General features: G+C 61.5%; 52 protein-coding genes and 1 tRNA gene (2 of these 53 running past the window's edge). 25 read left to right on the top strand and 28 right to left on the bottom strand.

Features of this window, described 5'->3' with window-relative positions:
* On the bottom strand, positions 1-225 hold the 5' portion of the coding sequence (locus G410_RS0110895) for an NAD kinase (RefSeq protein ID WP_022673691.1). 546 nt of this gene lie to the left of the window's left edge; 225 of the gene's 771 nt are visible here — the first part of the coding sequence; its start codon is at positions 223-225; the stop codon falls past the left edge of the window.
* Between the two features lie 120 nt (positions 226-345).
* On the opposite strand from G410_RS0110895, the gene G410_RS16410 reads away from it, so the two are divergent.
* On the top strand, positions 346-1,665 hold the full coding sequence (locus tag G410_RS16410; RefSeq protein WP_022673692.1) for a putative bifunctional diguanylate cyclase/phosphodiesterase: 1,320 nt from the start codon (positions 346-348) through the stop codon (positions 1,663-1,665).
* 13 nt (positions 1,666-1,678) lie between these two features.
* Here G410_RS16410 and mfd read toward each other — a convergent pair whose 3' ends face one another.
* Positions 1,679-5,152, bottom strand: coding sequence for a transcription-repair coupling factor (mfd, locus tag G410_RS0110905; RefSeq protein ID WP_022673693.1), 3,474 nt, complete (start codon positions 5,150-5,152; stop codon positions 1,679-1,681).
* Between the two features lie 124 nt (positions 5,153-5,276).
* Complete coding sequence (locus G410_RS0110910) at positions 5,277-5,549, bottom strand: FAD assembly factor SdhE (protein WP_022673694.1); 273 nt, start codon at positions 5,547-5,549, stop codon at positions 5,277-5,279.
* A 76-nt stretch (positions 5,550-5,625) separates the two neighbouring features.
* Here G410_RS0110910 and recG point away from each other — a divergent pair, with 76 nt between their 5' ends.
* On the top strand, positions 5,626-7,677 hold the full coding sequence (gene recG, locus G410_RS0110915; protein WP_022673695.1) for an ATP-dependent DNA helicase RecG: 2,052 nt from the start codon (positions 5,626-5,628) through the stop codon (positions 7,675-7,677).
* On the opposite strand, the gene G410_RS0110920 is transcribed toward recG, so the two are convergent.
* Together G410_RS0110920 and tyrS are read right to left on the bottom strand one after the other, a co-directional pair.
* Positions 7,674-7,991, bottom strand: a complete 318-nt coding sequence (locus tag G410_RS0110920; protein WP_022673696.1) for a PilZ domain-containing protein — start codon at positions 7,989-7,991, stop codon at positions 7,674-7,676. The genes recG and G410_RS0110920 overlap by 4 nt on opposite strands.
* 114 nt (positions 7,992-8,105) lie before the next feature.
* Positions 8,106-9,329: a tyrosine--tRNA ligase gene (gene tyrS, locus G410_RS0110925; RefSeq protein WP_022673697.1), complete on the bottom strand. Its 1,224-nt coding sequence runs from the start codon at positions 9,327-9,329 to the stop codon at positions 8,106-8,108.
* Positions 9,330-9,593: 264 nt separating this feature from the next.
* Here tyrS and G410_RS0110930 point away from each other — a divergent pair, with 264 nt between their 5' ends.
* The 3 genes from G410_RS0110930 (at position 9,594) to G410_RS0110945 (ending at position 12,288) form a co-directional block, all read left to right on the top strand.
* Positions 9,594-10,166: a DOMON-like domain-containing protein gene (locus G410_RS0110930; RefSeq protein WP_084489145.1), complete on the top strand. Its 573-nt coding sequence runs from the start codon at positions 9,594-9,596 to the stop codon at positions 10,164-10,166.
* Positions 10,163-11,383, top strand: a complete 1,221-nt coding sequence (locus G410_RS0110935) for an exo-beta-N-acetylmuramidase NamZ family protein (RefSeq protein WP_028971366.1) — start codon at positions 10,163-10,165, stop codon at positions 11,381-11,383. Before G410_RS0110930 ends, G410_RS0110935 begins: the two co-directional genes overlap by 4 nt.
* A gap of 206 nt (positions 11,384-11,589) precedes the next feature.
* Positions 11,590-12,288, top strand: a complete 699-nt coding sequence (locus G410_RS0110945; protein WP_028971367.1) for a bacteriorhodopsin — start codon at positions 11,590-11,592, stop codon at positions 12,286-12,288.
* A gap of 58 nt (positions 12,289-12,346) precedes the next feature.
* Here G410_RS0110945 and G410_RS0110950 read toward each other — a convergent pair whose 3' ends face one another.
* Positions 12,347-13,531: a vWA domain-containing protein gene (locus G410_RS0110950; RefSeq protein ID WP_022673700.1), complete on the bottom strand. Its 1,185-nt coding sequence runs from the start codon at positions 13,529-13,531 to the stop codon at positions 12,347-12,349.
* A 127-nt stretch (positions 13,532-13,658) separates the two neighbouring features.
* Between G410_RS0110950 and G410_RS16415 the strand changes: the two genes are divergently transcribed.
* Positions 13,659-15,095, top strand: a complete 1,437-nt coding sequence (locus tag G410_RS16415) for a methyl-accepting chemotaxis protein (protein WP_022673701.1) — start codon at positions 13,659-13,661, stop codon at positions 15,093-15,095.
* Between the two features lie 7 nt (positions 15,096-15,102).
* On the opposite strand, the gene G410_RS0110960 is transcribed toward G410_RS16415, so the two are convergent.
* The 7 genes from G410_RS0110960 to G410_RS0110990 all read right to left on the bottom strand — a co-directional run bounded on the left by G410_RS0110960 (position 15,103) and on the right by G410_RS0110990 (position 22,708).
* Positions 15,103-15,948, bottom strand: a complete 846-nt coding sequence (locus tag G410_RS0110960) for an AAA family ATPase (RefSeq protein WP_022673702.1) — start codon at positions 15,946-15,948, stop codon at positions 15,103-15,105.
* An 84-nt stretch (positions 15,949-16,032) separates the two neighbouring features.
* Positions 16,033-16,695, bottom strand: a complete 663-nt coding sequence (locus tag G410_RS16420) for a DUF6975 family protein (RefSeq protein ID WP_084489147.1) — start codon at positions 16,693-16,695, stop codon at positions 16,033-16,035.
* Positions 16,696-16,875: 180 nt separating this feature from the next.
* The gene (gene rpoD / locus G410_RS0110970) at positions 16,876-18,918 is read right to left on the bottom strand and encodes an RNA polymerase sigma factor RpoD (RefSeq protein WP_022673704.1); all 2,043 of its coding nucleotides are present in this window, start codon (positions 18,916-18,918) and stop codon (positions 16,876-16,878) included.
* Between the two features lie 36 nt (positions 18,919-18,954).
* Positions 18,955-20,850: a DNA primase gene (dnaG, locus tag G410_RS0110975; RefSeq protein WP_022673705.1), complete on the bottom strand. Its 1,896-nt coding sequence runs from the start codon at positions 20,848-20,850 to the stop codon at positions 18,955-18,957.
* 182 nt (positions 20,851-21,032) lie between these two features.
* Positions 21,033-21,350, bottom strand: coding sequence for a GIY-YIG nuclease family protein (locus tag G410_RS0110980; protein WP_022673706.1), 318 nt, complete (start codon positions 21,348-21,350; stop codon positions 21,033-21,035).
* A gap of 192 nt (positions 21,351-21,542) precedes the next feature.
* The gene (locus G410_RS0110985; protein WP_022673707.1) at positions 21,543-22,259 is read right to left on the bottom strand and encodes a hypothetical protein; all 717 of its coding nucleotides are present in this window, start codon (positions 22,257-22,259) and stop codon (positions 21,543-21,545) included.
* On the bottom strand, positions 22,259-22,708 hold the full coding sequence (locus G410_RS0110990) for a GatB/YqeY domain-containing protein (RefSeq protein ID WP_022673708.1): 450 nt from the start codon (positions 22,706-22,708) through the stop codon (positions 22,259-22,261). The genes G410_RS0110985 and G410_RS0110990 overlap by 1 nt, the downstream gene beginning before the upstream one ends.
* Positions 22,709-22,882: 174 nt before the next feature.
* On the opposite strand from G410_RS0110990, the gene carA reads away from it, so the two are divergent.
* From carA to G410_RS0111015, 5 genes are all read left to right on the top strand, one after another.
* Complete coding sequence (gene carA / locus G410_RS0110995) at positions 22,883-24,046, top strand: glutamine-hydrolyzing carbamoyl-phosphate synthase small subunit (RefSeq protein WP_028971369.1); 1,164 nt, start codon at positions 22,883-22,885, stop codon at positions 24,044-24,046.
* A complete protein-coding gene (locus tag G410_RS0111000; protein WP_022673710.1) occupies positions 24,043-24,696 on the top strand; it encodes a hypothetical protein in 654 nt (217 codons plus the stop codon). The genes carA and G410_RS0111000 overlap by 4 nt, the downstream gene beginning before the upstream one ends.
* Positions 24,696-28,049: a carbamoyl-phosphate synthase large subunit gene (carB, locus tag G410_RS0111005; RefSeq protein ID WP_022673711.1), complete on the top strand. Its 3,354-nt coding sequence runs from the start codon at positions 24,696-24,698 to the stop codon at positions 28,047-28,049. The genes G410_RS0111000 and carB overlap by 1 nt, the downstream gene beginning before the upstream one ends.
* A 91-nt stretch (positions 28,050-28,140) precedes the next feature.
* A complete protein-coding gene (gene greA, locus G410_RS0111010) occupies positions 28,141-28,617 on the top strand; it encodes a transcription elongation factor GreA (RefSeq protein WP_022673712.1) in 477 nt (158 codons plus the stop codon).
* A gap of 25 nt (positions 28,618-28,642) precedes the next feature.
* Positions 28,643-29,284 (top strand): rhomboid family intramembrane serine protease, encoded by a 642-nt coding sequence (locus G410_RS0111015; RefSeq protein ID WP_022673713.1) that lies wholly within the window; start codon positions 28,643-28,645, stop codon positions 29,282-29,284.
* A 137-nt stretch (positions 29,285-29,421) separates the two neighbouring features.
* Here the strand turns inward: G410_RS0111015 and G410_RS0111020 are convergent, their stop codons facing one another.
* From G410_RS0111020 to G410_RS16430, 6 genes are all read right to left on the bottom strand, one after another.
* The gene (locus tag G410_RS0111020) at positions 29,422-29,859 is read right to left on the bottom strand and encodes a DUF7832 domain-containing protein (RefSeq protein WP_022673714.1); all 438 of its coding nucleotides are present in this window, start codon (positions 29,857-29,859) and stop codon (positions 29,422-29,424) included.
* Between the two features lie 341 nt (positions 29,860-30,200).
* On the bottom strand, positions 30,201-30,425 hold the full coding sequence (locus G410_RS0111025) for a DUF4170 domain-containing protein (protein WP_022673715.1): 225 nt from the start codon (positions 30,423-30,425) through the stop codon (positions 30,201-30,203).
* A 112-nt stretch (positions 30,426-30,537) separates the two neighbouring features.
* The gene (locus tag G410_RS17430) at positions 30,538-31,029 is read right to left on the bottom strand and encodes a YtxH domain-containing protein (RefSeq protein WP_022673716.1); all 492 of its coding nucleotides are present in this window, start codon (positions 31,027-31,029) and stop codon (positions 30,538-30,540) included.
* Entirely contained in the window at positions 31,016-31,372 is a 357-nt protein-coding gene (locus tag G410_RS0111035) for a hypothetical protein (protein ID WP_022673717.1), read from the bottom strand. The genes G410_RS17430 and G410_RS0111035 overlap by 14 nt, the downstream gene beginning before the upstream one ends.
* Positions 31,372-31,794 carry a phage holin family protein gene (locus tag G410_RS0111040; protein ID WP_022673718.1) on the bottom strand — a complete coding sequence of 141 codons (423 nt, stop codon included), beginning with the start codon at positions 31,792-31,794 and terminating at the stop codon, positions 31,372-31,374. Before G410_RS0111040 ends, G410_RS0111035 begins: the two co-directional genes overlap by 1 nt.
* 22 nt (positions 31,795-31,816) lie before the next feature.
* The gene (locus G410_RS16430) at positions 31,817-32,356 is read right to left on the bottom strand and encodes a hypothetical protein (RefSeq protein ID WP_022673719.1); all 540 of its coding nucleotides are present in this window, start codon (positions 32,354-32,356) and stop codon (positions 31,817-31,819) included.
* 226 nt (positions 32,357-32,582) lie between these two features.
* Here G410_RS16430 and G410_RS0111050 point away from each other — a divergent pair, with 226 nt between their 5' ends.
* The 3 genes from G410_RS0111050 to G410_RS0111060 all read left to right on the top strand — a co-directional run bounded on the left by G410_RS0111050 (position 32,583) and on the right by G410_RS0111060 (position 35,595).
* Entirely contained in the window at positions 32,583-32,897 is a 315-nt protein-coding gene (locus G410_RS0111050) for an FtsB family cell division protein (protein ID WP_022673720.1), read from the top strand.
* 320 nt (positions 32,898-33,217) lie between these two features.
* A complete protein-coding gene (gene pdhA, locus G410_RS0111055) occupies positions 33,218-34,168 on the top strand; it encodes a pyruvate dehydrogenase (acetyl-transferring) E1 component subunit alpha (RefSeq protein ID WP_245559354.1) in 951 nt (316 codons plus the stop codon).
* Positions 34,168-35,595 (top strand): pyruvate dehydrogenase complex E1 component subunit beta, encoded by a 1,428-nt coding sequence (locus G410_RS0111060; RefSeq protein ID WP_022673722.1) that lies wholly within the window; start codon positions 34,168-34,170, stop codon positions 35,593-35,595. The genes pdhA and G410_RS0111060 overlap by 1 nt, the downstream gene beginning before the upstream one ends.
* Positions 35,596-35,607: 12 nt before the next feature.
* Here G410_RS0111060 and G410_RS16435 read toward each other — a convergent pair whose 3' ends face one another.
* The 3 genes from G410_RS16435 to G410_RS0111075 are packed head-to-tail and all read right to left on the bottom strand — an operon-like array spanning position 35,608 to position 38,890.
* Positions 35,608-36,354, bottom strand: a complete 747-nt coding sequence (locus G410_RS16435; RefSeq protein WP_022673723.1) for a TadE/TadG family type IV pilus assembly protein — start codon at positions 36,352-36,354, stop codon at positions 35,608-35,610.
* Complete coding sequence (locus tag G410_RS0111070) at positions 36,345-36,932, bottom strand: TadE/TadG family type IV pilus assembly protein (protein WP_022673724.1); 588 nt, start codon at positions 36,930-36,932, stop codon at positions 36,345-36,347. The genes G410_RS16435 and G410_RS0111070 overlap by 10 nt, the downstream gene beginning before the upstream one ends.
* A complete protein-coding gene (locus G410_RS0111075; RefSeq protein WP_162604090.1) occupies positions 36,929-38,890 on the bottom strand; it encodes a TadE/TadG family type IV pilus assembly protein in 1,962 nt (653 codons plus the stop codon). The genes G410_RS0111070 and G410_RS0111075 overlap by 4 nt, the downstream gene beginning before the upstream one ends.
* Before the next feature lie 170 nt (positions 38,891-39,060).
* Here G410_RS0111075 and G410_RS17435 point away from each other — a divergent pair, with 170 nt between their 5' ends.
* Together G410_RS17435 and G410_RS17160 are read left to right on the top strand one after the other, a co-directional pair.
* Positions 39,061-39,654, top strand: coding sequence for a hypothetical protein (locus tag G410_RS17435; RefSeq protein WP_022673726.1), 594 nt, complete (start codon positions 39,061-39,063; stop codon positions 39,652-39,654).
* 102 nt (positions 39,655-39,756) lie between these two features.
* Entirely contained in the window at positions 39,757-40,158 is a 402-nt protein-coding gene (locus tag G410_RS17160) for an EF-hand domain-containing protein (protein ID WP_245559355.1), read from the top strand.
* A gap of 9 nt (positions 40,159-40,167) precedes the next feature.
* Here G410_RS17160 and trmFO read toward each other — a convergent pair whose 3' ends face one another.
* Entirely contained in the window at positions 40,168-41,496 is a 1,329-nt protein-coding gene (trmFO, locus tag G410_RS0111090) for a methylenetetrahydrofolate--tRNA-(uracil(54)-C(5))-methyltransferase (FADH(2)-oxidizing) TrmFO (protein WP_022673727.1), read from the bottom strand.
* A 63-nt stretch (positions 41,497-41,559) separates the two neighbouring features.
* Between trmFO and G410_RS17165 the strand changes: the two genes are divergently transcribed.
* Both G410_RS17165 and G410_RS0111100 read left to right on the top strand, forming a co-directional pair.
* Positions 41,560-42,399, top strand: coding sequence for an NAD(P)H-hydrate dehydratase (locus G410_RS17165; protein ID WP_022673728.1), 840 nt, complete (start codon positions 41,560-41,562; stop codon positions 42,397-42,399).
* Complete coding sequence (locus tag G410_RS0111100) at positions 42,396-43,061, top strand: lysoplasmalogenase family protein (RefSeq protein WP_022673729.1); 666 nt, start codon at positions 42,396-42,398, stop codon at positions 43,059-43,061. Before G410_RS17165 ends, G410_RS0111100 begins: the two co-directional genes overlap by 4 nt.
* Before the next feature lie 64 nt (positions 43,062-43,125).
* Here the strand turns inward: G410_RS0111100 and gyrA are convergent, their stop codons facing one another.
* From gyrA to yaaA, 3 genes are all read right to left on the bottom strand, one after another.
* The gene (gene gyrA, locus G410_RS0111105; RefSeq protein WP_245559356.1) at positions 43,126-45,840 is read right to left on the bottom strand and encodes a DNA gyrase subunit A; all 2,715 of its coding nucleotides are present in this window, start codon (positions 45,838-45,840) and stop codon (positions 43,126-43,128) included.
* 212 nt (positions 45,841-46,052) lie between these two features.
* Positions 46,053-46,760, bottom strand: a complete 708-nt coding sequence (locus tag G410_RS0111110) for an SDR family NAD(P)-dependent oxidoreductase (protein ID WP_022673731.1) — start codon at positions 46,758-46,760, stop codon at positions 46,053-46,055.
* A gap of 2 nt (positions 46,761-46,762) precedes the next feature.
* The gene (yaaA, locus tag G410_RS0111115; protein ID WP_022673732.1) at positions 46,763-47,527 is read right to left on the bottom strand and encodes a peroxide stress protein YaaA; all 765 of its coding nucleotides are present in this window, start codon (positions 47,525-47,527) and stop codon (positions 46,763-46,765) included.
* A 198-nt stretch (positions 47,528-47,725) separates the two neighbouring features.
* On the opposite strand from yaaA, the gene G410_RS17440 reads away from it, so the two are divergent.
* Positions 47,726-49,000, top strand: coding sequence for a tetratricopeptide repeat protein (locus G410_RS17440; protein ID WP_156851935.1), 1,275 nt, complete (start codon positions 47,726-47,728; stop codon positions 48,998-49,000).
* Between the two features lie 104 nt (positions 49,001-49,104).
* On the opposite strand, the gene G410_RS0111125 is transcribed toward G410_RS17440, so the two are convergent.
* On the bottom strand, positions 49,105-49,587 hold the full coding sequence (locus G410_RS0111125; RefSeq protein ID WP_022673734.1) for an Lrp/AsnC family transcriptional regulator: 483 nt from the start codon (positions 49,585-49,587) through the stop codon (positions 49,105-49,107).
* 175 nt (positions 49,588-49,762) lie between these two features.
* On the opposite strand from G410_RS0111125, the gene G410_RS0111130 reads away from it, so the two are divergent.
* The 4 genes from G410_RS0111130 to G410_RS0111145 all read left to right on the top strand — a co-directional run bounded on the left by G410_RS0111130 (position 49,763) and on the right by G410_RS0111145 (position 53,264).
* Positions 49,763-51,523: a sensor histidine kinase gene (locus G410_RS0111130; protein WP_022673735.1), complete on the top strand. Its 1,761-nt coding sequence runs from the start codon at positions 49,763-49,765 to the stop codon at positions 51,521-51,523.
* Positions 51,524-51,539: 16 nt separating this feature from the next.
* Entirely contained in the window at positions 51,540-52,619 is a 1,080-nt protein-coding gene (locus G410_RS17445) for a polysaccharide deacetylase family protein (RefSeq protein WP_245559347.1), read from the top strand.
* A tRNA-Ile gene (locus tag G410_RS0111140) sits at positions 52,597-52,673 on the top strand. The genes G410_RS17445 and G410_RS0111140 overlap by 23 nt, the downstream gene beginning before the upstream one ends.
* Before the next feature lie 102 nt (positions 52,674-52,775).
* The gene (locus G410_RS0111145) at positions 52,776-53,264 is read left to right on the top strand and encodes a hypothetical protein (RefSeq protein ID WP_156851936.1); all 489 of its coding nucleotides are present in this window, start codon (positions 52,776-52,778) and stop codon (positions 53,262-53,264) included.
* A gap of 53 nt (positions 53,265-53,317) precedes the next feature.
* Here G410_RS0111145 and G410_RS17755 read toward each other — a convergent pair whose 3' ends face one another.
* On the bottom strand, positions 53,318-54,328 hold the full coding sequence (locus tag G410_RS17755; protein WP_084489149.1) for an IS1595 family transposase: 1,011 nt from the start codon (positions 54,326-54,328) through the stop codon (positions 53,318-53,320).
* A gap of 136 nt (positions 54,329-54,464) precedes the next feature.
* On the opposite strand from G410_RS17755, the gene G410_RS18205 reads away from it, so the two are divergent.
* Both G410_RS18205 and G410_RS0111160 read left to right on the top strand, forming a co-directional pair.
* Positions 54,465-54,791, top strand: a complete 327-nt coding sequence (locus G410_RS18205; protein ID WP_211215018.1) for a DUF6471 domain-containing protein — start codon at positions 54,465-54,467, stop codon at positions 54,789-54,791.
* 85 nt (positions 54,792-54,876) lie between these two features.
* On the top strand, positions 54,877-56,756 hold the 5' portion of the coding sequence (locus G410_RS0111160; protein WP_022673739.1) for a type I restriction-modification system subunit M. The gene runs 145 nt beyond the window's last position; the window shows 1,880 of its 2,025 coding nt (coding positions 1-1,880); the start codon lies at positions 54,877-54,879; its stop codon lies beyond the right edge, outside the window.

Genomic DNA, 56,756 nt, shown 5'->3' on the forward strand with positions numbered 1-56,756 from the left:
GTTGAGCAGAAAGCCGATGGTGCCGCGATTCATGCCGAAGACCGGCTTGATTCGTCCGCCTTCCAGCATCTGGTGCAAGGTTTGTAGCATGAAGCCGTCGCCGCCGAGGACCACGACCTGTTCAGCATCCTCCAGGGGCGCAAATTCGTAGCGCCCGAGCAATTCCTGCTGCGCCTCACGCGCCTGACGCGTGGGGGAGGCGAGAAGAGCCGTGGATCCTATCATGCCGGAAACGCGACAGTGGCTGGGATGCGGTGGAGAAAAAATGAGAAGATATTAAGGGTCGTTTGCATAGGAAGAGGTGCTAAGCGGCCAGACGAGGTGGGGCAAGGGCGGAAAGGCGCGATGGAAGAACGGCGTGAACGCCCTGTATCGAGGCATGCGGAGCGCGACTGGATCACCGGTCTCGCCACCGGCAAGGCTGCGCGCGAGCGGCTTATGGAAGGGGCGCTGCCTTGCGCCGTGTTGGCGATTGGGCTGGCCGGCTTCCGGCATGTCAATGTGGCCCATGGTCGCGAAGGCGGGGACCGCGCGCTCATGGATGTTGGTGAACGCATCCAGAGGGTACTGCGTCTTGCCGACATGGATCACCCCTTTGTCGCCCGCAGCGGCGGGGCCGAGTTTGTGATTATGCTGCAGGATCAGGCCAGCGCCGCGCATGCTCCTGTGCTTGCGCAACAACTGATTGCAGAGCTCAACCGACCGATCGAATATGAAACGAGGGGGATGCACCTCAGCCCGCGTATCGGCATTGCTCAGACGCGTTCGGGCGAGATGCCGGAGCAGCTCATGCGACGTGTACGCATGGCGCTGGAAGAAGCCATGCAAGGCGATACGCGCACGATTGTGCAGTCCGAAGCGGGACGCCTGGATGAGGCGCTGCTGGACGAAACATTGGGCCGTCATTTGCGGCACGCGATCGATCGCAATGAAATCGCGATCCTGCTTCAGCCGCAATTTGCCCTGAACGATGGACGCATGACCGGGGCGGAAGCTCTGGCGCGTTGGGATCATCCGCAATTTGGCACCTTTGGCGGCGAAGCGCTGTTTGCGGCAGCCGCCCGCAGCAATTTTGTGCTGCCATTGTCACGCTATATCCAGCGGCAGGCCATTGCCATGGCAGCGCAATGGCCGTCGGCGCTTGGCCATATTCGTCTTTCCATCAACGTGACGGCGCAGGACATGGCCAGCCCGGATATGGCCGACATGCTGCTCGACATGGTCAAACAAAGCGGCTTCCGTCCGGAATGCCTGACGGTCGAGATTACCGAAAGCGCCCTGATTGCGGAGCTGGGAGCGGCCAGCAAGCAATTCCAGACATTGCGCGAGCATGGCCTCAAGATTGCGCTCGATGACTTTGGGACGGGCTATAGCTCGCTGGCCTATTTGAGCGCGCTGCCGCTTGATTATCTGAAGCTGGACAAGTCATTGACCAGTGACCTGCAGGGATCTCCACGGGACAGGATCGTGGTGCGCGCCGTCATCGCCATGGCCAAGGCGCTCGATCTGGAGGTTATTGCCGAAGGCATAGAAACCGAAGCCCAGCGCCAGCTGATCGAACGGGAAGGCTGCGATTACTGGCAGGGCTTTCTCAACGCTGGCGCCTTGGGCGAGGACGCTTTCGCGCAATATGTCGAGGATCAGCAGGCCGCGCGCGCCGACTGATCCTCTGCTGATATTATCCTTTGCCCTGCGCCAGCTTGGCCAAGCCGCGCGACAGCTGGAGCGCGCCGTTCAGGCGGCTCTTCGGATCGCGCCATACGCGGTTGATCACCAGCTTGCTGTCCGGCCGCAGCTTCGCGACCTCGCCCAACCGCTCGACATATCGCATCAATGCCGGAACATCGGGCGGGCTGTCATTGTGGAAACTGACCAGGGCCCCGCGTGGTCCAATTTCGATCTTGGAGACGCAGGCCTTCAGCGCGTTCAGCTTCACTCGCATCAGCGTCAGCAGATTTTCCGTGGCATCCGGCAGATCGCCGAACCGGTCGATCAGCTCAGCGGCAAAACCCTCGATCTCGCTGGACTGGTCGATCTCGTTGATTCGGCGGTAAAGCCCCATGCGCAGGCTGAGGTCGGGCACATAGAAATCCGGGATGGAGATCGGCGCATCGACGGTAATCTGCGGCGAGAACTTCTCCGTCGGTGCATCGATCCCCATGTCGCCCGCCTTGGCCGCGAGAATCGCCTCCTCGAGCATCGACTGATACAGCTCGAAGCCGACTTCCTTGATATGGCCGGACTGCTCGTCCCCGACGAGATTGCCTGCCCCGCGGATATCCAGATCGTGGCTGGCAAGTTGAAATCCGGCGCCAAGACTGTCCAGATCGGACAGCACCTTGAGCCGTTTTTCCGCCGTCTCCGTGAGGACCCGGCCTTCGGGCGTGGTGAGATAGGCATAAGCGCGCGTCTTGGAGCGTCCCACCCGGCCGCGCAGCTGATAAAGCTGCGCCAGACCGAAACGGTCGGCCCGATGGATGATCAGCGTATTGGCGCTGGGGATATCCAGGCCGCTTTCGACAATCGTGGTCGAAAGCAGCACGTCGTAGCGTTTGTCGTAAAAGGCGGTCATCCGCTCTTCCACGTCACCGGCGGACATCTGACCGTGCGCCACGACCGATTTTACCTCCGGCACGTCGGTGAGCAGGAATTCCTCGATTTCCGTGAGATCGGCAATCCGCGGCACCACGAAGAAACTTTGGCCGCCGCGATAATGCTCGCGCAGCAAAGCCTCGCGCATCACGATGGGATCCCAGGGCATGACATAGGTGCGCACGGCCAGACGATCGACGGGCGGCGTCTGGATCACCGACAGTTCCCGCAGACCGGACATGGCCATCTGCAGCGTACGCGGAATGGGGGTAGCGGTGAGGGTGAGCATGTGCACGTCGGTCTTGAGCGCCTTCAGGCGCTCCTTGTGCGTGACGCCAAAGCGCTGCTCCTCATCGACGATGACCAGCCCCAGCCGATCGAAATCGACCGACTTGGCCAGGATCGCGTGCGTACCGATCACGATGTCGACCGTGCCAGCTTTCAGTCCCTCACGGGTCTTGGTTGCCTCGCCCGAAGGGACCAGGCGCGACAGGCGACCGACTTCCAGCGGGAAGCCGCGAAAACGCTCGACGAAATTCGTATAATGCTGGCGCGCGAGCAGGGTGGTCGGGGCGACAATGGCCACTTGCATGCCGCTCATGGCGGCCACGAATGCCGCGCGCATTGCCACTTCGGTCTTGCCGAACCCGACATCGCCGCAGACCAGCCGGTCCATCGGCCTGCCGGACTGCAGATCCTGGATCACCTCGGAGATAACCCGGTCCTGATCGTCTGTTTCCTCATAAGGGAAGCGGTCGACGAAGCTGGCATAGCTGTTGTCATCGACATCGGCGACTTCGCCGGCTCTCATGGCGCGAAGGGCTGCGGTTTTCATCAGCTCGCCCGCAATTTCGCGGATGCGCTCCTTCATCTTGGCCTTGCGGCGCTGCCAGGCTTCTCCGCCCAGCCGGTCCAGCGAAGCGCCTTCATGGTCCGAGCCGTAGCGGCTCAGCACATCGATATTCTCGACCGGTACGAACAGCTTGTCGCCGCCGGCATAGGTCAGCGCCACGCAATCATGCGCGCTCTTGCCGACATCGATTTGCGTCAGGCCTTCATAGCGGCCAATGCCATGATCGGCGTGGACGATGAGATCGCCCACCGACAGCGCCTGGATTTCCGCCAGGAATGCGTCGGCGCTCTTGCGCTTCTTGCGGCGGCGCACGAGCCGGTCGCCCAGCAAATCCTGCTCGGTGATGACGGCCACGTCGGGCGCGGTAAAACCGGTGTCGAGGGGCAGGATGGCCAGCGCGGCGGTGCCGTTCGCCGCCGTGCCCAATGCCTCCTGCCAGCTTTTTGCTGCCTTGGCCTTTTTCAGCCCATGGTCACCCATCAGGCCGCTCATCCGCTCCCGCGCGCCGCGCGAATAGCTGGCGACGATGACGCGCTTGCCGTCCTTGCGCAGGCTGTCGATATGCTTGACTGCCGCCTCATAGACATTGGCGCTTTGTGCGCGTTCGGGCGCAAAGTCGCGCGCGCCGGACACGCCGAAATCGAGCACATGGTTGCTTTCTGGCTCGGCGAACCCGCTGATCTGATGGACCGGCTGATCTCGCTGCGCGTCGGCCCACTGATCCGGTGTCAGATAAAGCGCATCGGCAGGCAATGGCCGGTAGCTTCCGGCCTCGCTGGACTGCGCGCGTTCCCGGTTCTGCTGATAATCGGCAATCGATTCGAAACGCGATTCCGCAGCGGACGGCACACCGGCATCGGCCAGGATCAGATCCTGCGGCTGCAGATGCTCGAACAATGGCACCAGCCGTTCTTCCAGCATGGGCAGCCAATGATCCATGCCGGCCAGCCGCCGCCCCTCGCTGATCGCCTGATACAGCGGATCGCCCGTAGCGGTCGCCCCGAAGCGCTCCCGATAGCGGCTGCGGAAACGCTTGATCGAGGCCTCATCCAGCAAAGCTTCGGCAGCGGGCAGCAGATCGAAATGATCGACCCGTCCGACCGAGCGCTGATCCGCCGGATCGAATTCGCGAACGGACTCGATCTCGTCACCAAAGAAATCGAGGCGCAGGGCCAGTTCGCGGCCAGACGGAAAGAGATCCACGATGGAGCCGCGGACGGCATATTCCCCGGCATCGGCCACAGTCTCGTTGCGTTCATAGCCATTGGCGGTGAGCAGGGCGGACAGTTTCTCCCGCGCGATGACCGTGCCCGGTTGCAAGCGCGCACCCAGTTCGCGCAGGCGGAAAGGGCTGAGCGTACGCTGCGTCACCGCATTGGCGGTTGTCACCAAAAGCTGCGACGCGGCGGACTTGGCCTGCAGGGCGGCCAATGTCGCCATACGGCGCGACGTGACGGCCAGGGAAGGAGACGCCCGGTCATAAGGCAGGCAGTCCCAGGCCGGGTACTCCAGCACTTCCAGCTCGGGCACGAAATATTGCGCGGTCTCGGCCACCGTGCGCATTTCCGCATCATCGGGCGCGATATAGACTGCGCGGCCGGTGGACGCGCGTGCCAGATCGGCCAGCAGCCACGGCAGAAAGCCGGTTGGAACGGAGCTGAGGGTGAGCGGCCTGTCGGCCTTAATTATTCTGGACAGGTCAGGCATCGGGACTTGGTCAAACTCCGGTCGCCTCCGCACATGCCGATAAGCGATCTATCTAGGTCGGCATGGGCAAGGAAGATCCCCGGCCCGGCTCGGTTCTGGTCGGTTCAGTGCGCTGAAGGAGCGCTCAACGCGGGATTTCGATGAAATCGAGCCGCTTGAACTTTTCCATAAGCGGGACATCGAACGGCTCCGGAACGGTTTGCGTTCCCAGCCCCCAGGCCATGATATCGACGTCCTGCTCTTCCAGAAGCCGTTCGAACCACAGAAAGTCCTCTTCCGAAAAGCCCGCGCCATGCCGGTCGAAGAAACCGCCGATCATATAATCCGCCTCGCGCGTGCCGCGGTGCCATGCGCGGAATTTGGTGCGGCGGATACGGGCGTCCCGGTCTAGGGCCATGGCAAATGTCCAGTCAGTCAAGAAAGATGCCGGGTGCTGGCGAAGCGGCCCCCGGCGCGTTAGGGGACAGATAGTCATGCGCCCCGATATTCTCAATCCACTGTTCGCAGAACTCACCAGCCTCAAGGGCATTGGTGCAGGTCTCGCCAAACCGCTGGCCCGGCTGAAGCTGGAGCGGGTGAAGGATCTGCTGTTTCATTTTCCCAGCTATTTCGTCCATCGCCGCGCGGTGGATGGGCTGGATGATGCGCAGATTGGAGAAACGATCATCCTGTCCGTCGACGTGCTGGACCATCGCAGTGGTGGCAGCGCGCGCAGTCCGCTTCGGATCCACGCGGTGGATGCGCGCGGCGATGTGGTCAGCCTGGTATTTTTCGGGCGCAACTCCGGGTGGGCCAAGAAACAGCTTCCGGTGGGTGAGGCACGTCGGATCACCGGCAAACTCGAAGCCTATGGTCAAGAGCGGCAGATCATCCATCCTGAAGTCGTCGACGGCGATCACAGCGTGCCGATGGTGGAACCGGTTTATCCTCTGGCCGATGGTATCTCCAACCGGCGGATTGGCGATCTGGTGCGCCATGCCATGGAGCGCGCGCCTGCGTTTCCGGAATGGATCGAGCCCAGCGTCAAAGCCAAGTTTGACTGGCCGGGCTGGCAGGAGGCTCTCATTGCCGCCCATCAGCCGGACGGCGCGGCGGGGCAGGCGCGGTTGGCCTATGACGAGCTGTTTTCCAATCAGCTGGCGTATCTGCTGGTGCGTGCAGCCAGCGACAAGCGCCGCACCTTTCCGATCCATGGCGACGGACGGCTTGTTGACGCTCTGACGCTGCCATTTGCGCTGACCGGCGCACAAGCCCGTTCGATCAACGAGATCGAGGGCGATCTGCAGCAAGAGCGCCCGATGCTGCGTCTGCTGCAGGGCGATGTCGGATCGGGCAAGACGGCGGTGGCGTTGATGGCCATGCTGCGCGCAGTGGAGAGCGGGCGCCAGGCAGCTTTGCTGGCGCCAACCGAAATCCTGGCCCGCCAGCATCTGGCCTCCCTGCGAGAGCTGGCTGGATCATTGCCGGTGCAGATCGAAATCCTGACAGGCCGGGACAAGGGCAGGGTTCGCGAATCCACGCTGATGGCACTGGCCGACGGGTCGATCGACATTTTGATCGGCACGCACGCCATCTTTCAGGAGGCGGTGCGATACAAGGCCTTGGGGCTGATCGTGATCGACGAGCAGCACCGGTTCGGCGTCTCGCAGCGGCTGCTCCTTGCCAACAAGGCGGAGCGGCCACCGCACCTGCTGGCGATGACCGCCACGCCCATCCCGCGCACCCTGACACTGGCCTTGTACGGCGAGATGGACGTTTCCGTGCTCGACGAGCTGCCGCCGGGGCGCACGCCGGTGGAAACGGTGGTCATATCGGACGAGAAACTGCCGGATATCGTGGCCGGGATCGGCCGCCATATCCAGGCCGGCGGGCAAGCCTATTGGGTGTGCCCGCTGGTCGAGGAAAACGATGCCAGCGATCTGGCCGCGGCGGAGGAGCGGGCCGCCATGCTCACCCTGCGCTTCGGCAACCGGGTCGGTCTGGTTCATGGCCGGATGAAGGGGCCGGAGAAAGATGCGGTCATGGAGCGCTTTTCATCCGGCGAGCTATCGCTGCTGGTGGCGACCACCGTTATCGAGGTGGGGGTCAATGTGCCCAATGCGTCGCTCATGATCGTGGAGGGGGCGGATCGCTTTGGCCTGGCCCAGCTGCACCAGTTGCGCGGCCGGGTGGGGCGGGGCAGCGCCAAGTCCACCTGCGTGCTGCTGCGTGGCGGATCGCTGAGCGAGACGTCCCGGGCGCGGCTGGCGTTGATGCGCGAAACCAATGACGGCTTCCGCATCGCCGAAGAAGATCTTCGTCTGCGCGGTGCGGGCGAGCTGATGGGCACGCGGCAATCGGGCGAGGAGGGGTTCTCCGTCGCCAATGAAGAGCAGGTGCGCGAGCTGATCGGCTATGCGCGCGACGATGCGAGAATGCTGATCGAGCGTGACGGCGGACTGGAGGGTCCGCGCGGAGAAGCGGCACGCATCGCGCTGTATCTGTTTGAGCGGGACAGCGCCGTCAGGACGCTGCGATCCGGCTAGGCGCGGTTCTGCAGTTCATCCAGCATGGCCAGGAAATCCGGCACACGAAGAAGCCGTTCCAGCTGCATGCCGGCCCGCTCATCCGCAACCCACACGCAATGTGCTTCGATCCGGCCGATCACGGGCAGACGCACGGTGACACGGTCACCGCGGGCAAGGTCACTGACATTGTCGATCATGATCCCGCTGGCCGAGACATTACAAATATGCGCGAACTGCTCCCCTCCGCTCGCACGCTCCATAATGGTCTTGAAATCGATGCGGTGTCTGGTCGCCTGGCGGGATTCAAAATTATCCAGGGCGCTGTTTGGCATAAGGGCGGTACTCGCTAGAAAGGGTTCGTCAGCTTCTCGAAACCTGTAACGGCAGCCTGCCCGGCGCCTTAAGCGCTAATATGGATTATTTTTTCAAAAGAGGCGTAGCGCCCTTTAAGCCGCTATAATCAAACCATGTTTTTTCTTGCCGGCGGATAGCCGAACAGGCTCCTGCCCCGCACTGACGAGCAGTTGGGGATCCTCCACCGGCTCCCCGTCGAGACGGGCGCCGCCGCCGTCGATCAGTCGCCGCGCTTCTTTTTTGGAGGCAACCAGCCCAAGCTCGACATAGGCATCCAATATGTTGATTGGTTCGGATATCGCGATGCTGGGCAGATCGTCGCCAGCGCCGCCGCCTTCGAAGGTCTGCTGCGCCGTCTGGGCGGCGGCCTGCGCAGCCTCGGCACCATGCGCCATCGCGGTGGCGGCATCGGCCAGCTGCTTCTTGGCGTCGTTCAGGTCCGCGCCCTCCAGTGCCTCCAGCGTCTCGATCTGCGCCAGGGGCATATCGGTGAACAGGCGCAGGAAACGGCCGACATCGGCGTCCTGCGTGTTCCGCCAGAACTGCCAGTAATCATAGGGGCTGAGCATATCGGCGCGCAGCCATACCGCGCCATCGGCCGTCTTGCCCATCTTGCGCCCGTCCGCCGTGGTGATCAGCGGCGTGGTCAGGCCGAACAGCTGCGTCCCGTCGATCCGGCGGGTCAGCTCCATGCCGTTGACGATATTGCCCCACTGGTCCGATCCGCCCATCTGCAGGCGGCATCCATGCCGGCGCGACAGCTCCAGAAAGTCATAGGCCTGGAGGATCATATAGTTAAATTCGAGGAAGGTCAGCGGTTGCTCGCGTTCCAGCCGGAGCTTCACGCTGTCGAACGTCAGCATGCGGTTCACCGTGAAATGCGGCCCGACATCGCGCAGCAGTTCGATATAGCCGAGCTGGCTCAACCATTCGTCATTGTTGATCATCACGGCATCGGTTGGCCCGTCGCCGAACGTCAGGAACTGCTCGAATATGGACCGGATCGAGGCGATGTTGGCATTGATCTGATCGTCCGACAACATCTGCCGGCTTTCGTCCTTGCCCGACGGATCGCCGACCTTGGTGGTGCCGCCGCCCATGATCACGATCGGCTTGTGGCCCGCCTTCTGGAGCTGGCGGAGCATCATGATCGAAACCAGATGGCCGACATGGAGCGAGGGCCCGGTTGCATCGAAGCCGATATAACCCGGCACGACATCCTTGCTCGCAAGGCTGTCGAGCCCTTCGGCGTCGGTCAGCTGGTGGATATAGCCGCGCTCGTCGAGCGTGCGAAGGAGATCGGATGAGTAGGTCATGGGTTTCCGGTTACAGGCAGTGGGCGGCGGGGCCAAGAGCGGATCGTATAGGCGGCTATCGAAGGATTGTTGCGCAAAGTTGACAAAGTGAGCGCGAGGGCATTGCGCAGCTGGCTTAGAAAATTTCCTACATCGGTGAGCGGTAGCCTATGGCCAATGGGTCAGGCAAAGTCCTATATTTCAAGATTATTTTTCAGCTGGGTTGCCGGGTCGGACAAAAGAAAAACGGTCCTTCGACCAGTGCAGAACCAAAGGGGGTGGACGATGAGTGATGAAAAACGCGCCGCCGAAGCCGCGGCTTCCAAGTCTCTCCACTTGCGGCGTCATCCCACCACCCCGGCACCGCCGATCGGATCGCTAGCGGTGTCCCTTCAACGCCAGCCCGGGCACCGGCTCCGTCTGCGCTATCGTCTCGACATGGCTCTGGAACATGTGACATGGCCCGGTCCCGCCGAACCGGACCGCACCGACAATCTCTGGCAGAGCACCTGCTGCGAGCTGTTTCTGCGCCGCCCGGGCGCGGATGCCTATGCCGAGTGCAATTTCTCTCCCTCCAGCCAATGGGCCGCCTACCGCTTCGACGATGTGCGCACGGGCATGGCCATGCTGGAGATGGCTCCGCCGCACATCGCGCTGGACACCGGCGAGCGCCATGTCGCGCTGGAGGCGATCGTCACGCTCCCGCACGAATGGCAGGACAGCGCGCTGGATATTGCCCTTAGCGCCGTGATCGAAACCACCGGGCCGGTGAAAAGCTATTGGGCTTTGGCGCATCCTGCCGATAGACCGGATTTTCACCATCCCGGTAGTTTCACGCTCAGGTTACCCACGCCATGACCCAGTCCCCCGTTCACTTCGGCATCGATCGCCTGCTGTCCGAGCCCGATCTGCGCGCACCGCTGAAAGGCAAGCGGGTGGCGTTAGTGGCGCACCCGGCGTCGGTCACGGCGGACCTTACCCATTCGCTCGACGCGCTGATGGCGTGCGAGGATATCGACATCACCGCCGCCTTCGGCCCGCAGCATGGGCTGAAAGGCGACAAGCAGGACAATATGGTGGAGACGCCGGACGAGACCGATCGCGTCCATGGCATTCCGGTCTTCAGCCTGTATGGCGATGTGCGCCGCCCGACGGGCCAATCGATGGGCACGTTCGATGTCGTGTTGATCGATCTGCAGGATCTGGGTTGCCGCATCTACACCTTCGTCACGACCCTGCTTTATATGCTGGAAGCGGCGGCAGAGCATGGCAAGACCGTCTGGGTGCTGGACCGGCCCAATCCGGCGGGCCGCCCCGTCGAGGGGCTGACGCTGCGCGCGGGCTATGAAAGTTTCGTGGGCGCGGGGCCGATGCCGATGCGCCATGGCATGACGCTGGGCGAGATGGGCCACTGGTTCATCGACCATTACGGCCTCGACGTGGACTATCGCGTGATCGACATGAAAGGCTGGTCGCCGGACGCTGCGCCGGGCTTCGGCTGGCCGGACAGCCGCATCTGGATCAACCCCAGCCCCAATGCCGCCAATCTGTCCATGGCGCGCAGCTACGCCGGCACGGTGATGCTGGAAGGGGCAAGCCTGAGCGAGGGCAGGGGCACCACCCGGCCGCTGGAACTGTTCGGCGCACCGGATATCGATGCCCGCGCGGTGATGAACGTGATGCGGGAACTGGCCCCGGAATGGCTGGAAGGTTGCGCCTTGCGCGAAATCTGGTTCGAGCCGACCTTTCACAAACATGCCGGCAGGCTTTGCCATGGCGTGCACATCCACCCCGAAGGCGGCTTTTACGACCATGACGCTTTTCGCCCATGGCGGCTGCAGGCGCTGGCGTTCAAGGCGATCCGGCGGCTTTACCCGGACTATGCGCTGTGGCGCGGCGAAGATTTCAAATATGAATATACCGAGTGCCATTTGGCGATCGACATCATCAATGGCGGCCCGGCCCTGCGCGAATGGGTGGACAATGCACAAGCCACCCCGAACGATCTGGACGCCATGGTGCACGGTGACGAGACATCCTGGCGCAAGGATCGGGAGCGCTTTCTTCTCTATTAGAATGAAACGTCTCTTTCCAGGACAAGGCGTTAAGAACAGGGGGTTTTTCTTGTTGGAATGAGCGGCTTTGCGGTGCGCTATCGCGCCGTGAAACGGACAGCCGCAAAATGTTCGCTGCGCATCTCCTCCCATGCGGAACTGGCAGGCTTTTCCGGCATTTTGCAATTTGCCGTGCAACCGTGCCCGTGCCGTCGATGGAGGAATGAATGACCAACACTTTTCTACCGCTCATGATCGGTTTTGTGATCATGTCGCTTGGTTCTCTCCTGATCTATATGCACGGTTCGAAGCATCCGGAAATACGACATCACACCCATTTCCACGCGGTGGTGCCGTTCATTGCCGCCACATCCTATCTGGCCATGACCTTGGGCCTGGGCGTCACGGCTGTGGATGGCGAAACGCTGTATCTGCCACGCTATGTCGACTGGACGTTCACCACGCCCATTCTGCTGGTCGGCCTCACGCTGACGGGGCTGCACGAGCATCACCGCCATTCGTCCTATATTCTGCCGATCGTGGTGCTCGACGTGCTCATGATCGTGACCGGGCTGTTTTCTGCCCTGGCCGACAATGCGGCCGAACGCTGGATCTGGTATGCGTGGTCCTGCGTCGCCTTTGCCGGCGTGCTCTATCTGCTGTGGGTGCCGGTGCGCGCCATCAGTGATGAAATGGGCGGACAGATGGAGACCGTCTATCGCAAGAACCTGCTGTTCCTGACGGTGGTGTGGTTCTTCTACCCCATTGTTTTCCTGCTTGGGCCCCAGGGTGTCGGCATCATCGACAATGTCGCGGATGTATGGCTGATCCTGGTGCTCGATGTCATTGCCAAGGTGGTCTACGGGTTCCTTTCGGCATCGCGGTTCAAGACGGTGCCCCGGGACGAATTCCCCAAAATGGCCTGAACCATTCAGAAGATTGCATCAGGGACGCCGGGCATTCGCTCCGGCGTCCCTTTTTGCATCAGTGCCCCTGTTTGCGGCTCAGCTCGCGCATCGCCTGATCGAGGCCGTCGAGCGTGAGCGCATACATGCGGTCATCGATCAGCTCGCGGATGATGCGCACGCTTTGGGAATAGCCCCACTGCTTCTCCGGCACCGGGTTGATCCAGGCGGTGGCCGGATAGGTATTGGTCAGCCGGTTGAGCCAGACCGCGCCCGCCTCTTCGTTGAAATGCTCCACGCTGCCGCCGGGATGGCTGATCTCATAGGGGCTCATCGAGGCATCGCCGACGATGATGACCTTATAGTCATGGCCGAATTTGTGCAGGATGTCCCACATCGGCGTGCGTTCGGCAAAACGCCGGCGATTGTCCTTCCAGACGCCCTCGTAAATGCAGTTGTGGAAGTAGAAGAATTCCAGATTCTTGAACTCGCTGGTGGCCGCGCTGAACAGCTCCTCGGTCAGCTTGACGAACGGGTCCATCGATCCGCCCACATCCAGAAACAGCAGCAGCTTCACCGCGTTGCGCTTTTCCGGCCGCATCTTGATGTCGAGCCAGCCCTGCTTGGCCGTGCCCGAAATCGTGGCATCGATATCCAGCTCGTCGGCGGCACCTTCGCGCGCGAAGCGCCGCAGACGGCGCAGCGCCACCTTGATGTTGCGGGTGCCCAGTTCGCGCGTGTTGTCCAGGTTCTTGAACTCGCGCTTGTCCCAGACCTTGACCGCTTTCTTGTGCTTGCTTTCCCCGCCGATACGCACGCCTTCGGGGTTGTAGCCGGAATTGCCATAGGGGGAGGTGCCGCCGGTGCCGACCCATTTATTGCCGCCCTGATGGCGCTTTTCCTGCTCGGCAAGCCGCTCCTTCAGGGTTTCCATCAGCTCGTCCCAGTCGCCGATCTTTTCGATCGCGGCCATTTCTTCCTCGCTGAGATATTTTTCGGCGACCGCCTTCAGCCAGTCCAGCGGAATGTCCTGCTGTTCGGTGCCATAGCTGGTCTCCAGTCCCTTGAAGACCTTGGAGAAGACCTGATCGAACCGGTCCAGCTTGCCCTCGTCCTTCACCAGCGTGGCGCGGGCGAGAAAGTAGAACTCCTCCGGCCGGCGATCGATCACATCCCGGTCCAGCGCCTCCAGCAACATAAGATGCTCCTTAAGCGTTACCCCGATCCCGGCGCTGCGCAGTTCGTCCATGAAAGAATAGAACATCGGCTACTTTCTGTCTGCGTGATCGCCCGGCATTGCGTGGCCAGGCCCGATAAGGCGCGGCACCGTTTACACGGTGCTAACCATCGCGGGTCTATCACGCTGAGCGCTAACCGAAGGATCAGTATCAGTGAAGCACGAGATCATCCAGACCCTGTCCGCAGGGGCATTGGAACAGCTGCCCGCGCAATGCGGCAAGGTCACGATCCATTCCAGCGATGTTGCGGGCATCGTGCAGTCGGTCATCGGATCGTCGGCGCGCCTGCGCAACGACCATCGCGCCTTGATGGAAACGGTGGATTCGCTGGACATGGACCAGCATCAGGTGGTGAGCGCCAGCGACGAGGCGCGGCTTCTGTCCGCCCGCGCGCGCGAACGCCTGGGGGAGGGCACCGATCTCATCCGCTCCTCGCTGGACCATATCGAAGGCCTGCTGGCGCTGGTGGAAGCGCTTGGCGAGCATGTGACCGGATTTGCGGGCGCGATGAACCAGGTCAAGCGCAGCGCCCAAACGATCGACAATATCGCGCGCACCACCAACATGCTGGCGCTCAACGCCGCGATCGAGGCGGAAAAGGCGGGAGACGCCGGGGCCACCTTTGCCGTGGTCGCCAATGAAGTGAAGGAACTGGCCCGCGGCACGCGCAGCGCCACCGACGAGATCAACCGCACGATCGAATCGCTGGGCGCCGAAGCGGCGCAGGTGATCGCCAAGATCGAGCATGGCACCAAGTCCAGCGGCGATGTGCAACAGGCGATCGGGCGCATCGACGAGACCCTGACCGGCGTGACCGACCTCGTGCTCCAGGTGGATCTGCAGAATGACGACATCGTGCAGGCCACCGGCAAGATCAGCGGGCATATCAAAGAGGTGCGCGGCGTGTTGAACACGTTCGACGCCACGGCCGAGGCGAACAACAACAAGCTGGCCGGCGCGCATGGCAAGGTGACCGATCTGGAGATGACCGCCAACGGCATGTTCGATATCATCGTCAAGGCCGGCCTGTCCCCGGACGATGCACAGATGGTCACCGTCGCGCAGGACGGGGCCGCACAGGCCGTGAAACTGGCCGAGCATGCGCTGGCGAGCGGCATGCTGACACGCGGCCAGCTGTTCGATACCAATTATCAGAAGATCGAGGGCAGCAATCCTGCGCGTTTCCGCACGGGGCTGAGCGATTGGGCGCATGCGCATTGGCGGCCGCTGCTGGACAAGATCAGCGCGCAGGACAGCCAGATCATGGCCTCCGCCTGTACCGACCGGAACGGCTTCCTGCCGACGCATCTGACCGAGCGGTCACGCCAGCCCAATGGCGATCTGGCGCATGACACCGAATTCTGCCGCGACGGGCGGATCATCTACCTGCCGATGGACGTAAAGGCCAAGGCGAGCACGCACGACTATACCATGGCCGTCTACCGCCAGGAGGGCGACGGGAAGGACTATGTCATCGTGCGCAACGTCTATGTTCCGCTGATCATCGACGGCACACGATGGGGCGATTTCGAGGTGGCCTACGCGTTCAAGAGCGACGACGCCCGCCTGCTGCTGCGCGGCGCGGCCTAGGCCTCGCTCAGCCGCCCTGGCGGCGGGCCATAAAGGCCAGCCGTTCGAACAGCATGATGTCCTGCTCATTCTTGAGCAACGCGCCATGCAGCGGCGGGATGGCCTTGGTCGGGTCCTTGTTCTGCAGCACGTCGATCGGCATGTCCTCGTGCAGGATCAGCTTCAGCCAATCGAGCAGCTCGCTCGTCGACGGCTTCTTTTTCAGGCCCGGTACGTCGCGCACTTCATAGAAGATATCCATGGCCTTGCTGACCAGGATCTTCTGGATATCCGGGAAATGGACATCGATGATCGCCTGCATCGTCTCGCGATCGGGAAATTTGATATAGTGGAAGAAACAGCGGCGCAGAAAGGCGTCGGGCAGTTCCTTTTCATTGTTCGACGTGATGATGACGATCGGCCGTTCCACCGCCTTCACCGTCTCGCCGGTTTCATAGACATGGAATTCCATGCGATCGAGCTCCTGCAGCAGATCGTTGGGAAATTCGATATCCGCCTTGTCGATCTCGTCGATCAGCAGCACCGGAAGCTCGGGCGCGGTGAACGCTTCCCACAGCTTGCCGCGCTTGATGTAGTTCGAGATGTCGTGGACACGCTCTTCGCCAAGCTGGCCATCGCGCAGGCGGGCCACGGCATCATATTCATACAGGCCCTGATGCGCCTTGGTGGTGGATTTGATGTTCCACTCGATCAGCGGCGCGCCCATGGCCTTGGCCACTTCGGCGGCCAGCACGGTCTTACCGGTGCCGGGCTCTCCCTTGATCAGCAGCGGACGGCGCAGCGTTGCCGCCGCGTTGACGGCCACTTTCAAATCGTCGGTGGCTACATAATCCTTCGTGCCGTCAAACCGCATGGCATCCGTCCTTTATCGAGATCGTTTCCCGATCGGACTAGGGGGCGCGGCGATGGCATGCAAGCCGCGCCTTGCCGCCATGGCTCAACTCTGTTCGGCGCGGACCTTTGCCCTGGCATCCAGAAGACGCCACGCGCCGCGCTGCAGCTGGAACAGCTGATCGGCCCCGAACATGAACGCGCGGGCGGTCGCCGCGTCCGCACAGATCCGGTCGGCCAGGGCTGCCGTTTCATCGGCGCGGGGCAGGGCGCAGAAGGGCGTGGTGATGCCGAGCCGGTTGGCAAGAAGATCCAGAACATCGCGCAGTGCCCACCAGTCCAGGGCAAAGGCCAGGGCCGCGCCTGCCGCGCAGCCGCGCCGCTCGGACGTGGACAGAAGCTGGAAGGACCCGCGCAGTTCCACCGCCGCAGCCTCGCTATGATCATCCTCCGACACACCGCTCACAGGGCCGGCGGCCACGGTGAGCTGCGTCAGATATTGGCGTTCCATCGCAAAGCCATCGGCGGCCTGCACGATCCAGCTGCGCGCCGCCGGATGGGTCAGGCGGGTGGCGGCATGATCGATCACGCCCGGACGCCGGCCGTGCAAAAGGCAGAGAAAATGGACAAGATCGGCCAGTTCGGGCGGATCGGCTTCCCGCATCAGGGCATGATAATGGGTGCAGGCGCCATGGCCATCGGCCTGCTGCATGGCCAATAGTCGCTCGCCGCCAGCATTTGCCGGCCTTATCGTGCGTTCAGCCTTCATGAAATTCGCTGCTCCCGCCGTGTCGATTGACCGGCGAAATCGCCTGCCATGCCGATGGGAACTTGATAGGTCGCAATGCTGAAGAGCTGGTTACTGCCAGCAGGGCGCAAAGCACCCCGCCGGCATATATTTAGGCAAGTCTGTGGAAGACTGGTTGAAAGCCTGTGGAAATCTTGCGGATTACTGGTCCAGGAAGCTGCGCATTTTGCGGCTGCGGCTGGGGTGCTTCAGCTTGCGCAAAGCTTTTGCCTCGATCTGGCGAATGCGTTCGCGCGTCACACTAAACTGCTGACCGACCTCTTCCAGCGTGTGATCGGTGTTCATGCCGATGCCGAAGCGCATGCGCAGCACGCGCTCTTCACGCGGGGTGAGGCTGGCGAGCACGCGGGTGACGGTTTCCTTGAGGTTCGCCTGAATGGCTGCATCCACGGGGATGATGGCATTCTTGTCCTCGATGAAATCGCCGAGATGCGAATCTTCCTCGTCGCCGATCGGCGTTTCGAGGCTGATCGGCTCCTTGGCGATCTTCATCACCTTGCGCACTTTTTCCAGAGGCATCGAAAGACGCTCGGCCATTTCTTCCGGCGTCGGCTCGCGGCCCTGCTCGTGCAGGAACTGGCGGCTGGTGCGCACCAGCTTGTTGATCGTCTCGATCATGTGCACCGGAATACGGATGGTGCGCGCCTGATCGGCGATCGAGCGGGTGATCGCCTGACGGATCCACCAGGTGGCATAGGTGCTGAACTTGTACCCGCGGCGATATTCGAATTTATCCACCGCCTTCATCAGGCCGATATTGCCTTCCTGAATGAGATCCAGGAACTGGAGGCCACGATTGGTGTATTTCTTGGCGATGGAAATCACGAGTCGCAGATTGGCCTCGACCATTTCCTTCTTGGCGATCCGTGCCTCACGCTCGCCCTTCTGCACCATGTTCACGATGCGGCGGAACTCGCTCAGGCTCATGCCCGTGGCGGACGCGATGTCACCGATCTCCGTGCGGATACGATCGACCGCATCGGCCTCATTCTCGACGAACTTCTTCCACTTGCGGTCGATACCCGAGACGGTTTCGAGCCAGCCTTCATCAAGCTCATGCGTGACATATTGCTGCAGGAACTGCGCGCGCGGCACCTTGTGGCGCTCGGCCAGACGCAGCATCTGCCCGCCCAGCGTCGTCAGACGGCGGTTAAAGGCATAGAGCTGATCGACCAGATATTCGATCTTCGTGGCGTGAAACTGGACCGACTCCACCTCGGCCGTCAGGTCTTCGCGCAGCTTGTGATATTTCTTTTCCTGCGCAGCGTTCAGATCGTCGCCGATCCCCAGGGCGGTCATGCGCGCTTCCTGGATCTTGGAGAATTTGCGGAACAAGTCTTCGATGCGCGCGAACCGCTCCAGGGCGTCTGGCTTCAGCGCCTCTTCCATCTGGGCGAGGGAGAGGGTGTTGTCCTCCTCATCCTCTTCCTCTTCACGCTTCTTGCGGCGATCGGCGGCAACCTGATCGTCGTCGTCATCGTCGCCTTCGTCGCTATTGTCTTCCTCGTCCTCGTCTTCCTTGTAGGACGGGCCGGCGGTCTTTTCGCTGATCTCGCCGTCGTCTTCCTCATCATCTTCCATATTTTCCGGAGCAGGCTCCTTGGAAAGCATGGCGTCGAGATCGAGGATTTCGCGCAGCTGCATCTCGCCCTCGTTCAGGGCGGCGGACCATTCGATGATGGCGTGGAAGGTGATGGGCGATTCGCACAGGCCCAGGATCATCGTATCCCGGCCGGCCTCGATCCGCTTGGCGATGGCGATTTCGCCTTCGCGGCTGAGCAGCTCGACCGCGCCCATCTCACGAAGATACATGCGCACGGGATCATCGGTGCGTTCACCGGCGGCAGGCTTTTTGAGCGCCGCCTTCTTGTCGGCGGATTTCTTGTCGGCGGACGCCTTGGCGTCAACGCTCTCGACTTCGTCCTCGGGCTCCTCGGCGGCTTCCTCGTCATTCTCGACGATATTCACGCCCATCTCGGAGATCGCGGACATCACGTCCTCGATCTGCTCGGAACTCATCTGGTCCTGCGGCAGCGCATCGTTCAGCTCGTCATAGGTCAGATAGCCACGCTTCTTGGCGCGGCTCAAAAGCTTTTTGATCTTGGCGTCGTTCAGGTCGATCAGCGGTGCATCGCCATTATCGCCTTCGGTATTGCTGTCCGGTTTTTTTGCGCGGGTGGCCAATGCTCTACTCTTTCATTTTACCGACAGGCGAAGCGATTAAAAATCTTCGTCCTGCATGAGATCCGCGAGCCGCCGGTCGAATTCTTCCCGGACGGCGCGCAGCCTTTGTTGTTCTGCATAACTATCCTCGGTCAGGTTCGTTTCCGCTGCCCGTGTCGCGCGTTCCAGCGCGGCCTCAATGGCAGGACGTTCGACCATAACGCGAATAGCTTCGCACAAATCCCGTTTTGCCCGTTCCTCGTCCCCCGATGGGGCCGCACCGGGCGCCGCCTGCCGATTGAATGAGAAGATCAGCGGTTCGACCCCGTTCGGTCCATGCGCTCTATTATACAACTCAGCTGTGGTTGATATGGGATAACCCCCCTCTGGATCAAGCCCTTTAGATGGTGCGGGCGTGCCGGAAAGCATCGTATCGAGCCGCTGCGCCAGATCCGTGTCGACGGGATGATAATCGCTGAGCATTTCGAAATGGGTGTTGGCGATGTCGGGAAAACGCTCCAGCCCGGCAATCACCGCGCGGGTGATGCTGTGATCGAAACTGGCGGTGTTCAGGCCTTTGAGCGCAGCCGATGCGGGCGGAATGGGGGGCTTCCACTGGCCGCCGCGTTGCTGGCCGCGCCCACGCCCGACGAACTTCCCGCCGCCATAGCCGCCCCCTGCATAGCGCTTCGGCGCGCGCGCGAAGAGCGTATCGATCCGCTCACGAAAGGCATCGTTATAATGATGGCGAATGTCGTCATCGCCGATGGTGCGGACATGCTCGTTCAGGCGCGCCTTCAGGGCGGCGCGCTGCTCGGGCGTGCTGAGCGGAGCGGCGGCGCGTTCATGGTTCCACAGGCGCTCGACCAGCGGTTCGGCCCGTTCCAGCAGCTCGGCAAAGGCGCGCGGCCCGGCGCTGCGCAGCAGATCGTCCGGGTCCTGACCGGCGGGCAGGGTGGCAAAGGCCAGGCTGTGGCCGGGCCGCAGCAGCGGCAGCGCGCGAGATGCGGCGCGCATGGCGGCGCGCTGGCCGGCCGAATCGCCATCGAAGCACAAGATCGGGCATTCCACCTGCTTCCACAGCATCTCGATCTGCGTTTCGGTGAGCGCAGTGCCCAGCGGCGCGACGACATCGTGAAAGCCCGCCTGCGCCAGCGCGATGGCGTCCATATAGCCTTCGACCACGATCATCCGGCCCGTCTGGCGTCCGGCAGGCGCGGCCTTGTCCAGATTGTAGAGCGTGCGGCCCTTGTCGAACAGCGGCGTATCGGGCGAGTTCAGATATTTGGGCTCGCCATCCCCCAGCACGCGCCCACCGAAGGCGATCACGCGGCCCCGGATATCGCGGATGGGGATCATCACGCGCCCGCGGAACCGGTCATAGGGCTGCTTGCCCTCGACATCGATCAGCACCCCGGCCTCGATCAGCTGCGGTATCTCGAACCGCGACAGCTCGCGCGTCGTCCCGCCGCGCTCATCGGGCGCAAAGCCGAAGCCGAAGGCGGTCAGGGTGGCAGGCGACAAGCCGCGCTGCTCCAGATAACCGCGTGCACCGGCGCCCTCCAGTCCGCGCAATTTCTCGGCATAGCGCTCCTGCGCTGCCTCCATCACATCATGCAGGCTCGCGCGTTTTTCCGCGCGCCGGGCGGCCTGCGGATCGGGCGCAGGCACGTCCATGCCAGCCTCATCCGCCAGCGCTTTGACCGCATCCATGAAGTCGAGCCCGCCATAATCGATCATCCAGTCGATCGCGCTGCCATGCTTCTGGCAGCCGAAGCAGTGATAGAAGCCCTTTTCCTCGCTCACCGTGAAGCTGGGCGACTTCTCGTTATGGAACGGGCAGCAGGCTTTATATTCGCGCCCCGCCTTGGTCAGCTTGATGCTGCGCCCGATCAGCGATGACAGGCTGGTACGGTCCTTGAGCTGATCCAGCCATTGCGGGGAAAGCGACATCAGGCAGCAACCTGCAAACTGCTATTGCGGAGAAAAGCGGACAACATGGCCCGCCGTGCCGTTGGCCCCGAGCGAAGTCGAGGGGGCATTCCATTACATGCAAGGGTCTGGACAGGCGCGGCTTCAACCTCGCTTGGCACGAATGGTGAGTCGATAGGGGAGCTTGCTTGGCAAATCGTCATTCAAGCGCCTCCTTTTTTTGCAAATCGCACCGCTCGTTCCTTCGGAGGAACTGCGTGAAACGACACATCCTTCCAGTCACCTCGGATCAGCGCCTGCTTCTTCGCGCGCGACCAGTTCTTGATCTGCAACTCCGCCGCCAGCGCTTCGTGCCGATGGGCAAAGTCCTGCGCCCAAACCAGCGTTACAGGCAGGCGCCGGGCGGTGAAGCGGCAATAGCCGCCATGATGGTGTTCGGCCATGCGGCGTTCCAGATCATCGGTGTGGCCGGTATAATAGCGGTCGTCCGAACAGTGCAGGATGTAGGTCCAGAACGCCATCGCATCAGGATGCTACGGCGGCGGGTTTGAGTCGAGTCCTTGGATCGGGCCTTAGCTCTCCTGAGCGTAGCCGAGGGATCAAGGGGCTATCGATCGAACGCCAGGATTCGAACGAACGATGCCTCGACTACGCTCGGCACGAACGGGGGGCGGGGCTTGAATGAAGAGGACAGGTGGTCTTTCGGACCGGGTTCAATCGCATCCCGCTTTTGCACCATCCGCTGCCGCTGCAGGAAACGGTCCCGCCCCTGTTGCGCTATACCCATCCGCTTCGAAACCATAGGCCTTGGCCGGGCCCTTGGGCGGTTTGGTGGATTTCCAGAAAAACGTCACCGGCTCGCCAGTGCCCCAGGTTTCCCCGGTGGCGACCTCCCAGATCAGCATGCCGCCCTGACAGCTGATCGTGAAGGTGCCGTCCGGTCCCAGCGCGGCGCGCGCCTGTTCGAGCGAATAGCCTGCCTGCCCGGCAAAGCCGTCCGCCGGCATGGTCATGCGGAAGGTGACCGATTTCTCGACCCGTTTCACCGTTTCCGGCTGCGCCATCGCATCGTCGTTCGGCTTGTCCACGCCGGGCGTCACGATGTGCACGAACGTGTAGACGGTGCCGTCCGGCAGGCTTGCCGGATCGCAGCTGTCGATATTGGACGGGCAGGCGACATAGCTTTCGATATCGCCGAGCGCGGTGCCGTCTGCAGTGGCCAGCGATCCTTCGACCTCCGGCCCGGCAGGCCCCTGGATGCGCGCACCCAGCTGCTCGCGGGCGAAATCCTCGGCATTGACGGGCACGCCGGCCGGTGCAGCGGCGGCGTCTGCGGCCTCGTCCTGCTCGGCAGGCACCACCTCTTCCTCATTGGCGCAGGCACTCAGCGACAGGCCGAGCGCCAGGGCGGACAGCGCAAGCCGCCGCATCAGGACAGGCTCGCTTTGACCAGCGCGCTGGCCTTGCTCATGTCCAGCTCGGTCGCGTGGCGGCTTTTCAGCTCGGCCATCACCTTGCCCATATCCTTCATGCCCTCGGCACCGAAATCGGCCTTCACCTGTTCGATCGCGGCCATGGTCGCCGCATCGTCCATCTGCGCGGGCAGGAACTGCTCGATCACCTCCAGCTCGCTGCGTTCGGCGGCGGCCAGCTCGGTGCGGCCACCGTCATCGAACATCTGGATCGATTCGCGGCGCTGCTTGGCCATCTTCTGCAGGGTATCGATCACCATCGCATCATCGTCGCCCGCATCCTTGCCGCGCATCTCGATATCGCGATCCTTGATCTTGGCCAGCATCAGGCGGACGGCGGCAAGACGCTGCTTGTCGCCGCCTTTCATGGCAGCAATCTGGGCGGCCTTCAGCTGATCGCGAATCATGGTCTCTCCGGGGGCATGTTTTGGGAAATAAAGGACCGCTATAGCGGCAACATTGCGGCTTTCATAGATTGACCGTGCGGCCCGCGCGGTTGTAGCTCACCCCTCAGTCCGGCGGCGTGTGATGCGCGGCCAACGCACCCCTGCGCTGAACCCAAACAAGGGATGATTTTCGCCATGTCCGACACCGGCATTCCCGATGCACCGCCCGGCGCCACGGGCCTGCTGTTGCTGTCCAATGGCCGCGCGATCTGGGGCAAAGGCTTCGGCGCAGAGGGCATGCGCGTGGGCGAGCTGTGCTTCAACACCGCCATGACCGGCTATCAGGAAGTGATGACCGATCCCAGCTATGCCGGGCAGATCATCAATTTTACCTTCCCGCATATCGGCAATGTCGGCGCGAACGAGGAAGATCAGGAGGCGGACCGCGCCCATGCGCTCGGCTGTCTGGTGCGCGAGGATGTGACCGCGCCCAGCAATTTCCGCGAGCAGGCGCGCTTCGATGCGTGGATGGCGGCCGAGGGCCTGATCGGCCTGTCCGGCATCGACACGCGCGCGCTCACCCGGCTGATCCGCCGCGAAGGCGCGCCCGGCGCGGTGATCGCCCATAGCGCCAGCGGCATGTTCGACCGGGACGCGCTGCGCGATGCGTTGGCCGAGTGGACCGGGCTGGAAGGCCAGGACCTGGCGTCCGAGGTGACCGGCGAGGAAACCCATTTGTGGGACCGCGGCGGCACGTGGGAACTGGGGCAAGGCTTCGGCAAGGCGGGCGAGGGGCAGCAGCCCCATGTCGTTGCCATCGATTATGGCGCCAAGAGCAACATCTTCCGCAACCTCGTTCAGGCCGGTGCCCGCGTGACCGTGGTGTCCGCGCGCGCCACGCTGGACGATATCGTGGCGCTGGAGCCGGACGGCGTGTTCCTGTCCAACGGACCGGGCGATCCCGCAGCGACCGGCGCGCATGCCGTGCCGGTGATCCAGGAACTGCTGGAACGCGACATGCCGATCTTCGGCATCTGTCTGGGCCATCAGCTGCTCGGCCTGGCGCTGGGCGCGAAGACCGCGAAAATGTTTCAGGGGCATCGCGGCGCGAACCATCCGGTCAAGCGCCTGGAAGATGGCGTGGTGGAAATCACCAGCATGAACCACGGTTTTGCGGTGGACGGCGACACGCTGCCGGACGGCGTCACCCAGACCCATGTCAGCCTGTTCGACGGCACCAATTGCGGACTGGAGGCGAGGGGTGGGCGCGTGTTCGGCGTGCAATATCATCCCGAGGCGAGCCCGGGGCCGCAGGACAGCTTTTACCTGTTTGAGAAGTTTGTGGGGGGGTTGGCGTGAAAATTAGTTTCCAAGATGCACGGCAGCTCGTTTTGACAGCTACGTATGAGAATCTAGTTTATCATGCCGAGTATGAGACGTTTCGATCAGAGGATATCCACGCGCATGTGAAAGACTTGATCGGCGCGGGATATGTTCAAAGGCTTTTAAGGGTCTTAGCCGATGAAAACTTCGTGTTAATTGACCAGTACGACGAACACTCCGCTTTGAACTACACGTTGTCAGATGAAGGGCTTCGAGCGTCTGAGGAGTTGCCATCTGTTGAAGACTTCAAATCAAGTATATTGAAGAGCCACAGAGACTCGCGCGAAGTGCCGGCAGTAGATCGCCTAGTTACTCTGGACCATAACCAGCCCGATTATGATGATATCGCCGAAGGATTAGAGAATGCGATAGAAACGGTTAAGAACGTTCAAACCAATGGTGTTGGAGCAGACCAAAAAAACTCGTTAATCGCTGGTTTGGAAGCGGCTAGAAGTCTTTGGAACGCCTTCGAATTAAATCAAACGCAGTTCAAAATAGGCATCATCATGGCTGTAGAGCGTGCCGAAGTTGCCTTGAAGACATCATTTAGTTTAGTCAAAGGACCTCTTCTTATGGAGGCACTGAAAGCTTTTTATCACGCTGCTAAGCAGGGCGGAATTTCATAATGCCCAAACGCACTGACATAAACACCGTCCTCGTCATCGGCGCAGGCCCCATCATCATCGGGCAGGCGTGCGAGTTCGATTATTCGGGCACGCAGGCCATCAAGGCGCTGCGCGAGGAGGGCTATCGCATCGTCCTCGTCAACTCCAACCCCGCCACGATCATGACCGATCCGGACATGGCGGACGCCACCTATATCGAGCCGGTGACGCCAGAAATGGTCGCCAAGATCATCGCCAAGGAGCGCACCGAGCGCCCGGACGACGTGCTGGCCGTGCTGCCGACCATGGGCGGGCAGACCGCGCTCAACTGCGCGCTGGCGCTCGACGCGGACGGCACGCTGGAGAAATATGGCGTCGAGCTGATCGGCGCCAGGGCAGACGCGATCGACAAGGCGGAAAACCGCCAGCGTTTCCGCGAGGCGATGGACAAGATCGGCCTGCAGAGCCCGCGCTCGGCCACCGTGCATACGATGGAAGAGGCGCTGGCCGCCGTCGAGCATACCGGCCTGCCATCGATCATCCGCCCCAGCTTCACCATGGGCGGCACCGGCGGCGGCATCGCCTATAACCGCGAGGAGTTCGAGGAGATCGTGCGCGGCGGGCTGTATGCCAGCCCCACCACCGAAGTGCTGATCGAGGAATCGGTGCTCGGCTGGAAAGAATATGAGATGGAGGTGGTGCGCGACAAGAACGACAATTGCATCATCATCTGCTCGATCGAAAATGTGGACCCGATGGGCGTCCACACAGGGGACAGCATCACCGTCGCGCCGGCGCTGACGCTGACCGACAGGGAATATCAGATCATGCGCAACGCCAGCATCGCGGTGCTGCGCGAAATCGGCGTGGAAACAGGCGGTTCGAACGTACAGTTCGCAGTCAATCCCAAGGATGGCCGGCTGGTCGTGATCGAGATGAACCCGCGCGTGTCGCGTTCGTCCGCGCTGGCATCCAAGGCGACGGGCTTTCCCATCGCCAAGGTCGCGGCCAAGCTGGCGGTCGGCTATACGCTGGACGAGATTGCCAACGACATCACCGGCGGCGCGATGCCTGCGAGTTTCGAGCCGACCATCGATTATGTGGTCACCAAGATCCCGCGCTTCGCCTTTGAAAAGTTCAAGGGCGCGGACAACAATCTGTCCACCGCCATGAAGTCGGTCGGCGAGGTGATGGCTATCGGACGCTGCTTTGCGGAAAGCATGCAGAAGGCGCTGCGCGGCCTGGAAACCGGGCTCGACGGCTTCAACCGCGTGCGCGAGCTGCAGGGCATGAGCCGGGAGCGGATCACCGAGGCGCTGTCCAAGCCCACGCCCGAGCGCATCCTGGTGGTGGCGCAGGCGATGCGCGAAGGCTTTTCGGTGGAGGATATCCACGCGATCACCTTTTACGATCCCTGGTTTCTGCGCCAGATCGAGGCGATCATCGCGGCCGAGGCGGAGATCGAGGCCAATGGCCTGCCGATCGACGCGCCCGGCCTGCGCCGCCTGAAAGCCATGGGTTTCTCGGACGCGCGGCTGGCCAATCTGGCGGTGGATTCGGTGCATGTCGCGCATGGCTCCGGCCGCGCGGTCGCCCAGTCACGCGGGCTGATCGGATCGGTCATCCAGGCGATGGCCGGTGCCACCAACGAGGCGGAAGTCTGCGCGCTGCGCCACAAGCTGGGCGTGCGCCCGGTCTACAAGCGCATCGACAGCTGCGCCGGCGAGTTCGACGCCACCACGCCCTATATGTATTCGACCTATGAAACGCCGACCTTTGGCGAGGCCGAGAATGAGGCGATGCCGTCCGACCGCGAAAAGATCGTGATCCTGGGCGGCGGGCCGAACCGGATCGGGCAGGGGATCGAGTTCGATTATTGCTGCTGCCACGCCTGCTTCGCGCTGGAAGAGGCGGGCTATGAGACCATCATGATCAACTGCAATCCGGAAACGGTGAGCACGGATTATGACACGTCCGACCGGCTCTATTTCGAACCGCTGACCGCAGAAGACGTGCTCGAAGTCCTGTCGATCGAGAAGACCAACGGTACGCTGAAGGGCGTGATCGTGCAGTTTGGCGGGCAGACCCCGCTGGGCCTGGCCAAGGCGCTGGAGGATGCGGGCATCCCGATCCTGGGCACCGATCCCGATGCCATCGATCTGGCCGAGGACCGCGAGCGTTTTGCCAAGATCGTGCGCAAGCTCAAGCTCAAGCAGCCGGAAAACGGCATCGCCCGCAGCCTGGAAGAGGCCCTCGCCGGGGCAGAGCGCATCGGCTACCCGGTGTTGCTGCGGCCCAGCTATGTGCTGGGGGGCCGCGCGATGGAGATCGTCGACAGCCCGCAGCAGCTGGAAAACTATATCGCCACCGCCGTGCAGGTGTCGGGCGACAGCCCCGTGCTGATCGACCAGTATCTGCGCGATGCGACCGAAGTGGATGTCGACGCGATTTGCGACGGCGTGCAGGTGGTCGTCGCCGGCGTGCTGGAGCATATCGAGGAAGCCGGCGTGCATTCGGGCGACAGCGCCTGCTCGCTGCCGCCGCACAGCCTGCCGCCCGCCATCATCGATGAGATCAAGCGCCAGACCGAGGCGCTGGCCTTCGGCCTGAAGGTGCGCGGCCTGATGAACGTGCAGTTCGCGGTGAAGGATGGCGAGATCTATCTGATCGAGGTCAATCCGCGCGCCAGTCGCACGGTGCCCTTCGTCGCCAAGGCCATCGGCACGCCCATCGCCAAAATCGCCGCGCGCGTGATGGCGGGCGAAATGCTGGCCGATCTGCCGCCGATCGATCTCGACATCGCGCATGTCGCGGTGAAGGAGGCCGTGTTCCCCTTCGCGCGCTTCCCCGGCGTCGATCCGGTGCTCAGTCCGGAAATGAAGTCCACCGGCGAAGTGATGGGAATCGATGCCGATTTCCCGACCGCCTTTGCCAAGTCCCAGATCGGCGCCGGCATGAAGCTGCCCTTGTCCGGCTGCCTGTTCGTGTCCGTGAAAGACAGCGACAAGCCCGTCATCCTGCCCGCCGTGCGCGATGCGCTGGCCATGGGGTTCAAGGTGATCGCGACCGGCGGCACCGCCACCTATCTGCAGGACGCGGGGCTGGCGGTGGAGCGCGTCAACAAAGTGGCCGAGGGGCGCCCGCATATCGTGGACCGCATCAAGGATGGCGATGTCGCGCTGATCTTCAACACCACCGAGGGCTGGCAATCGCTTAAAGACAGCGCCAGCATCCGGGCCTCCGCACTGCGCCAGAATGTGGCGAGCTACACCACGGCGGCGGCTGGCGTGGCCGCAATTCAGGCAATCGGGGCGCTCACCGCGCACAGCCTTGAAGTTCGGTCGCTTCAGGACTATTATTCACAGTCGCAGTAAGACCTTTCCCCAAATTACTACGAACTGCGGACGGTTGGCCCTGGCCAGCCGTTAGGGGACCAGTTTCTGTTTGACGAAGAGGGATGCCGCAATGGCGACGTTCGAGAAAATGCCGATGCTGGCCGAGGGCATGGAGATGCTCCGCGCCCAGTTGAAATTGCTCAAGGAAGAGCGCCCGCTGATCGTCGATGCGATCGAGGAAGCGCGTGCCCATGGCGATCTCTCCGAAAATGCCGAATATCATGCCGCCAAGGAGCGGCAGGGCCAGGTCGAGGCGACGATCTCCGATATCGAGGACAAGCTCAGCCGCGCGCAGGTGATCGATCCTGCCGATCTGTCGGGCGACAAGGTGGTCTTCGGATCGACCATCACTTTGCTGGATGAGAACGACAAGCCGATTACCTATCAGATCGTTGGCGAGGCGGAAGCCGATGCCAAGAAGGGCAAGCTCAGCTATTCCAGCCCGCTGGGCCGTGCGCTGATCGGCAAGAAGGTCGACGAGGAAGTGGAAGTCACCGTGCCGTCCGGCGACAAATATTACCTCGTCCAGAAAATCGAATTCATCTGAGTTTGTCCGGGGCAGAGCCCGTTTCATGAACATGCCCAAAGGTCCGCTGACGAATATTCTCGTCGGGATCAATGTGGCTGTCTTCCTGCTGTTGTGGCTGGGCGGATGGCAACAAATTGGCATTGTGCAGGGTGCGCTGATCCCGGCGCGGTTCGATGGCGCGCTGGTGGGGGCGGAGGCTTATGGCTTCTGGCTGCCGCCGGCCGCAACGCTCCTCACGCATGCTTTTCTGCATGTCGAATTCACCCATTTGCTGTTCAACGTCCTGATCCTGTTTTTCTGCGGGCGGTTCGTCGAACTGGCACTGGGCTGGAAGCTGATGGGCCTGGTCTATCTGCTGGGCGCGATCGCGGGCGGTGTGGCCGAGATCCTGTGGTCGCCATCGTCCCTGAACCCGGTGCTGGGTGCAAGCGGGGCGATCGCCGCGATCATTGCCGGCTATATGGTGTTGTTCGCGCAGAACCGGCCCAAGCCGGTAGGGCCACTGCCCGCCGAACTGGCACGCGGCCTCCAGCTGCTGCTGCTGTGGATAGGCCTCAATCTGATGATGGCCTTTGCCTTTGGCGGTGGCGGCATGCAGATCGCCGTGGCCGCGCATATCGGCGGCTTCCTGATCGGGCTCATCCTGTCCCGCCCATTGCTGATCTGGCGCTATCGCGGCGCCTGACGCTGCCATCCAGACCTGATGGGCGCAAAACCCGGATTGGTCGCAGTCCTGCGTTGCTCCTTTGGAAAGTCAGCTTACGCGACCAGTGCGAAACGATGTTGATGACGCAAATTGGGGTGGATGGCGGACAGTCAGCTTCAGATATTGCGCCAAGCCTCTAAGCGGGCACTGAGCTTGGCGGAAAGTCTATCGAAAGACGCCCAGCTGTCTTTGACGCCGTAGAGCGATTCAGCCTCCGAGAACATTGTGGAATAGTCATCGAGATAGGAGCGGGGGTTGCTGTGCAATCCTTCTCCGCTACCATAATATATCCTCGCGAACGCATTACCCTCGTCGGTCAGGTCTTCTGTCGTAAACTTTTCATCGTAAACACGAATGAACCACTCGGTGGGCGTAAGATCGCGGCTCTCAAGCATCGCGAATTCGTTCGCTGCGTCTCTCATATGAAAGTCACCGGCCAAACCGTTCAGCGCGGCCCATGCAACGAACATAGCGATATGCGTAGCACCCGCTTCGGTTGGCAACTCCGGTGGAAAATCGCCGCCATAGGGCCATGACGCATCATCATACTTCATTTGTGGACCTTCGCAGCCATCCCAAGTCTCCGCAATGAAGTCGTTAGCGGACTGGCGGATGTTGGTGCCTGTAGCGGCAGATCGCTTGGACCGCTTCTGGCGTTTGCCCTGCTATTCAAGAATATCCGATGGATGTGACCGGCAGAAAAGCACTTACTGGCCAGCGTCGGCGCCATCATCAGGAGGCGAGGGGACTGGGGCGTCTGAACGTAACGTCTTGCAGCTCCGTGCGCACAACCCGGCAAGCATGTCCCGATGCCCATGGCATAGCCGCAATAACATCGCGCCACGAACCGATCGGTCCTCAGCCAAGCCTGGCAACAGCAGCAGGCGGTTTCGCCTCAGGGGTTGGTGGGATCGCCGGGCTCGAGCAGCTTGTGCAGATGGACCACCACATAGCGCATTTCGGCGTCGTCCACCGTGCGCTGCGCCGAGGAGCGCCAGGCTTCTTCGGCGTCTTCATAATTGGGATAGATGCCGACGATATCGAGAGCGCTCGTATCGACAAATTCAAGGTGGCGAGGATCGGCAACCTTGCCGCCGAACACGAGATGTAGCTTGGCCATGAAAGGTCCGTCCTGCTGGATGTGATAAGGCCGCGCCGTTACCAGCGCGGCCTTGCCTTATCAACTGTCCTTGTCGGTTCGCCGGAACGAACCGACCACTGACCGGGCTGGGTTAAGCCTGGTCGACATTGGTTGTGGCCGACTGTTCGGGATGCTTGGCGCCCTGCGCGGCGGCCATGCCAGCCGTCTTTGCAGCACCGCCAGCCTTGTCGACCAGCGACTTGAACTGGTTCTTCACCGCATCGCCATTGAGGCCGAGTTCATCGATCTGCTGGCTTCCGGCTTCCTTGGCGGCCTGTACCGCGCTGGTAGCGCGCGCCTTCAAATCGCGCCCGGTCTTGCCGAGAACTTCAGTCTCGCGTGCCGTACGTGGCAGCAAGGCCCCCAATACCGCGCCGATCGCCAGGCCGCCGAAGAGGACCGCCAGCGGGTTCTTCTGAACCTGTTCGCTGGTCTTGCCGCCCAGCTGACGCGCCTTGGTGCGGGTGCTCTGTGCACCATGTTTCACCGCATCGCGGCTGCTGTCATAGGCACCTTTGGCGCTTTCCTTAACGGAATGTGCGGCATGCCGCACGCGGCCCTCGCTGTCATTATGGTCGGTCATCATCATTCTCCATCGAAATTACTGTAAAGGGACGCGGGTTGGCCGGGACGGTGTGCGACAGATCGAACTGTCTGCGCCGTTTCCAGCGCCGCGTGGCATAAGCGAGCAGGGTGGTGGCCACCGCCGCCAGGCCACCAAGGGCCAGAGACTGGCGGTTATCGAGCGCAAGCCGCTGGGCGTCGCGCGCCTTGCGTTCGACCTTGCCCTTGGTCCGCTCCTTGACCTGTCCGATCAGCGCCCCCGGCGTGATCTCCTGCTTGGCGAGCGCAATATCGCGCTTCAGGCCCGCACGCATGGCCTTGCGCGCAATATCCAGCTCGGCAACCTTGGAACGTGAACTCATCAAAGCTGCTCCGCCGGAAGGGGGTTGCTGGGATCTGGCGTTGAAAAGGTCAGCTTGCGTGCCTTGCGTAGCGCCAGCCAGGCCAGCGCAGCCGCCAGCACGAGCGTGGAGGCAAAAACGACGATGGTCGCTCCCATGGGCCCCATCGACACGGAAAGCACCAGCAGCAAGCCCAGGATCAGCGCCGTAAAGGCGGACGCCGCCAGCGCAATCGCCGCCCCGAAGAGGAGCGCCGTCTGCTTGGCCAGAGACCGCGAATATTTGATCCGCGCCTTCCAGTACGCCCGTTCCGCGGCCACCAGTCCTTTGGCATCGGCCATGATCCGCTCCACATTGCTATGGATCGTTTCACCGACCGGTGGGGGAAGATCATCCACCACCGGCCCTTTTCTGTAATGATCGCTACCTGCGATATCGGTCATAGAATCGCCCCCGAACCGCCGCTCAAATATTGTCGTCGAGATCGAGACCGGACTTGATCACGCGCGATGCGGCAAAACCGGCCGCTGCCGCCAGACCGATGGCAATGGCCGGGCTGTTGCGGATGAACGCCTTGGCGTCGTCCAGCAGTTCCTCGACATCCTTGCCATCGAGCGTGGAGGCGAACCCATCGATGGTGCTGGCAGCGCTGCGCGCCAGATCGCCATAGGATTTGCCGACATTTTCATCGAGCTGCGCGGCGCTGGCCTCGATCGCCTTGGAAATGCCGCCGACGGTTTCAACCGCCTTGGCCTTGCCATCCGCCGCCGCCGTCTTTGCGGAACCGAGCGCCTTGTCTTTCAGCCCGAGCGCTTGGTCCTTCACCGCGCTCTTGGCGTCCGATGCGGCGGCTTTCGCCTTGTCCGTCGTGCTGTCGCTGCCGGCCGAACCGGTCGTCGTGCCGCTTGCGGATCCCGCGGCGGTCGCCGGGGTGGCGGTGGTGGTGCCGGCAGCCTCGACCACGCGGGCCGTACGGGCGGAACCGTCGCTGTTCTCGTTCGCCATAAGTCATTATCCTTTCAGTGGTGCGGACAGGCCTGTTGATCGGCCGTCCACATGGTATGGGTTATGGAGCGAACGAAGGCACGGGCCGCTTTGTTCCGTTTGCGATCCGATTAGGCTGGCCTGGTGGGGGCGGCGCTTTTCGTTCGATGCGCATTTTCCGGCGAACGCCTGCGCACGGCGCTGCTTACGGCTTGCCAATGCCGGGCAAGTGTGATGCACATGGCCCATGGTTCGCCGCCCGAAAATCCTGTCCCTGTTCCTGTCCGCGCTCAGCCCCGGGCTGGCGCTGATGGCGCTGCTGGCGATTGCGGCCTATGCGATGCTTGGCCCCACCGGCATATTGGCCTGGACGGATTACAAGGCAGGGCTGGCCGAACGGCAGGTGGAATTGAGCAAATTGCAGGAGGAGCGCGATGCCCTTCGCAACCGTGCCCGGCTGCTCGATGGCGACCGGGTGGATCCCGATCTTGCCGGGGAACTGATGCGCAAGGAACTGGGGGTGGCGGCGCCCGATGAAATCATCGTCCCGCTGGACCAGTGACGGGGCGCGTGGCGCGCTTTCCGGCAAAGCGACATGACACCCGCTTTGGAATAAAAATGCCGCGCATGCAGGCCGTATCCGGTTGCGCGACGCGCGGTTTTCGTTACGGAAGGCAGGGAAAGTAAAGCGCTCGCGCGCTCTGCCCCAGAAGGACAAACATGGCAAAAACTCCTCAGAAAAACCAGGCGGCGCCCAGCGGCAAGACTGCTGGTCAGGACGATAAAGGCAGCGCGCCATCGAGCGACCGTCTGCACGGCCATACGCAGGTGACGGACGATGCGCCGGGCAAGCCGGAATTATATGATGCCAGCGAAGACGAGATGCTGGAATTCTACCGGCAGATGCTGCTCATTCGCCGGTTCGAGGAAAAGGCCGGCCAGCTTTACGGTCTCGGTCTCATCGGCGGATTCTGCCATTTGTATATCGGTCAGGAGGCCGTAGCCGTTGGCCTGCAATCCGCCCTGAATGGCGATCTGGACAGCGTGATCACCGGCTATCGCGACCATGGCCATATGCTCGCATACGGGCTGGATCCCAAGGTCATCATGGCCGAGCTGACGGGGCGCCAGGCCGGCATCTCGAAGGGCAAGGGCGGCTCCATGCACATGTTCTCGGTCGAGCATCGCTTTTATGGCGGGCATGGCATCGTCGGCGCGCAGGTGCCGCTCGGCTCCGGCCTCGCCTTTGCGCATAAATATCGCGGCGATGGCGGCGCGTGTCTGGCCTATTTCGGCGACGGCGCGGCAAACCAGGGTCAGGTGTACGAAGCTTTCAACATGGCCGAGCTGTGGAAGCTGCCGATCATCTTTGCGATCGAGAACAACCAATATGCCATGGGCACGAGCGTGAACCGATCCTCCGCCGAAGACCAGATGTTTCGGCGCGGCCAGTCCTTCCGCATTCCCGGCATCCAGGTGGATGGCATGGACGTGCTCGCCACGCGCGGAGCCGCCGAGCTGGCGCTGGAGCATGTGCGCGGCGGCAACGGCCCCATCATTCTGGAGCTGAAAACCTATCGCTATCGCGGTCATTCCATGTCCGATCCGGCCAAATATCGCAGCCGGGAAGAGGTGCAGGAAATGCGCGAGAAGTCCGATCCGATCGAGCGGCTCAAGGCCAAAATGATAGCGGACGGACATAGCGAGGACGATCTGAAGAAGATCGACAAGGAGATCCGGGGCATCGTCAGCGATGCGGCGGACTTTGCCGAAAGCTCGCCCGAGCCCGATCTCGATGAACTGCATACCGACGTGCTGGTGGAATCTTACTGATGGCAATTGAACTGAAAATGCCTGCGCTCTCGCCGACCATGGAAGAGGGCACCTTGGCCAAATGGCTGGTCAAGGTCGGCGATACCGTGTCCTCCGGCGACATCATGGCCGAGATCGAGACCGACAAGGCGACGATGGAATTCGAGGCGGTGGACGAGGGCACGATCGCCAAGATCCTGGTCGACGAAGGCACCGACGAGGTGAAGGTGGGCGCGGTGATTGCGCTGCTGGCCGAGGAAGGCGAGGATGTCGACGCGGTCGCATCCGGCGGCGGTGCGCCCAAGAGCGAGGCCAAGGCCGAGCCCGAGGAGAAGGACCAAGCAAAGGATGGCGGCTCCGACGAGGATCGTCATGAGCGGCCCGGCAAGAGCGCCACCAAGGACATGGCCGATGCAGGCGACAGCGAGACGCTGGCCGATCCGGAAATTCCCGAAGGCACCGCATTCGAGACGTTGACCCTGCGCGAAGCCTTGCGCGATGCGATGGCGGAAGAAATGCGGTCCGACGACCGCGTGTTCGTGATGGGTGAGGAAGTCGCGCAATATCAGGGCGCCTACAAGGTGACCCAGGGTCTGCTCGACGAATTTGGCGACAAGCGCGTCATCGATACGCCGATTACCGAATATGGCTTTGCCGGCATCGGTACTGGCGCCGCGATGGGCGGTCTGCGCCCGATCGTGGAATTCATGACGTTCAACTTCGCCATGCAGGCGATCGACCATATCGTGAATTCGGCGGCCAAAACCAACTATATGTCTGGCGGCCAGATGCGTTGCCCGGTCGTGTTCCGCGGCCCCAATGGCGCGGCCAGCCGCGTGGGCGCGCAGCACAGCCAGAATTATGGGCCATGGTATGCCAGTGTACCCGGCCTCATCGTCATCGCACCCTACGATGCCGCCGATGCCAAGGGCCTGCTGAAAGCTGCCATTCGCACCGAAGATCCGGTGGTGTTCCTGGAAAACGAGCTGCTCTACGGCCGCAATTTCGAGGTGCCCAAGCTGGACGATCATGTCCTGCCGATTGGCAGGGCGCGGATCATGCGTGAGGGCAGCGACGTTACCATCGTCAGCTATTCGATCGGTGTCGGCCTGGCGCTGGAAGCGGCGGAAACATTGGCGGGCGAGGGCATCGACGCCGAGGTTATCGATCTGCGCACGCTGCGTCCGCTGGACAAGGCCGCGGTGCTCAAGAGCCTGAAGAAGACCAATCGCATGGTCGTGGCCGAAGAAGGCTGGCCGACCTGCTCCATCTCATCCGAGATCGTGGCGATCTGCATGGAAGAGGGTTTCGACGATCTCGACGCCCCGGTCATGCGCGTGACCAATGTGGACGTGCCGATGCCTTATGCGGCCAATCTGGAAGAGGCCACGCTCATCGATGCAGAGCGCATCGTGACGGCGGTGAAAAAGGTCTGTTACCGGGACTGATGCCCGGTCCGGTCAGGTGGCGTCATATTTATCGCAAGTCGCCGCCTGACCACCGGAATCATCCACGATGCCCAGCGTCAGATTGCGGTCGTCGCGAATATTATGTGCCGCTTCCTGCCGCAGCATTCTGTTCTTGATGAAAAGATCGCCGAACAGGCCTTCATATTTATAATAGAGCTCCACATACATCACGGCGGTTCCGCTCGATGCGGTTAGCTCCCGGCCGGTGGGGCCCATGCCGCGGAAGGTGGGCGAAAGCGGTGTGCTCGTGGCCCCGGTGAGCTGCGGGCCATAGGCAGAATTGTATCGCCCCTTGCCCTTGCAACGCTGCCAGCGAATCCATTGCCCGCCCAGGGTATTGCGTTCCAGGCTGGATATGATGACGCGGCCATTTTCGAACAACTTCCACCGGTCGCCCTGCAGCTTGGTGCCGGCAAAGACATTCAGGATGTCGCTTTCCTTGATGGTGGGTGAAATGATGCTGCTGCTCGCCTGACCGATGCGCGAGGCGTTATCGGCCAGATTGATGGCCGCCTGGCTCATCTGCATGTTGACGACGGCGAGATAGGAAATTTCGGTGCCATACATGCCCAGCCCGATGAATATCGGCAGGCTGAATGCGAATTCGGTCAAGGCCAGACCGGACTGGTTCCGGTGCAGATGGCGCAGGAATGTGCGCAGCGGCGATCGCTTTCGGGCGATCCGGTCCGCACTCGCCACAGCAGGCCGCGCCAACAACGACAGTCGGTTCAGGCGCATGTTCGGTTCACCGGCGAAAATTTGGTTTGATCGCTATAAGGCTGGTTTTTCAGCACCATGGTGGAATTCAGCGTGCGATATTCGGAGGACCCGAGAAATTTCCACATGGGAAACAGCGCCTTGTAGGTGACGGCGATGTTGTATTTTACGACGTCGCGCGCGCCGCCATTGCCCTGCTTGCCCAGATCGCGGTCCCATGTGCCGTTGCCATTTTCGTCGGTATAAGGCTCGTTATTGTCGCATTTGCCATTGGCGTTGCCGTCCGAAAAGGTTTCGGCCCGGCCGATGTCCTTATAGCCCTGATAGGCCACACGGGTGACCGCGATGTTCGCCGTGGGGGCGAGCTGACGGATCTGCGTCTTTACCGCTTCATCAAGAGCAGCAAGGCTCTTCGTTTCCAGGGTGGCGTCGCGCGCCGATTTCTGGATTTCACCATTGAGCAGCGCGGTCAGATACACCTGGTAGCCGATGTCGAAACAGCCCAGCAGCAGGAGCATGAATGCCGGGAGAATGATGGCAAATTCCAGCACGGTGGTACCGCGTTCATCCCGGTGCACATGGATCCACCTGCCCGTCATTGCGTCAGCCTGAGATCGGAGATCGATTGAGCAATGCTGACGAAGGCGTTGTTCAGATCATTGGCGTTGAGTGACAGGTAGCTGCTATTCGGGCTCGCGCAGTCGGTCATGCTAGTGTCCAGCGCGGTGGCAAATGCGATTACCCAGACGCGAATGCCCTTGGCCTTGGCAGCATTGCAGGCAGCAAGGAAGCGGTCACGATGCCGTTGGGCCTGGTTGGACGAACCGTCATTCGTTATGCGTCTGTCCCAATATTCTAGCCCGTAAGCGCTGTAATAGGTTATGCCGGGATCGAGCTGGCCATCGGTCATGAACACTATATGCCGCGATACGATGGATGAGCTGCCAGGGTTCAGTCCGACATTAGCTGCAAAAATACCGTCAGGTGAACTTAGCCGTGCGCCCCAGATCATGCCGATATCATGGTAAGTGCCGCCGTCCGGGTTGAGGGTGTTCAAATAGGCGGTGAAGTCAGATTTGTTCGGATAAGGCTGCAACAAGCGCGCTTCCTGCGGGCAGCTCGTCTGTGACTTCCAGCTGGATGGCGAATTATTGGTCGTCTGCGGGTCTCTGGTATAATATCCGTTATAAGTCCGATGTTGACTGATTTCGGGAATATATGGTTTCCATCCGTCTTCGGAATTGGCCGGTATGCCGTCGATATCGAGGTCTTTCATGCCGGTCGGAGACACCCGGCCTCCATCAAAGCGTACATTGTCGCTAGCGACCGTGTCGCGTTCTTCGATACATCCCGCCCAGCTATAGGATACCGTCGCGCCCGAACTGCCGTCCTTGAAGGGCGTAGCATTGCCGGCAATATAGCCGCTCAAATTGGGCAATTCAGTCCGCTTATAGGTCCAGTTCTGGAACTGGTCGTCAACCTGCTCATAGATTGCGCGTTCAAACGTACCCGTGCTGGACACAATCTCGCGCGTATTGGTGCGGCGATAATAGGCACAGCTTACATAGAAAAAACCTGAAACTTCTCTTTTATATTCATATTGCTGCGTCTGTTTCTGAACAGTCGACGTCAGAGTGCTTCGGCCACTTGCGTCCGACGTGGTTGACGTAGTGGTGACGGGCCCGCCATTGTTCGTCCAACCATTGTCGCTGGGTGCTGATGCGCATCCAAACCCGCTGCTGGTCGCATAGGGTGAACCCCAATTGCCATCAACTTGGTTCCGCACTTGCGGATTTTGCGAGACAGGAACCGGCGGTTCATAGCCGATGATCGTCGTACCATTTTTCTTCGAAAAATTGGCCACGCGCGTTTCATAGCTATGGGTTTTGTCCAGATAATCGGGGTTCACACCGCGGATCAGTTTCCCGACATTCACGGTGCCGGTGTAAGGGACAAAAGCATAGCGGATGCGTGACGATCCATAGGCTGCTGCGGCCATGGTATCGTAGAAGCCACCCGCGGCGTTCCGCAGCGCATCCATTTTGGAAATCGTACTGCCCGGAGTAGGGTCTCTCATCGATCCCGTGGTGTCGAGCACCAGCGTGATGTCCACGCTGCTGATATCGTAGCTCGCCTCGCAGGAGACAGCCAGGCTCATGGCCTTCTTGCCAAAGATGTGCATCAGGATCGTCGGCAGGGTGGCGCTGGCCTGGCCTTTGACGGTCCTGCCATTGTCGGGTGAGGTGGGCGTGAAGGTAAGGCCGGTCGATTTCTGCAGGCCGGTTTCGAAATTGGCGTCGAAGAAACGCTTGGCCTGCTGCTGCGCTGCGGTATCGAACTTGCCCTTGCCGACCGCCTTCCTGCCCGCCAGTACCCCGGCGTCGCAGGCCTGCTGCAGCCGCGCTTTCACCAGATAGGCTCGGCTGATGTCCACGCCGCCGCCGATGATGCCGATCAGCGGAACCAGCGCCCCCGCCACGATCGCAAGCGTGTTGCCCCGCTCATCGCGGCGCAGGCGGGCCAGAAAGCCTGTCTTGTTCGCGGTTTTGCTGGTCATGCGCATGAAGCGGGCGTTCCTGATGCCGAAATTCCGGTCGATTATTCCGCAGGATGTAGCCGGGAATGGTGCAGGACCGCTCAATGCTCATGGTTAATGTCCGGTAAGGATCGGCCTTAGCGGGATATTTAGGCCTGCATGATCGCCCGAACAGCGCTAGAAGCGCGGGCATGACCGCGATGCCGCCCGACCCGCCCTGGCTCGATCTCGCCATGACCGCCGCCCTGCCGCAGGACCGCCCCTTGCTGGCGATGCTGCTGGAGTTCGACCGGCGGCTCGACAAGATTGCGACCCAGAGCAGCGAGCCGATGCTGGGGCAGATCCGCCTGGCCTGGTGGCGCGACGTGCTGACCGCCGACACCCCGCCGAGCGGCGAACCGCTGATTGCCACGATCATGGCGCTTGAAAGCAGCGTTGCATGGAATTTGCGTGGCGCCATGCTGCAACTGGTGGATGGCTGGGAGGTGCGCCTGCTGTCCCCCGATGACGTAACGGAATTCGCCAGGGCGCGGGGCGAGGGACTGTTCCGCGCCTTTTCAGGGCCGGGCAGCTATGCCGCGTTCGAGACGGCGGCGGTAAGCTGGGCGATGGCCGATAGGCCGGACATGGCCATTTCGGCGACCAGGTCCCCCAGCCTGGAGAGCAAGCACCTGCGCCAATGGCCGCGCCGCCTGCGTCCGCTGTCGCTGCTGGCGCTTGCTGGCCAGGCCAATGGCCGGGCGGCGGGGCTGCGACTGAGCTGGCATGGCTTGACGGGCCGCTAGGCGCTGGCATCATGCGCGGCGGGGGGACACAGGATGCGCCGTTTTTTCGCCGGAATTTTGGGCACGCTGCTCTTGATGGGGGCCGGGCTGCTCTGATGGCAGATCCGCGCGCAGCAGGAGGAAGCCGTACCCTATGCGCCGCCCCCGCCACGGCAGGAACCGATGGCTGCGCTACCGGATGCGGGAAATCTGGCGGATATGCGCGGCCCTGCGCCGCCCACACCGCCAGAAGCCCCGAAAGCGTCCCGCGAGGAAGTGCGCTTCAATCGCTATGACCGGGACCGGGACGAGCTGATCAGCCGGGTCGAACTGATGGGCAGCCGAACGGCTGCCTTTCGCAAGCTCGATGTCGACGGAAACAACCTGTTGTCTTTCGAGGAATGGGCGGTAGCGACCAGCCAGAAATTCGCCGGAGCCGATGCGGACCGGAACGGGCTGCTGACGCGGCAGGAATTCGCCACCACCGCGCCCAAGCGCAAAGCCAAGGCGAAGTGCCGCTGTTGAGGCAGGCGCTCAGGCGGCGATGACGGGGCGCATCCAGTCGGCCATGTCGCGCTTGGCCCGCTCGGTATAGAAGAGCTTGCGTTCCTTTTTCTTCACCTTGCCCTCCGGCGGTGGAAAGAGGCCAAAATTGACGTTCATCGGCTGATAGTCCGCCCGTTCGCCGTCGCCGGTAATATGGCTGAGCAATGCACCCAGCGCAGTCGTAACCGGCGGGGGCGTAAACGCGCGGCCGCTCAGTTCCGCCGCGGTCATCAGCCCGCAGGCCAGGCCGACCGCACTGCTTTCCACATAACCCTCGCAGCCCGTGATCTGCCCGGCAAAGCGGATATGCGGCGCGGATTTCAGGCGCAGCTGATGGTCCAGCAGTTCCGGCGAATGGATGAAGGTGTTGCGATGCAGCCCGCCAAGCCGCGCGAACTCGGCCTTTTCCAGACCGGGGATGGTGCGGAACAATTCCACCTGCGCGCCATGTTTCAACTTGGTCTGAAAGCCGACCATGTTCCAGATGGTGCCGAGCTTGTTGTCCTGACGCAACTGCACCACCGCATGCGGCCAGCGGCCGGTGCGCGGATCGTCCAGGCCGACCGGTTTCATCGGCCCGAAGCGCAGCGTTTCCGGCCCGCGTTCCGCCATCACCTCAATCGGCATACAGCCCTCGAAATAGGGCGTGTCCTTTTCCCAGTCCTTGAAATCGGCCTTTTCGCCGTCGATCAGACCCTGAACGAACGCATCATATTGCGCCTTGTCCATTGGGCAGTTGATATAGTCCTTGCCATCGCCCTTGTCCCAGCGGCTCTGATACCAGGCGATGTCGAAATCGACGGTCTCATGATAGACGATGGGGGCAATGGCATCGAAAAAGGCCAGGCTGTCCTGCCCGGTGCGCGACAGAATGCTTTGCGCAAGGCTCGCCGCGGTCAGCGGGCCGGTGGAAACGATCGTGAGGCCTTCGCTCGGCAACTGATCGATCCGCTCGCGTACGATCTCGATATTGGCATGGCTTTCCAACGCCTTGGAGACGGTAGCGGAGAAAATGTCTCGGTCCACGGCCAAGGCCGAACCGGCGGGCACCTTTGCCTCTGCAGCGGCGCGCATGATGAGCGAGTTCAGCCCGCGCATCTCGTGATGCAGCAGGCCGACCGCATTGGCGCTGTCATCGTCGGAACGAAAGCTGTTGGAGCAGACCAGTTCGGCCAGCCCCTCGGTCTGATGCGCCGGCGTCATGTCGCCGCCACCGCGCATTTCGGAGAGGCGCACCTTGATGCCGGCCTCCGCCAATTGCCATGCTGCTTCCGATCCGGCGAGGCCGCCGCCAATGATATGCACTTGATGAGTCATGCCCCGGCTCTAGCAAAGCCTTGGCCGATGCGACAATGATCGCTGGCAAAAGGAGCGCCATTTATGTTTCAGCCCCGTTATGCCCCGGATGGCACGGTCCTCGCGCCGCGCCTGACCGCACCTGCCGCCGATGGGCATAAATATGATCGCGGTCATGCCTTCATTTTTTCCGGCCCTCGCCACCGCACCGGTGCGGCGCGTCTAGCCGCGCAGGCCTGCCTGCGCACAGGGGCGGGGCTCGTTACCGTCATTGGCGATGGCGCCGCCTTGGATGAGCACGCCGCGCATCTCACCGCCATCATGCTGCACCAGGACGACGGCGTTTATGACGTCATGGACCAACGCACCGGCGCGGTCGCGATGGGGCCGGGGCTCGGCGTGGGAGATACCACCCGCCACAAGGTGCTGACGGTGCTCGACAAGGGATTTCCGCTGGTGCTCGACGCCGATGCCATGACGTCATTTGCCGATGGCGCGCAGACCACGCTATTCGCACGGATGCACCGGCGCTGCGTCATGACGCCACATGCCGGGGAGTTCGCGCGGTTGTTCCCGGACGTCGATCTGAAGGATCGACAGGCCGCCGTTTGCCAGGCTGCCGCCATGGCCGGGGCTGTCGTGCTGCTAAAAGGCGCGCAGACTCATATCGCCAGTCCGGACGGCCAACACGCGGTCAGCCGTCACGCGACGCCATGGCTGGCCACGGCCGGGGCAGGGGATGTGCTGACCGGGATTATCACCGGCCTGCTCAGCCAGGGCGCATCGCCTTTCGATGCCGCCGCCATGGGTGCCTGGCTGCATGGGGATGCGGGCCGCCGGGGCGGCGTGGGCCTGACCGCCGATGACCTGCCGGCATGGCTGCTCGCAACGCTGCAGGCCCTGACGGAGGACCGTGAATCATGAGCGACCGGGATCTGGCGCATGCACGCCCTTGGCTGCTGGCGAGCCTGTTTTTCGGCATCACCTATGTGCTTGTAGAGCGCAGCGCGACGTTGGGTGTCTTCGCGATCCTGTGGAAGGGCGCAGGCGTCGGGCTTCTGCTGCCCTATCTGCTGCGCTGGCGCGTCCTCGATGCGCGCTGGCTGCTTGCCGCCATGTTCACGCTCTATGCGCTGGCGGACGTGGCGCTGGAGATCGATCTGGTGTGGGGCGCTTTCCTGTTCATCTGCGGCCATATCGCCGCGCTGGCCTATTTCTGGCGCAACCGCCGCCGCCCCGCCGAACCGAGCCAAATGGCGCTCGCCATCGTTCTTCCGCTGGCCGCGCTCACCATCGGATGGTTTCTGGCGCCAATGGCGGCCGATCGACCGGGCCTGTTGCTATATATTTTCTTCGTGTCGCTGATGAGTGCCAGCGCCTGGTGCAGCCGCTTTCCGCGCTATCGCACCGGCGTCGGCGCCATCCTATTCCTGGCGTCAGACCTGATCCTGCTGGCGCGGGAAGGCGGGCTGCTTTCGGACAATATCGCTGGCTGGCTTGTCTGGCCGCTTTACTATGTCGGTGTTTTCATGATGGCGACCGGCATCGTCCAGCGCTCGCGCGCCGAGGCTTCGGGCAGGGTATAGAAGGTTACTGACCGGCCGGCGCGGGGTGCACTGGGCACCGTCGCCGACCGGTCAGCACGCTTGATCAGTTCTGGTCGGGATCTTCGTCCACCGTCTCGCTGATCGTATCCGGGCCCGTGCCGTCGTCCAGATGAACGGCCTTGGGATCGCCGGCGGCGATATCTTCCGCCACCGCTTCCTCGGCGGCATTTTCCGGCTCTTCATCCTCGTCGATGCGCGCGGCACCGACGACATGCTCGCCCTTGGCTACATCGAACAGGCGCACACCGGCGGAGTTGCGCCCGATCACGCGCATGGTGGTGAGGCCCAGGCGGATCATCTTGGCCTGATTGGTCACCAGCATAAGCTGCTGCCCGGCGACCACGGGGAAACTGGCGACGACATCGCCATTGCGCGCGATGTTATCGATATTGATCAGGCCTTTGCCGCCGCGCCCGATCTGCCGATAATCATAGGCGCTGGAAATCTTGCCATAGCCATTGGCGCAGACCGTCATGATGAACTCTTCGGTATCCGACAGATGGTCCATCCGATCCTGCGGCAGGGTGGATTCGGCATCATTTTCCTTCCACGGCGCGGCGCGCAGATAGGCATCGCGGTCTTCCGATGTCGTATCGTCCGTGCGCAGCGTGGCCATGGACACCAGCTCGTCGCCATCGGCCAGGTTCATGCCGCGCACGCCGGTGGCGGTGCGGCTCTGGAATTCGCGCACATCGGTGGCGGAAAAGCGGATGGCCTTGCCCTCGCGGCTCGCCAGAAACACGTCATGTTCTTCGGTCAGCAGACGCACACCGATCAGGCGATCCTCACTGCCATCCTCGAAGCGCATGGCGATCTTGCCGTTGGACGGCACATTGGTGAACGCATCCATGCTGTTGCGCCGCACCATGCCGCGCGCCGTGGCGAAGACGATATGCAGATTGCCCCATTCGCCTTCGTCTTCGGGCAAGGGCAGCACATTGGTGATGATTTCGCCATCGCTCAGCGGCAGCAGATTGACCATCGGGCGACCGCGCGTCTGCGGCCCGCCTTCCGGCAGTTTCCAGACCTTTAGTCGATATACCTGCCCCTTGTTCGAGAAGAACAGCACCGGCGTATGGGTGGAGGTGACGAACAGTTCTGTGACGGCATCCTCATCCTTGGTCGCCATGCCGGCGCGGCCCTTGCCGCCGCGTTTTTGCGAACGGAAGGAGGCCAAAGCGGTGCGCTTGATATAGCCGCCAAGGGTGACGGTCACGACCATCTCCTCGCGCTCCATCAGGTCTTCGTCGTCCAGACCTTCCCAGCTAGGCGCGATCTCGCTGAGCCGCGGCGTGGCGAATTCGTCGCGGATCGCTTCCAGTTCCTCGCGCATCACCGCATAGAGTTTGCGGCGGTCTGCCAGAATGGCGAGAAACTCTTCGATCTTGTCTGCAAGCACCTGCAATTCATCGCCAATTTCATCCCGGCCAAGCGCGGTGAGGCGATGGAGCCGCAGATCGAGAATGGCGCGGACCTGCTTTTCGGACAGCTGATAGATTTCGCTGCCCTGTTCATGCTCCACGGCTTCGACCAACGCGATATAGCTGGCGATTTCGGCCACCGGCCACTCGCGCGCCAACAGGGCGGCGCGGGCGGCAGCCGGGCTGGAGGACCCGCGGATGATCCGCACAACCTCGTCCAGATTGGTGACCGCGATGACCAGGCCGAGCAAAAGATGCGCCCGTTCGCGCGCCTTGTTCAGCTCGAATTTCGTCCGCCTTGTAATAACTTCCTCGCGGAACTTCACAAAGGCTTCGATAATCTCACGCAGGTCCAGCGTTTCGGGCCGTCCGCCGCGAATGGCGAGCATGTTGGCCGGGAAGCTGGATTGCGCGGGCGTGTGCCGCCACAGCTGGTTCAGCACCACTTCGGGCGTGGCATCGCGCTTCAGATCGATGACGATCCGCACGCCCTTGCGGCTGGATTCGTCGCGAATGTCTGAGACATTCTCGATCCGGCGATCCTTGGCGGCTTCGGCGATCTTTTCGACCAGCCCGTTTTTGCCGACCTGGAAGGGAATGGAGGTGAGCACGATCGACCGGCGGTCGCCGCGCGTTTCCTCCAGCTCATGCCGGGCGCGCATCATGATCGAGCCGCGCCCTTCGGTATAGGCCAGCCGCGCGCCGCCCTTGCCGAGGATGATCGGCGCGGTCGGGAAATCGGGGCCGGGAATGATCTCGATCAGCTCGTCCAGCTCGATGCCGGGATTATCTATATAGGCCAGCGCCGCGGCGATCACCTCGCCCAGATTATGCGGCGGAATATTGGTCGCCATGCCGACGGCGATACCGCCCGCACCATTGACCAGCAGATTGGGGAAGCGCGCGGGCAGCACATGCGGCTCTTCCCGGCTGCCGTCATAGTTCGGCGTGAAATCGACCGTGTTCTTGTCCAGATCGGCCAGGAGCGAATTGGCCACCTTGGCCAGCCGCGCCTCGGTATAGCGCATGGAGGCCGGCGGATCGGGGTCCATCGATCCAAAATTGCCCTGGCCATCGACCAGCGGCACGCGCATCGACCAGTCCTGCGTCATCCGCGCCAACGCATCGTAGATCGCGCTGTCGCCATGCGGGTGATAATTGCCCATCACGTCGCCGACGATCTTGGCCGATTTGCGATAGGGCCGCCCGGCCACGAAGCCGCCTTCCTGGCTGGCATAGAGAATGCGGCGGTGGACCGGCTTCAGCCCGTCGCGCACATCGGGCAGCGCGCGGCTGACGATGACCGACATCGCATAATCGAGATAACTGGTGCGCATCTCGTCCACGATCGAGATGGGCGAAATATCACGTGGGGGCAGGCCGGGTTCGATCACGGCACCATCGTCGCTCACAAGCGCATATCCTGGTTGTTTCGGTTGTGTGAAACCCTAGAGCATCACAGTACTGATGACCAGCCGCGCGCGGTGCAATTCAGGCTTATCCAGTGCTTTTCACCCAGCGGCTGGCCAGCCAAAGTGACGTCATGCCCTCAAGGCGCTATTTCCTCGCCGTCCCAAGCGAATATCTTGCCGCTGTCCCCCGGTTTCAGATCGTCCAGAACGTCGAGCAGCTGCACCGCCGCGCGATCGGCCGTGAACAGCTTGCCTTCGGGCACATTGCCCTGGAAGGGCTTGGACAGCCCCGTATCGACGGTGCCGGGATACAGCCCGACCACGATCGAGCGCTCATTCTTGCGGCGCCATTCGATCGCCAGACTGCGGATCAGCTGGTTGAGCGCCGCCTTCGAGGCGCGATAGCCGTACCAGCCGCCCAGGCGATTGTCCGAAATGCTGCCCACGCGCGCCGATAAAGCGGCAAAGCGGGTGATGCCGCCCGTCTTCATGATCGGCAGGAAATGCTTGGCCACCAGCGCCGGGCCGATGGCGTTGACCAGATATTGCCGGGCAAGCCAGTCCGCATCGAGATCGCGCATCGCCTTTTCCGGGCCCAGATCGCCATCGTGCAGCAGGCCCGTGGCCAGCAGGATGAGGTCCGGTTGCAGATCGGCGCAACGCTCGGCAGCACGCGCGATGCTGCCTTCGTCCGCGATATCGATCTGCTCGTCTCCAGTTGCGGAGCGGGAAAGGGCGGTGACGGCATAATCGCCCTCATCGCGCAGCGCTTCGGCAAGCGCGGCGCCAATGCCGCCCGATGCGCCGATGACGATTGCGGATTTTGGCGCGGATTTTGCGACCATGGTCAGTCCTTCGCCCGGACGAAGCGCCAGCTGTCTTCTGTGCTGCCATCTTCGGTAAAGCGATATCCGTCGCTGTCGAAGCCCTTGAGCTCTTCAGGGTTTTCGAGCCGATGTTCGCAGATATAGCGCGCCATCATGCCGCGCGCCTGTTTGGCGGCAAAGCTGTTGAAGCGCAGCCCCTTCGGGCCATCCTCACGAAAATCGATGGCGATCACGCGGGCGGCGCGCACGGTGCGCGACCCTTCGACCGCGGCATAATATTCGTTGCTCGCCAGATTGATGATCGTGCCGGAGCCTTCGCTGTCCAGATCGTCCGCCAGCAGATCGGCGATGTCGCTGCCCCAGAAATCGGTCAGCCGGTCGTAACGCGGCGCCCATCTGGTGCCCATTTCCAGCCGATAAGGCCGCATCCTGTCGAGCGGACGAAGCAGGCCGTAAAGGCCGGAAAGGATGCGGACATGATCCTGCGCGAAACGGATCGCGGGCTCGTCCAGCGTTTTGGCCTCGAACCCGGTATAGACATCGCCATCGAAGGCATAGATCGCCGCGCGCTCCGGCTGGTCCCAGAAATCCCGATATCGTGCATAATTCAGATCGGTCAGCTTGTCCGATATGCTCATGATAGACGAGAGGCGCTGCTTGGTGAGGTTCGACGCCGCCGATACCAGGGTGCGTGTGCGCTCTTCAAATCGCGGCGCGGTGCTGTCATGCGGGGGAAGGTCGCTGTCATAATCCAGCGACTTGGCAGGGGAAAGTAGGGCAATCATGATCGCAGACCTAATAGCTCTGCCGCACACTGCAAGCATCGCAGGGCGCGATGATCAGGAAACCCATGCTGACCTGCGGCGTTCAAACAGCGTTAAGCCATCGACCGGCATAAGTGTATCCAAGCTTATAGCCGTTGCGAAACGGCCAAAAATCAATGGCCTGAGCAGGATAGTTCAGCCAATCAAGGAAGGAAGAATATGAAACGGATTTCCACCCGAGCAATCGCCATGGCCCTTGCCGCAGGTTCGCTGATGGCGATCACGCCCAACGCCGCCAGCGCTGCGCAGAAAAAGGAAAAGGCGGCGAAGGCCGAGCAGCGTGTAGAAAGCCCGACCAAGGCCTTTGCCGAAGGCTATAACAACACCATCAAGCTGATCCAGGCAGAGGATTTTGCCGGGGCCAAGGCTGCGTTCGAGCAGAGCGCGCCCACCGCCACCGCGCCGAACGATATGTACTGGGCCGGCAATCTGGCCCTGCAGATCGGCTCCAAATTGTCCGAGCAGCCGCTGCAGAAGCGCGGTCTCGAGATGATCATGAATAGCGGCCTCGCCAGCCCGGAGGAAACGCAGCGTTATGCATTCTTCCTCGGTCAGTTCGCCTATAAGGACGAGGACTATGCCAAGTCCGTGCAATATCTGCAGCAGGCCTATGACGCCGGCTATCGCGAAAACGGGATCGCTGCGACGCTTGCCGAAGCCAATAACAAGGCGGGCAATACGGACAAGGCCTATGAATGGCTGAACACCGCGATCGAGGCCGAGCAGGCTGCCGGCCGCACGGCCCCGGAAAACTGGTACAAGCGCGGCGCGGCCCTGGCGCTGGAAAACAAGAACTACACGATGGCGTCGACATGGCTGACGCGTCTGGTGGAAGCCTATCCCAATGATTCCAACTGGCGCGACACGCTGGTGGTGTTCCGGGACGGGGTGAACCTGTCCAAGGAAGAGAATCTCGATCTCATGCGCCTAATGCGTGAAGTGAACGCGCTGAAGAGCGAGCGGGATTATGGCGAATATGTCGACGCGGCCGATCCGCGCAAATTGCCTGGCGAAGTGGTGGCCGTGATCGACGATGCGCAGGCCAATGGCGTGACGGGCAGCACCTATCTGACCGAACAGCGCCAGATTGCGTCCGGCAATATCGCTGCGGACAAGGCCGGGCTTTCGGGCGCCGAGAGAGACGCGCGCGCGGGTGCCAATGGCAAGATCGCCGCGGTGACGGCGGACGCCTATTTCGGTTATGGCGATTATGCCAAGGCGGCAGACCTTTATACGGTCGCGCTGGAAAAGGGTGGCGTGAATGCGGACGAGGTGCACACCCGCCGCGGCATGGCACGCGTGGAAATGGGCGATACGGCTGGCGCGATGGCAGATTTCAGCGCAGTGGAATCCGGCAATCGTGCGCAGATCGCCAAGTTCTGGGAACTGTACCTGAACAAGCAGGGCGGTGCATCGGCAGCGACGGCCAGCTAAGCCAGCGACTTTGGATAAGAAAACGGCCCCGATTTCGGGGCCGTTTTTATTGGAGCACTGGCAGACGGTGAAAGCTGCCGTCGGGGACGGCCAGGCTGAGCCGGTCAGGGCGCTTCATTGGGAATCGGAACCCCCGGCATGTCCTTCACGGTGCGGATGGTCAGCGATGTCTTGACGCTGGAAACATTGGGCGCGCTCGTCAACTTGCCGGTCAGCAATTGCTGGAACGTCTGCAGATCATAGCTCACGATCTTCAGAATGAAATCGATTTCCCCATTCAGCATGTGGCATTCGCGCACCTCCGGAATATCGCGGACATGATCCTCGAACCGGCGCAAATCCTCTTCCGCCTGGCTTTTCAGGCTGACCATGGCAAACACCGTGATCGAATAGCCGAGCTGCGCCGGATCGACATGCGCATGATAAGCGCGAATAACGCCCGCCTGTTCCAGCGCGCGCATCCGTCTCAGGCATGGCGGGGCGGTCAAGCCGACGCGTTGCGCAAGCTCGACATTCGTCATGCGGCCATTCTTCTGAAGCTCTGCCAGAAGTTTGAGATCTATTTCATCTAAATGAATGGCAACCATATCCCTGTCGTCATTCCCCCCTATTATGCCTCTGCTTATAATTTAATTATCCGCCGATGCAATTGTCCCATGGCGTGACGCTCCAGAAAAGTTACTTTCGGTTCGATACTGTGGCCGGTAGCAGGGAGCCGAACACGTCCACGTGCCCCATGCTGACAACAAGGAAATCCCGATAGTGCGTTTTGACGATCGGCTGAAAACCGCGCTTTCCCATCCGGAAGGCGGGCATGCGGCCACGCAGTGGCGGCAGCTGATCGATCTGTTGGCGCAGCACCCGGTCGATCAGGACAGCCAGGACATTGCGCGCGGCCTCATGCGGCTGTGTCAACTGCATCCCATGGTGCCGGAAGCCGTGCGCGCGCAAAGCGTGGGCGCGCTGGCCGGACGGCTGAAATCCGCGCCGCTCGTGCAGTTTCTCTGTGCCGACAAGCCCTCCGTGGTGGCGCAGACCATGCGTGCGGCGCGCTTGCGGGATGAGGAGTGGGCCGCGCTCGTGCCCCAGCTGCCGACCCGCGCGCGCGGTTTTTTGCGCCAGACCGACGATATTGGCCCGATGGCCAAGCGCGCGCTCGCCGCGTGGTCGCATGCTGACTTCATACTGACGTCCGAGGCGGCTGCGCCTGATATACCGATCGTGGGAGCGGACGCGCCGTCCGGGATCGAGACCGAGGTAGCGCCGCAAACGCCGAAGCCCGTGCGCCATCGCAGCCGTCCGTTGATGGCAGAGCAGACGAACGGCGGGATCGAGACCGGGGAACAGACGGCCCAATCCGAACGGTCGCCCTCGCAAATCACCGCGCTGGTCGATCGCATCCGGCGGTTCCAGAATGCGCGCGAGCAAAAAGAGGCCGTGCCCTTGCCGCCCGAAGGCGGGTCTGCCGAGACGGATCGACCGGCCGAGCGCTTTGCTTTCGAAACCGATGCGCGCGGATATATTCAGGATGCCGAGGGCGTGCCCGTCGGCGCGGTGGTCGGCGTGTCGATTGCCCAGGAAGGCCGTGAAGATGCGCCGGGCACCGACGCCGCCGCTGCCGCCGCCTTTCGTGCGCGCCGGCCGATCGCCGGGTCGCGCATCCGCCTTGTGGGCGCGCCGGCGGTGGCAGGCAATTGGCGGCTGCATGCCGGGCCGATGTTCGACGATCGCGACGGACGGTTTCTGGGCTTTTCGGGATCCATGCGCCGCCCCCATGCCGCCGATGAACCGAGCATCGCGGTGCAGGCCGATGATGCCGGCGGCGATGAGATGCGGCAGCTGGTGCACGAACTGCGCACGCCGCTCAATGCCATTATCGGCTTTGCCGAAATCATCGAGCAGCAGCTGTTCGGCCCGGCCTCGACTGAATATCGCGCGCTGGCCGAATCAATTCTGGACGATGCCCGGCGGTTGCTCTGCGGCTTCGACGATCTTGATCTGGCCGCGCGGTTCGAAACCGGACGGCTGGAAACCGACGATGGACAGACCGATCCGGCATGGTTGCTCGGCCGCATGGGGGAGCGGTTGCAGACCCTCACCGATATGCGCGGCGTATCCCTGCATCTGCGCAAGGCGGAGACGGTCCGCCCCTTTGCTGTGGGCCAGCAATCGGCGGAACGCATCCTCACTCGGCTGGTCTCCGCGCTCATCATCGGCTGCGAGCGGGAAGAGCGAATCGATTGCACGATCCGTACCCGTCTCGGGCGCGAACCGGTCAATCTGATCGAGATTTCACGGCCCAGCCGCCTGATCGGACGGAGCGAGGAAAATCTGCTCAGCACCGAACATGTCGAAGACGATGCCGGGGAGCCGCTGCTCGGCCTCGGTTTTTCCCTGCGGCTGGTGCGCAATCTTGCCAGGGCGGTGGGCGGTGATTTACGTTTCGAACAGGAGTCGCTGCTATTGAAGCTTCCGGCCGTCAAGGAACGGCTGGGCCGCGAACAGGTGGGCCACAGCGACTGACGGAGTGCAATGATCCATGGACCGACGCGACCCACGGCTGGACCCGCGATGGCCCCTTGGGGACGGCACGCCCGTGGATTTCGGCAAGGACTGGCGCCCGCGCTTCATCGTCACCGTCGATACCGAGGAGGAGTTCGACTGGGACGGCCCCTTCACGCGCGATCGGCATGGACTGGCCCATGTCTCCGCAATGCCGCGATTTCAGAGTTTTTGTGAAGAACGCAGCGTAAACCCCATCTACCTGATCGATTATCCGGTTGCGACCGACGGACAGGCGTCCGAAATGCTGCGCGGCTGGTGCCGGGCAGGCACCGCCGATGTGGGCGTGCAGCTGCACCCCTGGGTGAACCCGCCGTTCGAGGAAACGGTCAGCGTCCATAACAGCTATGCCTGCAACCTGCCGCCCGATCTGGAGCGGCAGAAATTCGGGCTGCTATATGAGGCGATCGCCAGGCATATCGGCGTCGAATCGCGGATCTACCGGGCAGGGCGCTATGGTGCCGGCCCCGCCAGCCCCAATATCCTGCGTGAATTCGGTCTGGACTGCGACACGTCGGTGCGCAGCCTGTTCGATTACAGCAGGCAGGGCGGGCCGAATTACGCCGCCACGCCGCTGAAGCCCTATTGGCTGCAGCAGAACGCCCTGGCCGAACTGCCGGTGACCACTGTGCTGTCCGGACGGTTGGGGCCGCGCGGAGCAGGGCTGTTCCGCGCCAGCGAGACGCGCCCCAATATGCGCGCGGCGCTCAGCCGGTTGGGGCTGGTCGAACGGATCGCGCTGACCCCGGAAGGCATCTCGCAGACCCATGCCATGCGCGCGGTCGACGATGCCGTGTCGCAGGCCCTGCCGCTGCTTGTCTTTTCCTTCCATTCGCCGTCGCTGGCGCCGGGCTTCACGCCCTATGTGCGCAGCGAGGCCGATGTCGAGGCGCTTTATCTCTGGTGGGACCATCTGTTCGCGCATTGCGCGGCGCGGGGCATTGCGCCGATCACGCTCACCGAGCTGCGCGGCGCCTTGCATGACAAGCCGCTTGCGCCCGGTGCCCGGCCTCCGCTAACGGCGGTGCCGGTACGGGCCTGTAGCTCAGTTGGTTAGAGCTGGCCGCTCATAACGGCTAGGTCGGGGGTTCGAGTCCCTCCGGGCCCACCATTTCCCGCCCTTATGGCGCAAAAAAATCAAATAAGAGTAATGCTTGTAGGCTTTGCTCCATTGGGATTGAAGCGCTAGTCTTGGCTGATGGCTATCTCAAATTTGGCAACCGCCCTCCAACGAAAATACAAAGCGTGGCTCGGCGAGAAGGAGGGCATAGAAAAAGACGTTGCTAGAATTGTCGCTGCTTACCAAACTTTGGATGAAAAGCGGGCACGCATTGATCGAGTCACAATGCTTTTGGACAGCGTCGAGACCATAATGTCCGAAATCTTGCCGGACTGGGATCCACTGAAACAAAAGGGTGTAAAGTCACACACTTATCGGCATGCGTTTCCAATTGGCGAAATAACTCGATTAACTACCAAAATGCTTAGAGAGGCATCGGAGCCAATACCTATCCGAAAGATTCTCGATTACGTTATAGAGTTAAAGAAAATCGATCGTGAGGATAGGGATCTCATGGATGCTACATATAAAGCCATCGATGGCAATCTTAGATCGATGCGCAGACGTGGTCATATAAAATCAACGGACGACTTCGTGGCTCTATGGTATATCAGTGATGAGATAGATGAAGAAGCGCAGTGAATTACTGGTTATTTTCTGTCGACGTCAGGCGTTTAGTTATTCGTTTGATAAATTTACGTGTTGAAAAATGCTAATGTTTTGTGCCGCTGCCAATATCCAGCCATGGATGATCGGGGGCTGCGCATGAGGGATGAGATTAGCATGTCCAACTGTCGGCTATTTGAAACACGACTGTTTTCTTCCCGCCACGCAAGTTCCCAGCCGTATCGGCCGGCGTAACTTTTTGTAAAATTCCGATAGACGCCACGCTCTGCACACCGCAGCCGTGAGAAGAAACTCTCCGCAAAGTTGGTGCATGCTATTCCATCCGAATAGCTCTCTGAATGATTGATCCTTTTCATGTCATAATAGAGATTCAGCGGCTCCCATTGCAGGCCAAAATCGGCATGCATTTCTACGCCTCTCTTTACCACCTGGCGGGCAAACGGAATGCCTGCACCTTCGTTTTCAACATGAACGGTGCGAACACGGGCCACGCGGGTTGGGTCGGTGTGTGGACGCTCACGAACAACCACCAGCGACGACTGCTTTTTCGGATGCTTTTTGAGGAATTCGTCGAACTCCTTTTCACCCTCAATACGTTTATTTGGAAAGCGATGCCTACGCGTTCCGATAAACGCGCCGTCCACTTCAACTGTGCCATCAAGAATCTCATCGTAATCAATGGCCATCGATTCGCGAAATTTATGCTGCAGCACGAAAGCTGTTTTGTAAGAGAGGCCCATTTCACGGATCATGCGACAAGCTGCCACGCCCATCACTCCGTTTACGAAAATAGCTATCGCACCAATCAAGTCACGAAAAAGCAGCTTCCGGCTCGCCAAAATTGTTTTGCTGGTGACGCTGTATTGAAGCCTGCAGGAATTTTTCTTGCACATCCATTTTCGACGATCGGCCAAGGCATAATGGTCTCGGCTGCCGCAATCAGGACAAATAGGCTCGCCTTTGGTTTCCGGCCACCGCAGCAGTTTGAACCGCTCATAAGCGTCGTCTTCCGACATGCGCATGATATCGCGCATATTGAGGGATCGAGCCTCGGGGGAAAGGAGGAAGTGCTGTGCCATTTAGTGATCTGTATCACCAAATATGCTGATATGATCAGAATGTCCAGCCAATTATCACCATTTGTGGTGATATCCGCTGTTTAATGTGGTGATGCCAAATTTGGCAAACGAGCAATTGCGTCCTACAACGCACGCCATGACAAATGATTCTAAGACAGCAACGCCCGACCATCCATCTGAAAAAATGTGGGAGGAACTGGCAAAAAACATTCTGCGTGCGGAGATGATGCGACGCGGTGTTTCCTACACAGCGCTTGTGCAGCGGCTCGCGGCATTGGGTGTTGAAGACAATGAGATCAACCTGCGCAATAAAGTCAGCCGTGGGCGGTTTACCGCTGTCTTCTTGATGCAGTGTTTGAGATCGCTCGATGCCGAGTGGATCCATATCCCAAGTTCGCTCGACGAAGCCGCTGGAAAGTCGGGTGCTCAAGCATTGGCGCGCAAGCCTTCAAGTCCAGCGTAACTGTCACGGGTCATATTTGGCCATCCCATTTTTTCGTCCTAGAACATTATCTGCAGCAACTGGCTGCGCAAGCGGGGGATCAACATTGGCAACGCAATTAAACAACCAGAGCAGCACGCTCGCATCTTTCATCTGGAAGAATGCAGACGACCTCTGGGGTGATTTTAAGCATACCGATTTCGGCAAGATCATCCTCCCGTTCACGCTGCTGCGCCGTCTGGAATGTGTGCTTGAGGCGACTCGTGAGCAGGCGCTTGAAACCATCGCCGATCTTGCCGGCCAAAATATCGATCTTAACGTCGTGCTGCGACAGATTACGGGTTACCCCTTCTACAATACCTCGAACTACACGCTCGCCACCCTTGGTGCGACGCGCACCCGGCAGAATCTCGAGGATTACATTGCCAAGTTCAGCGACAACGCCCGCGTAATTTTCGAGCAGTTCGATTTTGCCAACACCATCGCTCGCATGGACAAGCAGGGCGTCCTCTACCGTATCTGCCAGAACTTCGCGGACACGGACCTGCATCCCGATGCGGTGCCGGAGCGCGTGATGAGCAACATTTACGAGCACCTGATCCGCCGGTTCGGCGCTGAGGTGAACGAGGCAGCCGAGGATTTCATGACGCCGCGCGATGTCGTCCATCTCGCCATCGAATTGCTGCTGGATCCAGACGACGAACTCTTCGTCAACAACCCCGGCCTCATCCGCACGCTTTACGATCCGACCTGCGGAACGGGCGGCTTTCTTTCGGATGGTATGGAGCACGTGCAGAGCTTGCGCGACCGCTACAGCATAGCTCCAGTCGTTGTGCCGCACGGGCAGGAGCTTGAGCCGGAAACGCATGCAGTCTGCCTCGCCGGCATGCTGCTCAAGACCTTGGAATCTGATCCGGGCCGTGATCTGTCGCAGAACATCAAGATCGGCAGCACGCTTTCCAACGACCAGTATTCGGGTGAGCGGTTCCACTATTGCATCTCGAACCCTCCATTCGGCAAGAAGTGGGACAAGGACCAGGACGCCGTCGTCCGCGAACACAGCGAGAAGAAGTTCGAAGGGCGCTTCGGCCCCAAGCTGCCGCGCGTTAGCGACGGCTCTATGCTGTTCCTGCTTCACCTCATCAGCAAGCTGGAAACACCGGAGCGCGGCGGGGGACGTGCTGCCATCGTCCTGTCCGGATCGCCGCTATTCAACGGCAACGCTGGGCAGGGCGAATCCGAGATCAGGCGGTTCCTGCTGGAGAACGATTACGTCGAGGCGATTATTGCGCTGCCGACCGAGATCTTCTTTCGCACCGGCATCGGCACCTACATCTGGATCTTGTCAAACAAGAAGGGCGATGCTCGCCAAGGCAAGGTTCAGCTGATCGACGCCACATCGCTCTACACGCAGATGCGCAAGAGCGAGGGCAACAAGAAGCGTGCCATCAGCGGAGAGCAGACGCGCCAGATCGTCAACAGCTATTCGGCTTTCGAACCCACAGATACCTCAAAGATTTTCGACTACGAGGAATTCGGATACCGGCGCGTGAAGGTGCTCCGGGCGCTCCGGATGAAAATCGTGATCACGGAGGGCAGCTTTGACAGCCTCGAGACCGACAAGGCTTGGAACAAGCTGTCCGATACCCAAAAGGAAGCGTGGACTTCCACCCTCATCGCGCATGCGGGACAGGAACACGAATACGACTGGCTCGAATCCTTCGCCAAGTCTGCTGCGAAGAAGAATGCTACTCTCGGGAAGGTCGGAAAGCCGCTCATCAAGGCGTTTGTCGGCGCTTTCGGTGTGCACGATCCCGATGCTGAGCCCGTGCTCGACGGTAAGGGCAATATCGTTCCCGATGATGGCCTTACGGACTTCGAGAACGTGCCCCTCGGCACCTCGATCGACGATTACATGGCCAGCGAGGTGCTGCCTTGGGCGGAGGACGCTTTCGTCGATCAGAGCTTCTGTGACTCCCAAGATGA

Origin of the sequence: Novosphingopyxis baekryungensis DSM 16222 (assembly GCF_000420305.1) — a bacterium.
In the GTDB taxonomy this organism is placed as follows: Bacteria; Pseudomonadota; Alphaproteobacteria; order Sphingomonadales; family Sphingomonadaceae; genus Novosphingopyxis; species Novosphingopyxis baekryungensis.

Excerpts from the sequence above, each read along its gene's own strand:
- G410_RS0110960 (WP_022673702.1), bottom strand. The coding sequence starts at position 15,948 with ATGCGGTTTGACGGCACGAAGGATTATGTAGCCACCGACGATTTGAAA.
- G410_RS0111025 (WP_022673715.1), bottom strand. The coding sequence starts at position 30,425 with ATGGCCAAGCTACATCTCGTGTTCGGCGGCAAGGTTGCCGATCCTCGC.
- G410_RS17435 (WP_022673726.1), top strand. The coding sequence starts at position 39,061 with ATGACCGCGATGCCGCCCGACCCGCCCTGGCTCGATCTCGCCATGACC.
- G410_RS0110935 (WP_028971366.1), top strand. The coding sequence starts at position 10,163 with ATGACCCAGTCCCCCGTTCACTTCGGCATCGATCGCCTGCTGTCCGAG.
- G410_RS17430 (WP_022673716.1), bottom strand. The coding sequence starts at position 31,029 with ATGACCGACCATAATGACAGCGAGGGCCGCGTGCGGCATGCCGCACAT.
- G410_RS0111050 (WP_022673720.1), top strand. The coding sequence starts at position 32,583 with ATGGTTCGCCGCCCGAAAATCCTGTCCCTGTTCCTGTCCGCGCTCAGC.
- G410_RS17440 (WP_156851935.1), top strand. The coding sequence starts at position 47,726 with ATGAAACGGATTTCCACCCGAGCAATCGCCATGGCCCTTGCCGCAGGT.
- dnaG (WP_022673705.1), bottom strand. The coding sequence starts at position 20,850 with ATGTCGCTTTCCCCGCAATGGCTGGATCAGCTCAAGGACCGTACCAGC.
- G410_RS0110985 (WP_022673707.1), bottom strand. The coding sequence starts at position 22,259 with ATGCGGCGGCTTGCGCTGTCCGCCCTGGCGCTCGGCCTGTCGCTGAGT.
- gyrA (WP_245559356.1), bottom strand. The coding sequence starts at position 45,840 with ATGCGCACCAGTTATCTCGATTATGCGATGTCGGTCATCGTCAGCCGC.
- yaaA (WP_022673732.1), bottom strand. The coding sequence starts at position 47,527 with ATGATTGCCCTACTTTCCCCTGCCAAGTCGCTGGATTATGACAGCGAC.
- G410_RS0111040 (WP_022673718.1), bottom strand. The coding sequence starts at position 31,794 with ATGACCGATATCGCAGGTAGCGATCATTACAGAAAAGGGCCGGTGGTG.
- pdhA (WP_245559354.1), top strand. The coding sequence starts at position 33,218 with ATGCTGGAATTCTACCGGCAGATGCTGCTCATTCGCCGGTTCGAGGAA.
- carB (WP_022673711.1), top strand. The coding sequence starts at position 24,696 with ATGCCCAAACGCACTGACATAAACACCGTCCTCGTCATCGGCGCAGGC.
- G410_RS0111035 (WP_022673717.1), bottom strand. The coding sequence starts at position 31,372 with ATGAGTTCACGTTCCAAGGTTGCCGAGCTGGATATTGCGCGCAAGGCC.
- G410_RS0110910 (WP_022673694.1), bottom strand. The coding sequence starts at position 5,549 with ATGGCCCTAGACCGGGACGCCCGTATCCGCCGCACCAAATTCCGCGCA.
- G410_RS0111020 (WP_022673714.1), bottom strand. The coding sequence starts at position 29,859 with ATGAAGTATGATGATGCGTCATGGCCCTATGGCGGCGATTTTCCACCG.
- G410_RS0110950 (WP_022673700.1), bottom strand. The coding sequence starts at position 13,531 with ATGTTCTATTCTTTCATGGACGAACTGCGCAGCGCCGGGATCGGGGTA.
- G410_RS17165 (WP_022673728.1), top strand. The coding sequence starts at position 41,560 with ATGTTTCAGCCCCGTTATGCCCCGGATGGCACGGTCCTCGCGCCGCGC.
- G410_RS17755 (WP_084489149.1), bottom strand. The coding sequence starts at position 54,328 with ATGGCACAGCACTTCCTCCTTTCCCCCGAGGCTCGATCCCTCAATATG.
- carA (WP_028971369.1), top strand. The coding sequence starts at position 22,883 with ATGTCCGACACCGGCATTCCCGATGCACCGCCCGGCGCCACGGGCCTG.
- tyrS (WP_022673697.1), bottom strand. The coding sequence starts at position 9,329 with ATGACCTACTCATCCGATCTCCTTCGCACGCTCGACGAGCGCGGCTAT.
- G410_RS0111075 (WP_162604090.1), bottom strand. The coding sequence starts at position 38,890 with ATGACCAGCAAAACCGCGAACAAGACAGGCTTTCTGGCCCGCCTGCGC.
- G410_RS16420 (WP_084489147.1), bottom strand. The coding sequence starts at position 16,695 with ATGAAGGCTGAACGCACGATAAGGCCGGCAAATGCTGGCGGCGAGCGA.
- G410_RS0110945 (WP_028971367.1), top strand. The coding sequence starts at position 11,590 with ATGACCAACACTTTTCTACCGCTCATGATCGGTTTTGTGATCATGTCG.
- G410_RS17445 (WP_245559347.1), top strand. The coding sequence starts at position 51,540 with ATGGACCGACGCGACCCACGGCTGGACCCGCGATGGCCCCTTGGGGAC.
- G410_RS0110990 (WP_022673708.1), bottom strand. The coding sequence starts at position 22,708 with ATGATTCGCGATCAGCTGAAGGCCGCCCAGATTGCTGCCATGAAAGGC.
- G410_RS0111070 (WP_022673724.1), bottom strand. The coding sequence starts at position 36,932 with ATGACGGGCAGGTGGATCCATGTGCACCGGGATGAACGCGGTACCACC.
- G410_RS0111125 (WP_022673734.1), bottom strand. The coding sequence starts at position 49,587 with ATGGTTGCCATTCATTTAGATGAAATAGATCTCAAACTTCTGGCAGAG.
- G410_RS0111015 (WP_022673713.1), top strand. The coding sequence starts at position 28,643 with ATGAACATGCCCAAAGGTCCGCTGACGAATATTCTCGTCGGGATCAAT.
- G410_RS0110980 (WP_022673706.1), bottom strand. The coding sequence starts at position 21,350 with ATGGCGTTCTGGACCTACATCCTGCACTGTTCGGACGACCGCTATTAT.
- recG (WP_022673695.1), top strand. The coding sequence starts at position 5,626 with ATGCGCCCCGATATTCTCAATCCACTGTTCGCAGAACTCACCAGCCTC.
- G410_RS16430 (WP_022673719.1), bottom strand. The coding sequence starts at position 32,356 with ATGGCGAACGAGAACAGCGACGGTTCCGCCCGTACGGCCCGCGTGGTC.
- G410_RS16435 (WP_022673723.1), bottom strand. The coding sequence starts at position 36,354 with ATGCGCCTGAACCGACTGTCGTTGTTGGCGCGGCCTGCTGTGGCGAGT.
- G410_RS18205 (WP_211215018.1), top strand. The coding sequence starts at position 54,465 with ATGACAAATGATTCTAAGACAGCAACGCCCGACCATCCATCTGAAAAA.
- trmFO (WP_022673727.1), bottom strand. The coding sequence starts at position 41,496 with ATGACTCATCAAGTGCATATCATTGGCGGCGGCCTCGCCGGATCGGAA.
- greA (WP_022673712.1), top strand. The coding sequence starts at position 28,141 with ATGGCGACGTTCGAGAAAATGCCGATGCTGGCCGAGGGCATGGAGATG.
- G410_RS0111110 (WP_022673731.1), bottom strand. The coding sequence starts at position 46,760 with ATGGTCGCAAAATCCGCGCCAAAATCCGCAATCGTCATCGGCGCATCG.
- mfd (WP_022673693.1), bottom strand. The coding sequence starts at position 5,152 with ATGCCTGACCTGTCCAGAATAATTAAGGCCGACAGGCCGCTCACCCTC.
- G410_RS16410 (WP_022673692.1), top strand. The coding sequence starts at position 346 with ATGGAAGAACGGCGTGAACGCCCTGTATCGAGGCATGCGGAGCGCGAC.
- G410_RS0110930 (WP_084489145.1), top strand. The coding sequence starts at position 9,594 with ATGAGTGATGAAAAACGCGCCGCCGAAGCCGCGGCTTCCAAGTCTCTC.
- G410_RS0111100 (WP_022673729.1), top strand. The coding sequence starts at position 42,396 with ATGAGCGACCGGGATCTGGCGCATGCACGCCCTTGGCTGCTGGCGAGC.
- G410_RS0111060 (WP_022673722.1), top strand. The coding sequence starts at position 34,168 with ATGGCAATTGAACTGAAAATGCCTGCGCTCTCGCCGACCATGGAAGAG.
- G410_RS0110920 (WP_022673696.1), bottom strand. The coding sequence starts at position 7,991 with ATGCCAAACAGCGCCCTGGATAATTTTGAATCCCGCCAGGCGACCAGA.